Source organism: Tumebacillus sp. BK434 (genome assembly GCF_004340785.1).
Lineage (GTDB): Bacteria > Bacillota > Bacilli > Tumebacillales > Tumebacillaceae > Tumebacillus_A.
Genome location: NZ_SLXS01000002.1, coordinates 575,803 through 633,473, shown reverse-complemented (window position 1 = coordinate 633,473; position 57,671 = coordinate 575,803). Strand labels below are relative to the sequence as shown.

General features: G+C 60.2%; 49 protein-coding genes and 3 tRNA genes (1 of these 52 running past the window's edge). 13 read left to right on the top strand and 39 right to left on the bottom strand.

Annotation, left to right across the window (positions count from 1 at the left end):
• The first annotated feature begins 185 nt into the window (after window positions 1-185).
• Window positions 186-326, top strand: a complete 141-nt coding sequence (locus EV586_RS21055) for a hypothetical protein (RefSeq protein ID WP_165898372.1) — start codon at window positions 186-188, stop codon at window positions 324-326.
• A gap of 47 nt (window positions 327-373) precedes the next feature.
• On the opposite strand, the gene EV586_RS07065 is transcribed toward EV586_RS21055, so the two are convergent.
• The 7 genes from EV586_RS07065 to EV586_RS07035 form a co-directional block, all read right to left on the bottom strand.
• Window positions 374-631, bottom strand: a complete 258-nt coding sequence (locus tag EV586_RS07065) for an IreB family regulatory phosphoprotein (protein WP_132944367.1) — start codon at window positions 629-631, stop codon at window positions 374-376.
• Window positions 632-669: 38 nt separating this feature from the next.
• Window positions 670-1,950 carry a UDP-N-acetylglucosamine 1-carboxyvinyltransferase gene (gene murA, locus EV586_RS07060; protein WP_132944366.1) on the bottom strand — a complete coding sequence of 427 codons (1,281 nt, stop codon included), beginning with the start codon at window positions 1,948-1,950 and terminating at the stop codon, window positions 670-672.
• Window positions 1,951-2,030: 80 nt separating this feature from the next.
• Window positions 2,031-2,543, bottom strand: a complete 513-nt coding sequence (locus EV586_RS07055) for a peroxiredoxin family protein (protein ID WP_132944365.1) — start codon at window positions 2,541-2,543, stop codon at window positions 2,031-2,033.
• Window positions 2,540-4,582 (bottom strand): NAD-dependent DNA ligase LigA, encoded by a 2,043-nt coding sequence (gene ligA, locus EV586_RS07050; protein WP_132944364.1) that lies wholly within the window; start codon window positions 4,580-4,582, stop codon window positions 2,540-2,542. The genes EV586_RS07055 and ligA overlap by 4 nt, the downstream gene beginning before the upstream one ends.
• Before the next feature lie 12 nt (window positions 4,583-4,594).
• The gene (locus EV586_RS07045) at window positions 4,595-5,794 is read right to left on the bottom strand and encodes a bifunctional 3,4-dihydroxy-2-butanone-4-phosphate synthase/GTP cyclohydrolase II (protein ID WP_132944363.1); all 1,200 of its coding nucleotides are present in this window, start codon (window positions 5,792-5,794) and stop codon (window positions 4,595-4,597) included.
• Window positions 5,795-5,818: 24 nt separating this feature from the next.
• Window positions 5,819-8,056, bottom strand: coding sequence for a DNA helicase PcrA (gene pcrA / locus EV586_RS07040; RefSeq protein ID WP_132944362.1), 2,238 nt, complete (start codon window positions 8,054-8,056; stop codon window positions 5,819-5,821).
• A 142-nt stretch (window positions 8,057-8,198) separates the two neighbouring features.
• On the bottom strand, window positions 8,199-9,359 hold the full coding sequence (locus EV586_RS07035) for an AAA family ATPase (protein WP_279388278.1): 1,161 nt from the start codon (window positions 9,357-9,359) through the stop codon (window positions 8,199-8,201).
• Window positions 9,360-9,507: 148 nt separating this feature from the next.
• Here EV586_RS07035 and rseP point away from each other — a divergent pair, with 148 nt between their 5' ends.
• The 4 genes from rseP (at window position 9,508) to EV586_RS07015 (ending at window position 10,981) form a co-directional block, all read left to right on the top strand.
• On the top strand, window positions 9,508-10,545 hold the full coding sequence (gene rseP, locus EV586_RS07030) for an RIP metalloprotease RseP (protein WP_132944360.1): 1,038 nt from the start codon (window positions 9,508-9,510) through the stop codon (window positions 10,543-10,545).
• A gap of 141 nt (window positions 10,546-10,686) precedes the next feature.
• A tRNA-Pro gene (locus EV586_RS07025) sits at window positions 10,687-10,763 on the top strand.
• Between the two features lie 24 nt (window positions 10,764-10,787).
• Window positions 10,788-10,864, top strand: a tRNA-Pro gene (locus tag EV586_RS07020).
• A gap of 40 nt (window positions 10,865-10,904) precedes the next feature.
• A tRNA-Pro gene (locus EV586_RS07015) sits at window positions 10,905-10,981 on the top strand.
• Between the two features lie 43 nt (window positions 10,982-11,024).
• Here EV586_RS07015 and EV586_RS07010 read toward each other — a convergent pair.
• From EV586_RS07010 to EV586_RS06965, 10 genes are all read right to left on the bottom strand, one after another.
• Window positions 11,025-11,738, bottom strand: coding sequence for a geranylgeranylglyceryl/heptaprenylglyceryl phosphate synthase (locus tag EV586_RS07010; protein WP_243652955.1), 714 nt, complete (start codon window positions 11,736-11,738; stop codon window positions 11,025-11,027).
• 68 nt (window positions 11,739-11,806) lie between these two features.
• Window positions 11,807-12,100, bottom strand: coding sequence for a YerC/YecD family TrpR-related protein (locus EV586_RS07005; RefSeq protein ID WP_132944358.1), 294 nt, complete (start codon window positions 12,098-12,100; stop codon window positions 11,807-11,809).
• 176 nt (window positions 12,101-12,276) lie between these two features.
• On the bottom strand, window positions 12,277-14,463 hold the full coding sequence (locus EV586_RS07000) for a DEAD/DEAH box helicase (RefSeq protein WP_132944357.1): 2,187 nt from the start codon (window positions 14,461-14,463) through the stop codon (window positions 12,277-12,279).
• A gap of 60 nt (window positions 14,464-14,523) precedes the next feature.
• On the bottom strand, window positions 14,524-15,828 hold the full coding sequence (locus tag EV586_RS06995; RefSeq protein ID WP_132944356.1) for an amidohydrolase: 1,305 nt from the start codon (window positions 15,826-15,828) through the stop codon (window positions 14,524-14,526).
• Between the two features lie 77 nt (window positions 15,829-15,905).
• Window positions 15,906-16,958, bottom strand: a complete 1,053-nt coding sequence (locus EV586_RS06990) for a MerR family transcriptional regulator (protein ID WP_132944598.1) — start codon at window positions 16,956-16,958, stop codon at window positions 15,906-15,908.
• A gap of 91 nt (window positions 16,959-17,049) precedes the next feature.
• Window positions 17,050-17,793: a UMP kinase gene (gene pyrH, locus EV586_RS06985; protein WP_132944355.1), complete on the bottom strand. Its 744-nt coding sequence runs from the start codon at window positions 17,791-17,793 to the stop codon at window positions 17,050-17,052.
• A gap of 129 nt (window positions 17,794-17,922) precedes the next feature.
• Window positions 17,923-19,260: an ATP-binding protein gene (locus EV586_RS06980; protein ID WP_132944354.1), complete on the bottom strand. Its 1,338-nt coding sequence runs from the start codon at window positions 19,258-19,260 to the stop codon at window positions 17,923-17,925.
• Window positions 19,253-20,599, bottom strand: coding sequence for a TerB N-terminal domain-containing protein (locus EV586_RS06975; protein WP_132944353.1), 1,347 nt, complete (start codon window positions 20,597-20,599; stop codon window positions 19,253-19,255). The genes EV586_RS06980 and EV586_RS06975 overlap by 8 nt, the downstream gene beginning before the upstream one ends.
• 100 nt (window positions 20,600-20,699) lie before the next feature.
• Window positions 20,700-21,122, bottom strand: coding sequence for a hypothetical protein (locus tag EV586_RS06970; protein ID WP_132944352.1), 423 nt, complete (start codon window positions 21,120-21,122; stop codon window positions 20,700-20,702).
• Between the two features lie 150 nt (window positions 21,123-21,272).
• A complete protein-coding gene (locus EV586_RS06965) occupies window positions 21,273-23,555 on the bottom strand; it encodes a M20/M25/M40 family metallo-hydrolase (protein WP_132944351.1) in 2,283 nt (760 codons plus the stop codon).
• 187 nt (window positions 23,556-23,742) lie between these two features.
• Between EV586_RS06965 and EV586_RS06960 the strand changes: the two genes are divergently transcribed.
• Window positions 23,743-25,866: a HelD family protein gene (locus EV586_RS06960; protein ID WP_132944350.1), complete on the top strand. Its 2,124-nt coding sequence runs from the start codon at window positions 23,743-23,745 to the stop codon at window positions 25,864-25,866.
• 155 nt (window positions 25,867-26,021) lie between these two features.
• On the opposite strand, the gene EV586_RS06955 is transcribed toward EV586_RS06960, so the two are convergent.
• The 7 genes from EV586_RS06955 to EV586_RS06925 all read right to left on the bottom strand — a co-directional run bounded on the left by EV586_RS06955 (window position 26,022) and on the right by EV586_RS06925 (window position 30,689).
• Window positions 26,022-26,837 (bottom strand): DUF2785 domain-containing protein, encoded by an 816-nt coding sequence (locus EV586_RS06955; protein ID WP_132944349.1) that lies wholly within the window; start codon window positions 26,835-26,837, stop codon window positions 26,022-26,024.
• A gap of 80 nt (window positions 26,838-26,917) precedes the next feature.
• A complete protein-coding gene (locus EV586_RS06950) occupies window positions 26,918-27,259 on the bottom strand; it encodes a hypothetical protein (RefSeq protein WP_132944348.1) in 342 nt (113 codons plus the stop codon).
• 56 nt (window positions 27,260-27,315) lie between these two features.
• Entirely contained in the window at window positions 27,316-27,798 is a 483-nt protein-coding gene (locus tag EV586_RS06945; protein WP_132944347.1) for an SAM-dependent methyltransferase, read from the bottom strand.
• The gene (locus tag EV586_RS06940; RefSeq protein ID WP_132944346.1) at window positions 27,799-28,458 is read right to left on the bottom strand and encodes an MOSC domain-containing protein; all 660 of its coding nucleotides are present in this window, start codon (window positions 28,456-28,458) and stop codon (window positions 27,799-27,801) included.
• 1 nt (window position 28,459) lies between these two features.
• Complete coding sequence (locus EV586_RS06935) at window positions 28,460-28,834, bottom strand: VOC family protein (RefSeq protein ID WP_132944345.1); 375 nt, start codon at window positions 28,832-28,834, stop codon at window positions 28,460-28,462.
• A 95-nt stretch (window positions 28,835-28,929) separates the two neighbouring features.
• The gene (locus EV586_RS06930) at window positions 28,930-30,162 is read right to left on the bottom strand and encodes an MFS transporter (protein WP_243652954.1); all 1,233 of its coding nucleotides are present in this window, start codon (window positions 30,160-30,162) and stop codon (window positions 28,930-28,932) included.
• 71 nt (window positions 30,163-30,233) lie between these two features.
• On the bottom strand, window positions 30,234-30,689 hold the full coding sequence (locus EV586_RS06925) for a GerMN domain-containing protein (RefSeq protein WP_132944344.1): 456 nt from the start codon (window positions 30,687-30,689) through the stop codon (window positions 30,234-30,236).
• A 150-nt stretch (window positions 30,690-30,839) separates the two neighbouring features.
• On the opposite strand from EV586_RS06925, the gene EV586_RS06920 reads away from it, so the two are divergent.
• Window positions 30,840-31,988: a glycerate kinase gene (locus EV586_RS06920; protein WP_132944343.1), complete on the top strand. Its 1,149-nt coding sequence runs from the start codon at window positions 30,840-30,842 to the stop codon at window positions 31,986-31,988.
• Here the strand turns inward: EV586_RS06920 and EV586_RS06915 are convergent.
• Complete coding sequence (locus EV586_RS06915) at window positions 31,973-32,248, bottom strand: DUF1294 domain-containing protein (protein WP_132944342.1); 276 nt, start codon at window positions 32,246-32,248, stop codon at window positions 31,973-31,975. The two genes, EV586_RS06920 and EV586_RS06915, sit on opposite strands and share 16 nt — an antisense overlap.
• Window positions 32,249-32,334: 86 nt before the next feature.
• Between EV586_RS06915 and EV586_RS06910 the strand changes: the two genes are divergently transcribed.
• Together EV586_RS06910 and EV586_RS06905 are read left to right on the top strand one after the other, a co-directional pair.
• On the top strand, window positions 32,335-33,204 hold the full coding sequence (locus EV586_RS06910) for an SDR family oxidoreductase (RefSeq protein ID WP_132944341.1): 870 nt from the start codon (window positions 32,335-32,337) through the stop codon (window positions 33,202-33,204).
• Between the two features lie 136 nt (window positions 33,205-33,340).
• On the top strand, window positions 33,341-33,937 hold the full coding sequence (locus EV586_RS06905; RefSeq protein ID WP_132944340.1) for a hypothetical protein: 597 nt from the start codon (window positions 33,341-33,343) through the stop codon (window positions 33,935-33,937).
• A 132-nt stretch (window positions 33,938-34,069) separates the two neighbouring features.
• Here EV586_RS06905 and EV586_RS06900 read toward each other — a convergent pair whose 3' ends face one another.
• From EV586_RS06900 to EV586_RS06865, 9 genes are all read right to left on the bottom strand, one after another.
• Window positions 34,070-35,230: an ABC transporter permease gene (locus EV586_RS06900; RefSeq protein ID WP_132944339.1), complete on the bottom strand. Its 1,161-nt coding sequence runs from the start codon at window positions 35,228-35,230 to the stop codon at window positions 34,070-34,072.
• 15 nt (window positions 35,231-35,245) lie between these two features.
• Window positions 35,246-36,466 (bottom strand): ABC transporter permease, encoded by a 1,221-nt coding sequence (locus tag EV586_RS06895; RefSeq protein WP_132944338.1) that lies wholly within the window; start codon window positions 36,464-36,466, stop codon window positions 35,246-35,248.
• Between the two features lie 12 nt (window positions 36,467-36,478).
• Entirely contained in the window at window positions 36,479-37,408 is a 930-nt protein-coding gene (locus EV586_RS06890; protein WP_132944337.1) for an ABC transporter ATP-binding protein, read from the bottom strand.
• 134 nt (window positions 37,409-37,542) lie between these two features.
• A complete protein-coding gene (locus EV586_RS06885) occupies window positions 37,543-38,226 on the bottom strand; it encodes a response regulator (protein WP_132944336.1) in 684 nt (227 codons plus the stop codon).
• Complete coding sequence (locus EV586_RS06880; RefSeq protein WP_132944335.1) at window positions 38,223-39,455, bottom strand: sensor histidine kinase; 1,233 nt, start codon at window positions 39,453-39,455, stop codon at window positions 38,223-38,225. Before EV586_RS06880 ends, EV586_RS06885 begins: the two co-directional genes overlap by 4 nt.
• Window positions 39,456-39,550: 95 nt before the next feature.
• Window positions 39,551-42,688, bottom strand: a complete 3,138-nt coding sequence (locus EV586_RS06875) for a lantibiotic dehydratase (RefSeq protein ID WP_132944334.1) — start codon at window positions 42,686-42,688, stop codon at window positions 39,551-39,553.
• A gap of 81 nt (window positions 42,689-42,769) precedes the next feature.
• Window positions 42,770-42,934, bottom strand: coding sequence for a hypothetical protein (locus EV586_RS21050; RefSeq protein WP_165898236.1), 165 nt, complete (start codon window positions 42,932-42,934; stop codon window positions 42,770-42,772).
• 132 nt (window positions 42,935-43,066) lie between these two features.
• Window positions 43,067-46,900: a DUF6359 domain-containing protein gene (locus EV586_RS06870; protein ID WP_132944333.1), complete on the bottom strand. Its 3,834-nt coding sequence runs from the start codon at window positions 46,898-46,900 to the stop codon at window positions 43,067-43,069.
• Window positions 46,901-47,062: 162 nt separating this feature from the next.
• Window positions 47,063-47,650 (bottom strand): GNAT family N-acetyltransferase, encoded by a 588-nt coding sequence (locus EV586_RS06865; RefSeq protein ID WP_132944332.1) that lies wholly within the window; start codon window positions 47,648-47,650, stop codon window positions 47,063-47,065.
• Window positions 47,651-47,721: 71 nt separating this feature from the next.
• On the opposite strand from EV586_RS06865, the gene nfsA reads away from it, so the two are divergent.
• Window positions 47,722-48,459 (top strand): oxygen-insensitive NADPH nitroreductase, encoded by a 738-nt coding sequence (nfsA, locus tag EV586_RS06860; protein ID WP_132944331.1) that lies wholly within the window; start codon window positions 47,722-47,724, stop codon window positions 48,457-48,459.
• Here the strand turns inward: nfsA and EV586_RS06855 are convergent.
• Entirely contained in the window at window positions 48,438-49,064 is a 627-nt protein-coding gene (locus tag EV586_RS06855; RefSeq protein ID WP_243652953.1) for a DUF2238 domain-containing protein, read from the bottom strand. The genes nfsA and EV586_RS06855 overlap by 22 nt on opposite strands.
• 230 nt (window positions 49,065-49,294) lie before the next feature.
• Between EV586_RS06855 and EV586_RS06850 the strand changes: the two genes are divergently transcribed.
• The 3 genes from EV586_RS06850 (at window position 49,295) to EV586_RS06840 (ending at window position 52,908) form a co-directional block, all read left to right on the top strand.
• Entirely contained in the window at window positions 49,295-50,905 is a 1,611-nt protein-coding gene (locus EV586_RS06850) for a gamma-glutamyltransferase family protein (RefSeq protein WP_132944329.1), read from the top strand.
• A 93-nt stretch (window positions 50,906-50,998) separates the two neighbouring features.
• Window positions 50,999-51,733, top strand: a complete 735-nt coding sequence (locus EV586_RS06845) for an ABC transporter ATP-binding protein (protein WP_132944328.1) — start codon at window positions 50,999-51,001, stop codon at window positions 51,731-51,733.
• Window positions 51,730-52,908, top strand: a complete 1,179-nt coding sequence (locus EV586_RS06840; protein ID WP_132944327.1) for an ABC transporter permease — start codon at window positions 51,730-51,732, stop codon at window positions 52,906-52,908. Before EV586_RS06845 ends, EV586_RS06840 begins: the two co-directional genes overlap by 4 nt.
• A gap of 1 nt (window position 52,909) precedes the next feature.
• Here EV586_RS06840 and ltaE read toward each other — a convergent pair whose 3' ends face one another.
• The 4 genes in view from ltaE to EV586_RS06820 are tightly spaced (at most 60 nt apart) and all read right to left on the bottom strand, a layout consistent with a single transcriptional unit that may run on beyond the window.
• On the bottom strand, window positions 52,910-53,962 hold the full coding sequence (gene ltaE, locus EV586_RS06835; protein WP_132944326.1) for a low-specificity L-threonine aldolase: 1,053 nt from the start codon (window positions 53,960-53,962) through the stop codon (window positions 52,910-52,912).
• A 30-nt stretch (window positions 53,963-53,992) separates the two neighbouring features.
• On the bottom strand, window positions 53,993-55,237 hold the full coding sequence (locus tag EV586_RS06830; protein ID WP_132944325.1) for an ATP-grasp domain-containing protein: 1,245 nt from the start codon (window positions 55,235-55,237) through the stop codon (window positions 53,993-53,995).
• Window positions 55,212-56,273: a PLP-dependent cysteine synthase family protein gene (locus EV586_RS06825; protein WP_132944324.1), complete on the bottom strand. Its 1,062-nt coding sequence runs from the start codon at window positions 56,271-56,273 to the stop codon at window positions 55,212-55,214. The genes EV586_RS06830 and EV586_RS06825 overlap by 26 nt, the downstream gene beginning before the upstream one ends.
• A 60-nt stretch (window positions 56,274-56,333) precedes the next feature.
• Window positions 56,334-57,671, bottom strand: the 3' portion of a protein-coding gene (locus EV586_RS06820; protein WP_132944323.1) for an argininosuccinate lyase. The gene runs 162 nt beyond the window's last position; only the last 1,338 of its 1,500 coding nucleotides appear in the window; its start codon lies off the right edge, out of view; the stop codon is at window positions 56,334-56,336.

The following is a 57,671-nucleotide window of genomic DNA, read 5'->3' as shown; positions in this document are numbered from 1 at the left end:
AGTTCTTCTCGCCGATTTCACGAAATCGTTAGATATGACGCATGAGGCAGATAAAAAGTTACACCTTCTGCGGCTGTTATAAAAGTCGGGTGCCGGACTTTATTTTTGTCCGTCCGTTCCGGTTCTACATGCTCCGTCCCGCTCATAGAATCTAGCAAAACGGAACCATAGGAGGTAGTCAAAACATGAGCGGAATCTTGCTGTTCCATATCATCGCCATCCCGGTGGTGTTCATGCTCGGGAGAATGTCCAACCGCATCGCATTCGTCCGCGTCAAAGCGGAGAACCGATCCACCGTGCCGGATTTTCTGCGCGGAAAAGAATAAGCAGACATACAAAAGCGTTCCTCCGGTGGAGGAACGCTTTGTTACGCTTACAGACCCTTCAGCTTGAAATAGTCGTTGAGGATCTGCTCCACGGCGATCAATCGGTCCATCTTGGCCATTGTCGCCCGCGCGTTGTTCGCCGAGGTGATGTAGTTGCTCTCCCCGGTCACGAGGAAGCCGGCCAGTTGGCGAGCCGCATCGTAGCCTTGTTCGCGGAGTGCCGGCACCACGCCGGTGATGATTTCGTTCAGCAGTTCCGATTCCTGATCTGGTCGAAAAATCATGGTCTTGTCGAGGTTGGACATGGTAAAGCCCCTCCTGTTCTTGTTCAAGACTTTCCTGTCTATGCGCCGGTGTTGACGCGTTCGATCTGCGCTCCGATGGAAACAAGCTTTTCGACCGGGTTCTCATAGCCGCGGTCCAGATACTGCAGCCCTTCGACCGTCGACATGCCGTCTGCTGCCAGACCGCCGAGGATCATCGCGCCCGCTGCCCGCAGGTCGCCTGCGATGACGCGCGCGCCGCTCAGCTTCTCCACGCCGCTGACGATCGCCGTGTCGCCGGAGATCTTGATGTCGGCTCCCATGCGGGTCAGCTCCTGGGTGAAGCCGAAGCGGGCATCAAAGACGGTCTCTTTGACGTAGGAGATGCCTTTTGCTGTCGTCAGCAGGGTCAGCATCGCCGGCTGCAAGTCGGTGGCAAAGCCCGGATAAGCAAAGGTGATGACATGCGTGGCGCGCAATTCGCGGTCGCGGGCGTCGACGGTGATCGAATCGCCTTCGAGCGTGATGTCACAGCCCATGTCGAACAGCAGGGACGGAAGCCCGGCCAAGGACTGCGGCGGAATGCCTTTGACGGTGACTTTCCCGCGCGTGATCGCGCCGGCACAGAGGTAGGTGCCCGACTCGATGCGGTCGGTCATGCAGGTGTAGCGCACGCCTTGCAGGCTCTCGACGCCTTCGATGGTGATGATGTCGGTGCCGACGCCGCGGATCTTCGCGCCCGCCTTGTTCAGGAACATCACGAGGTCGACGATCTCCGGCTCGCGGGCCGCGTTGTAGATGATCGTCGTGCCGGAGGACAGCGCCCCCGCCATGATCGCCGCGTTGGTGCCGCCGACCGTGGAGCCGAAGCGCGTGCCGAGGAACATCGCCGCGCCTTTCAGGCGGCCGCCCGGGCATTCGGCGTACACGCTGCCGTCGAGCATCTTGATCTCAGCGCCGAGCGCGCCCATCGCTTTCAGATGCTGGTCGACCGGACGCGCCCCGATCACGCAGCCGCCGGGAAGCGGAATCTGCGCCTTGCCGGCTTTAGCCAGCAAGGGGCCAAAGATCGAGAAGGACGCGCGCATCTTGCGCACGAGATCTTCCGACACGCTCCATTTGGTCAACCCGTTGTTCACAAAGCGCAGCGTGTTCGGAGCGATCCATTCCCCTTTGACGCCTGTCTCTTCCAGAATTTCCATCAACGTATTTACATCGCTCAAGTTCGGAACGTTTTCCAAAATTGTCTCGCCGTCACAGAGCAGAACGGCACACATGATTGCCAGGACGGAGTTCTTGCTCCCCGATGCCTGGATTTCGCCCATCAGCGGAGTTCCGCCTTTTACGCGAAGTACTTCCATTCGTTGTACACCCCATCCGTTAATACTGGCTGATAGACACATTTTACCACAGTTGCGCGGAACGTCAAAAGAAAAAGCCCTCACATGAGGGCTTGGAACATCTGCTCCATCTGCTCTTTCGTCAACTGCCCGAGGCGGTACTCGACGATCTTGCCCGCCTCGTCGATCGTGACGGAGATCGGGACGGTGATCGCATTGTACGCCTTCTGCACTTTGCCTTCTTTGTCGAGCAGCTGCGGGAAGGTCAGCTTTTGTTCGAGGATGAACGTCTCCGCGCGCTCCAGCGTGTCATCCGCCGTGATGTTCACGCCGTAGAGCTTGACTTTGTCCTCGTATTTGCGCGACATCTCCTGCAGGTCGGGCATCTCTTTCTTGCACGGCGGGCACCACGAGGCCCAGAAGTTCAGGAACACCTTCTGCCCGCGCAGGTCGGACAGCTTGACCGTCTGCCCGCTCATCGTCTCCAAGGTAAAGTCGGGCGCAGGCACGCCCGCTTTGAGCGGAACGGCTTTCGGCGCATCCTTGTCACCGCAGGCGGAGAGGAACAGGGCCAGGGTCAGGACGAGCAGGAGCGACCGCCAGAGCCTGCTCATGCTTCGCCGATCAGCGCGAGGAACTCCTGCTCGGTCAGGACGGTGACGCCGAGCTCTTGCGCTTTGGTCAGTTTGGAGCCGGCCTCGTCACCTGCGACGACGAAGTCGGTTTTCTTGGAGACGGAGCCGGTGACTTTGGCGCCGAACGCTTCCAGCTTGGCTTTCGCGTCATTGCGCCCAAGTGCTGTCAGCGTGCCGGTCAGAACGACCGTCTTGCCGAAAAACGGGCTCTCCGCTGCCGCTTCTGCGATCTGCGGCGCCTCATGGGTCGGGTGGACCCCGGCCTGCAGCATCCGCTCGATGCTCGTTTGGATGCGCTCCTGCCCAAAGAACGTCGTGATGCTCTCCGCGACGATGTCGCCAAATCCGGGGATGGCGACCAGCTCGTCAAACGCGGCGGTTTGCACGCGCTGCAGCGAACCGAACGTCTCGGCCAGATCGCGGGCCATCCGCGCGCCGGTGTTCGGAATGCCGAGCGCATTGAGGAACGAGGCCAGGTCTTTGCCTTTGCTCTTCTCGAGGGCGGCGAGCAGGTTCTGCGCTTTCTTTTCGCCAAAGCGCGGCAGGGCCAGCAGCTGCTCCATGCTCAAGCGGTCATAGAGGTCGGCCGGATCGGACACGCCCAGCTCGTCAAACAGCTGCTCGGCCGTCTTGATCGAAAATGTTTCGATGTCCATGCCGCCGCGGCTTGCGAAGTGAGCGATGCGGTTGACGACCTGGGTGCGGCACCCGTCGACGTTCTGGCAGAAGAGGTGCGCGCCTTTTTCGACCAGTTCGGAGCCGCAGCTCGGGCACTGCTCCGGCTTGTCGATCGGCGTGGTCTGCAGCTCGTCGTCATCGAGCGCAAACAGCACTTCCGGGATCACGTCGTTGGAGCGGCGGATGGCGATGCGCGAACCGATCTGCACGCCTTTGCGCTGGATGTCACCCCAGTTGTTCAACGTCGCGCGCTGCACGGTGACGCCGCCGATGTCGACTGGCTCCAGCAGCGCGGTCGGCGTGATCTTGCCGGTGCGGCCGACGTCCCAGACCACGCTTTGCAGAATCGTCGAGTACTCTTCCGCTTCGAACTTGAACGCGACCGCCCAGCGCGGGAACTTGTCGGTATAGCCGAGCGCGTCGCGGGTGGCGAGATCGTTGATCTTGATCACCATCCCGTCGATCAGGTAATCGAGGTGCGGGTGGTCTTCCCGGTCAAAGCGGGCGATCTCTTCGATCACCGTTTCGATGTCCGCATAGACCTGCGAGTAGGGCGATGTCTTGATCCGGTTCTCGCGCAGGAAATCGAGGATCTGCTCGTGCGTGTCAAACTCGATGCCATCCGCATAGCCGATGCCGTAGAGGTAGGCGTCCAGGTTGCGCTTGGCGGTGAGTTCCACGTTTTTCTGGCGCAGCGCGCCCGAAGCGGCGTTGCGGGCGTTTTTCAACAGCTCGGCGCCGGTCTCAGTCGCCCGCTCGTTGTAGTGGGCGAGCGCCGACAGCGGCATGATCGCTTCGCCTTGCACTTCGATCAGGCCGTCTTGAAACGGGATGCTCAGCGGCACCGACTTGATCGTCTTCACCTGTGGCAGGATCGACTCGCCGACCACGCCTCGCCCGCGCGTCGCCGCTTGGACGAGCATGCCGTTTTCATACGTCAGGTTGATGGTCAGACCATCGAATTTCTGCTCCAGCACATACTGCGGCTCGGGGAGTTGTTCGTCCGGATGTTTGGTGTTGTGGTCGGCGATCAGCTTGCGGACGCGTTTGTCCCATTCGCGGAGCTCGTCGGCGCTTTGCGCTTTGTCGAGACTCCACAGGCGAGCGAGGTGCTTGTGCTCCGGGAAGCTGTCGATCAGCACCCCGCTGCCGACGCGGTGAGTTGGCGACTGGGGCAGGGAGATGCCGGTCTCCGCTTCGAGGCGCACGAGTTCATCATACAGCCGGTCCCATTCGGCGTCGGTCACTTTGGGTGTGTCCAGCGTGTAGTAATGGTAGTCATAATCGGTGATCTCCTCGATCAGTTCACGGATGCGCTGCTCTTTGTCCTGTACCGTCACGGCGAGCCCCTCCTAAAACTTCAGCATGTGGCCGAGTTTAGCTTGTTTCGTTTTCAAATAGCCTTCGTTGTTTTCGTTGTGCTCCATCTGCAGCGCGACGCGCTCGACCACTTCGAGGCCGTGGCCGGACAAGCCTCTGATCTTGCGCGGGTTGTTGGTCAGCAAACGGATCTTCTGCACGCCGAGGTCGCGCAGGATCTGGGCGCCGATGCCGTATTCACGCAGGTCGGCTTTGAAGCCGAGCTGCTCGTTCGCTTCGACGGTGTCATAGCCCTGATCTTGCAGCTGGTACGCTTTCAGCTTGTTGATCAGTCCGATGCCGCGCCCTTCCTGGCGCATGTAGAGCAGGACGCCTTTGCCCGCTTCGTTGATCTGGCGCAAAGCGGCTTCCTTTTGCGGACCGCAGTCGCAGCGGTAGGAGTGGAAAATGTCCCCGGTCAGGCACTCGGAGTGCACGCGCACCAGCACCGGCTCGCCGGGCGAGATGTCGCCTTTGACCATCGCGACATGCTCTTTGTCGTCGATCGAGTTGGTGTAGGCGACCATCTGGAAATCGCCAAACTCGGTCGGCATGCGCACTTCGGCGGCGCGGTCGATCAGGATCTCGCTTTGCTTGCGGTAGGCGATCAGGTCGGCGATCGTGATCATCTTCAGGCCGTGGCGCTCGGCGATCGCTTCGAGGTCGGGAACGCGCGCCATCGTGCCGTCGGCGTTCAGCACTTCGCAGATCACGCCGGACGGGTAAGCACCGGCGAGGCGGGCGAGGTCGACCGCCGCTTCGGTGTGCCCGGCGCGGCGCAGCGTGCCGCCGTCTTTGGCGATCAAGGGAAAGATGTGGCCCGGCTTTTTAAACTCGTCCGGCTTGGTGCCGTCCTCGATCAAGGCGCGGATCGTCTCGGCGCGTTCGAACGCGGAGATGCCTGTCGTCGTGTTCTTGCCGTCGACCGACACGGTAAACGCCGTGCCGTGCGCGTCGGTGTTGTCATCGACCATCGCGGTCAGGCTGAGCTCCCGCGCCCGCGCTTCGGTGATCGGCACGCAGACGAGACCGCGCCCTTCGGTGATCATAAAGTTGATCACATCGGGCGTCGCATGTTCGGACAACGCCACAAAATCCCCTTCGTTTTCACGGTCTTCATCGTCGACGACGATGATCACTTTGCCTTGGCGCAAGTCTTCCAGCGCTTCTTCTATCGTATGAAAGTGTGCCATCCGGATTCTCTCCCTCCAAAAACTCTAGTCTTCCGTCTTCACGATCGGCGCAAAGCGGGCGAGCAGCTTTTTCATGCCGATCGCCAGGTCTTCAAACTGAATGTACAGCTCGAGATTGTCCCCGGCCCCTTCCGTCTTGACGATTTCACCAAGCCCCCATTTGCGGTGTGAGACCCACTCGCCGACTTCCCACGTCAGGTTGGGGTCCGCTCCGAAACCGCTCGGCACGCGGGCGCCGTTTTGCAGGCCCGGAATCTCGCTTCGCACGCGGTCCTGCATCGGCTGGCGGCGGATGATGCCGACTTCCTCGATCAGCTGCGGCGGGATCTCACGGATGAAGCGCGACGGCGCGTTCGCTTTGATCTGGCCGTACATCATGCGCGATCCGGCGTGCGAGAGGAACAGCTTCTCTTCGGCGCGGGTGATCCCGACATACATCAGGCGGCGCTCCTCTTCCACGTCGCGCTCGTCGCCGCCGGTCAAGGTGCGGTTGCTCGGGAACATGCCTTCTTCGAGGCCGACGAGAAAGACGACGGGGAACTCCAGCCCTTTGGCTGCGTGCAGCGTCATCAGTTTGATCGACTCCGGCCCTTCTTCTCCGTCCGACTGCTCGCTGTCGGCGATCAAGGCGACTTCGGAGAGGAACTCGACGAGGCGGTTCTCTTCGGACAGGTCGTGCTTGTTGTCGAACTCCGCGGTGACCGACAGGAATTCGTCCAAGTTCTCCAAGCGCGCGTCCGCTTCCAAAGTCTTCTCCAGTTCCAGCTCTTTGCGGTAGCCGGTCAGCTTCAGCACTTCGGCGGTCAGATCGGACACCGTCAAGTACGGCATCTGCGAAGCAAAATTGCGCATCAGCAGGACGAACTCTTTGATCGCCCCGTTCGCTTTGCCGCGAATGCCGATGTTTTCGATCTCCATCAGGGCCTGGAAGGCCGACAGCTCATTCGCAGCCGCGTAGTCGAGAATCTTGCCGACGGTGGTGTCGCCGATGCCCCGCTTCGGCACGTTGATCACGCGGGTCAGCGAGAGGTCGTCGTTCAGGTTGGCGATCAGGCGCAGATAGGCCAAGAGGTCTTTGATCTCTTTGCGCTCATAGAACTTGATGCCGCCGTAGATCGTGTACGGCACGGTCGATTTCAGCAAGGATTCCTCGATCACGCGGGACTGGGCGTTGGTGCGGTAGAGCACGGCGATGTCGGAGTGCTTGCCGCCGCCTTTGATGTGTTCGAGCGACTGCTGGATGACGAACTGCGCTTCGGCGTGCTCGTCGTACGCTTTGTACAGCTTGACCAGCTCGCCTTCCGGTTTTGTCGACCAGAGATTCTTCTCTTTGCGCTCGGAGTTGTTTTCGATGACTTTGTTCGCAGCTTGCAGGATGAAGCCGGTGGAGCGGTAGTTCTGCTCCAGCTTGATCACCGTCGTCTCCGGATAATCTTTTTCAAAATGGAGGATGTTGGTGATGTCCGCCCCACGCCAGGCGTAGATCGACTGGTCGGAATCGCCGACGACGCAGATGTTGCGCTTTTTCTGGGCGAGCAATTGCACCAGCTGATACTGCGCCTTGTTGGTGTCCTGATACTCGTCGACGTGGACGTAATGCCAGCGATTTTGGTAGAACGACAGCACCTCTTCATGGTGCCGGAACAGGTAGACCGTCTTCATGATCAGGTCGTCAAAGTCCATCGCGTTGTTCGCCTTCAGCTTCTTCTGATAGGCGATGTAAACGTCGGCGGCGACCTTGCCGAACACGTCGCCTTCGCGCACCGTGTCGGCGAAGCGCTCATGTGTCAGCAGGTCGTTTTTCGCGTTGGAGATCATCGCGAGCAAGCCGCGCGGGTCGAACTTTTTCGGGTCGATGTTCAGCTCTTTCAAGCATTGTTTGACGGCGGTGAGCTGGTCGCCGGCGTCGAGAATGGTGAACGAGTTGGTGTACCCGAGCTTGTCCGCATCGCGGCGCAACACGCGCACGCACATCGAGTGGAAGGTGGAGATCCAAACGTCATACGCATTCGGGCCGATCAGGTTCTCGACGCGCTCGCGCATCTCTTTTGCCGCTTTATTGGTAAAGGTGATCGCGAGAATCTGCCATGGCGCCACGCGGCGCTCCCCGATCAGATAGGCGATGCGCCGGGTCAGCACGCTCGTCTTGCCCGAACCGGCTCCCGCGATGATCAATAGCGGGCCTTGGCTATGCAGCACCGCTTCTTTTTGCTGCGGATTGAGACCTTCGAGCATCTTCTCTCCGCCTTGTATTGAAAACATGTGCAACACCTCATGTCTAGTACTCAGTGCATCTTGAAGCTCATTATAGCAAACATAAGTTCCCATATCTATGCTCACCATCTACAGACAATAAAAACAGACGCAGCGAAAAAAGTCTATGAGCTGCGTCATATTTGCGAGTTTATTTGCCGCGCGTATCGGCCAGCCGCACCATCATCAGTTCGGCGGCGTATGGCCCGGTTTTTTCATAGAATTTGCGGATCTGCGAGAGTTCGACCTCGGCGATGTCGCGCGGCATCAGCATGTGGAATTGGATCAGGGTCGCGACATGCAAGGCAAACTCGTGATCATAGCCAAAGCGCGTCAAAATCCGGTACGCCAGCTGCGCGCCGAGGTTCTCGTGATCGTAGAAGTGCCCGTTCAAGCTGGTCTGGATGTGCGCTTTGGGGATCTGCTCCCCTTCTACGACGTAATACTCGCCCGAATCGCGCCCGTCGCGAATGTCCGCTCCATTTTCGATCTCGACGCGCTCTTTCGCTTTGAAACGGCCGTAGGGCGTTTTGATGACGCCGGTAAACTGCTTGATCCCGGGGTAGGCTTTGCCGATGTCATGCAAAAGCAGCGTCCAGACCATGTGCAGCGACGTGCCGGCGACGACTTCGGTTGCTTTGATGATGTGTTCGAAGACGGTGAAATGGTGGTAGGGGTTGTGCTGGTCGAGCGGGATGGCGCGGTGGAGCTCGGGAAGCCATTTTTCCAAACGTCCGTCCGCTGCCAATTCGCGCACCACTTGGACGGGATGCTTGATGAACCGGGCTTCGTGTTCTTGGAAGAAAGCGGCCGCTTCTTCATGCACCGCTTCGGCGGTGCGCACTTCGATGCGGTCGAAGTCTTCCGCATAGGTCGGGATCTGCAAGAGCCGTTCATAGCGGCGGATCTGCGCTTCGGAGACGGACGGTTCGCCCGCTGCCTGGCGCTTGCCGTTCATCGCCACCGCTGCTTCCAGCGGCACGTTCAGAAAAATGGCCTCAGTCTGATAGCCATGCTGGCGCGCCAGTTCCAGATAGGGTCTTCTGTATTTCGGAACGCGGTGTTTGGCGTCGAGCACGACCTGGCGGCCACCTGCCATCGCCTGTGTCAGGCGGTCTTTGACGGCAGCCAGCACCGCGTCGTTGATGTCTCGGGTGATCGTCTGCTCGCCAAACAGTTCCTTCTTCACATCGTCGGCGTGAATCCAGACGCCTTGGTTGGCCGCGGTCAGGTCGCGTGCGACCGTCGATTTGCCGCTGGCGGGGATGCCGACCAGCACGGTGAGGACAGACATGGGGGACGCTCCTTCCATACATTGCGTTGCATGTAGCATGCGCTGTTCTAGTGTTTCCTAATATATGTTATAATCGATGAATATTCGGTCTATCCGGCTCATAAGTATGTTCGGATGCTACTGCCTGCATATTATAGAGTGAAATGAATGGGAGTGATGACTCGAAATGAACATCGTAATGGCCCTACTCGCACTTGGGTTCCTGATCTTCATCCACGAACTTGGACATTTCTGGGCTGCGCGTGCCACCGGCGTCCGCGTTGATGAATTTGCTGTCGGATTCGGCCCCTCGATCATCAAGCATCAGCGCAACGGTGTCTTGTATCGGTTGAACTGGATTCCGCTGGGCGGGTACGTGAAGATGTATGGAGAGGACAACCCGGAAGCGGCAGCCGCACCCGATAATTTTAACAATCGTCCTGTAGGCGCGCGAATTCTCGTCATCGTCGCAGGGGTGATCATGAACATGATCGGCGCGTTCCTGATCCTGGCCTTGCTGTTCAACTTATATGGCGCTCCGAAAGCCAACCTGTTTATCGGCGAAGTCAAGGCTGGTCAGCCGGGCGCTGCAGCAGGGCTTTTGGCCGGCGACCAGATCAAATGGATCGAAGGCAAAGAGATGGAGACGCCTGCCGAGTTTAACGAAGCGGTGCAGACTCACTCCGGCAAGCCCTTGGAACTGGGCGTCCTGCGCGATGGCAAGCGCGTCGACCTGACCGTCACGCCGCAAATGAACGCAGCGGAAGGCAAGCCGATGATCGGCATCGCGCTGCAGCAGCAGACAAGCTTTGTCAAAGCGGGCGGGTTTGGCGAAAACACCGCACAGGCGTTTCGCAGCACCGGCGAGCTGACCGCGATGACGTTTGACGGCTTCAAGCAGCTGGTGACAGGCGCCGTCTCGTTCAAAGAGATCGGCGGACCGGTCGAGATCATTCGCATCACCGGACAAGCGTCCGACAACGGCGTGCAGCATTATATGTACATCGTGGCGCTGCTGTCGATCAACCTCGCCGTCTTGAACATCCTGCCTTTCCCGGCGCTCGACGGCGGACGGCTGGTGTTCCTCTTGGTCGAATGGATTCGCCGTGGCAAACGCATCTCGCTGGAGCGGGAAGCGAGCATCAACTTTATCGGCATTCTGTTCCTGCTCACCTTGATGGTCGTCGTCACGTTTAAAGACGTCTTCAACATCTTCTCGAAATAGCTGCCGATCCCCTCTTCGGAGGGGATTTTTGTTTGGCCCGCTTTTTTTGAAAAAAGCTATTGACTCTCCGAATCACCCTATGTTATTCTATATCTCGTTGACGGGTGAACAGCCCGCCGACAGGAACTCAATTGAATATGTCGGAATGTAGCGCAGCTTGGTAGCGCGCACGCTTCGGGAGCGTGAGGTCCAGGGTTCGAATCCCTGCATTCCGACCATCTTTGATCTTCTTTTTGTAGGATCGGAATGTAGCGCAGCTTGGTAGCGCGCACGCTTCGGGAGCGTGAGGTCCAGGGTTCGAATCCCTGCATTCCGACCATTTTTATTTTCTCCAACTTTTCAACTAGATTCATCCCTATCGGAATGTAGCGCAGCTTGGTAGCGCGCTCGCCTTGGGAGCGAGAGGTCCAGGGTTCGAATCCCTGCATTCCGACCAACTGAGAAACCACCGATCTTCGATCGGTGGTTTTTTGTCGTTGTTATTTCACAGCGCGGACCGTATCGGCCAGCACCTGCTGCCAGCGATCGGTATAGAGCGCGTTGCCGATGATCAGGGTGTCGGCATGCTGCGCCATCGCGGCCGCTTTTTCGTAGGAGTCGATGCCGCCGCCGTAAAAGAGGTGGGCGCGGCGGAGCGTGCGGGCGACTTCGGCGAGCAACGCCGGGTCGCCGAAAGTGCCGCTGTATTCGATGTAGAGCACCGGGAGCGAAAAAAGCGCCTCAGCTGCGGCGGCGTAGGAAGCGGCCGCTTGCGGAGTGAGCCTGCTGTTCGCACCGGTGAGTCGGGCGACGGCAGCCTCCGGGTTGAGCACGAGGTAGCCTTCGACGAGCACTTTGCTCCAGTCGATCCACGGGCCGAATTTCTCCAGGGCCTGCGCATGGGCGCCGATCAGCCAGTGCGGGTCGGAGCTGTTCAGCACGACCGGGATGCAGTAGCCGTCCACCCCGTCGACGACAGCGTCGCCGGTCGAGACTTCCTGCCAGAGCGGCAGGTCGGGCGCCAGGCGGCGCAGGCGGCCGAGCAGTGTGTTGGTGTTTTCGTAGGTGATGTCCTGTGTGCCGCCGAGAAAGACGGCGTCGGTGCCGGATGCGGCGATGGCGAGCACCACCTCGTCGCAGAGCGGGCGGGCCGGGTCGAGTTTGACGACGTGCCGCCAGTGGCGCCAAGGAGGTGAGGTGTGGGCGGTCGTCAAGGACGCGGGCCTCCTCTCGGTTGTCATAACAAAACCCCTGCCGGTGGAGAAGCAAGGGTTTCTGTGCGCTATTTCTCTGCTAAGCGATCGAGCACAACCTTGTAACCGTCGGTGCCGTAGTTCAGGCAGCGCTTGACGCGGGAGATGGTCGCGGTGCTCGCACCGGTCTCCGCTTCGATCTGGTTATACGTTTGGCCTTTGCGCAGCATGCGTGCCACTTCGAGACGCTGGGCCAGCGATTGCACTTCGTTGACGGTGCATAGATCATCAAAAAACTGATAGGCTTCTTCGAGCGTACGCAGTTGGAGGATCGCTTCGAAGAGCTGATCGACCGTTCTGTCGCGCAGTTTATCCAGTTGCATTGGGCTATCCCCTCCAAACCCCCCGTATATTTGAGGCGCACAGACTGTACAGCAGTGACGCTTTACTCCTGTGACGCTAACCTATTCGACAGTGTAATTATGTATTCCTGCAAGTGCAGCATGGACTTGTTCTTACTCATTATTGACCAGAAACGGCCGCGTTGCAAGGTGGTCCCTCATTTTCTTTCCTGCACCCATTTCCACTTTTGCTCCTGCACCCACTCCCGCAGCCCTTCCACATCGCGCTCGATCTCGTCTTCGATCCAGCGCTGGAAGTTCAGGGGCAGGTATTCGGCAAACTTCGTCGGCGCCCCGCCTTCCGCTTCGGCGCTGCGGCCCATCATCAGGTATTTGAGTTCCGCGTTGCGGGTCAAGACATCGACGAGGAACACGACCAGCTTTTTGGCCAATCCGTCCGGGATCACCCCGCCTTCCAGCGTCACCGCAAAGGCGGACTGTTTGACAGACAGCCCGATCTCCAGCTCGCGCAGCCAGCCTCGCAACAGCGTCGCCAGCGCATTTTGGCGGCGCGTTCCGGCATAATCGTACAGGGTCAAAGCGCGCGCCCCTTCGCGCAGCACGCGCACACCCGGTTCGAAGCCCAGCTGCTTCGCCGTCATTCGCGCTTCCTGCAGGCGGTGCCAGGCGCGGGGATGCAGGTAGTCGTAGTCTGCGCTTTCCGTATAGGTCGCGTAGATCTGCTCTGCGATCTGCGGATGCACCTGTCGCCCGCCGGACAGCCAGAGCGGCCGCTTGCCGTCAAAAGAAGGCGCGACGTAGACGGTGCTGCGACGGTCGTCGATCTCGAGAATCTCCCAGGTCGCACCGCCGAGCAGCACCGTTTCGCCCGGCATGACAAGCGGCGACGCTTCGATCGTCCCGACCAGCCGCGTGCCGTGCATGACTTTGTAGAGAACCGGCGATTGGAAGACCGAGTAAAAATCCCGCGACCGCACCAGCCGCTCCCCTTGGATGCCGGGGATGCAGCGGCCTTCGACAACCTCCAGCCAGTCAGCGCTTAGCATCCACTCCAACAGCTCGCGGACGCGTGCGGCAGGCAGATCGGAGAACGTCGGGTTGTCGGCGATCTCCTCGAGCAGGTCTTCCCGGTAAACGCCTTTGCGCTCCGTGCAGAGCGCGAGCAGCTGGTGAAACAGCAGGTCATACACGTCGCGGCGCGGCTCGGGCGGCTCGATCCATTTGTCGAACAACAGCTCCGTCACCGCCACCGCCTGGACCAGATCCTCCTCTTCTGTCGCGTACATCATCAGGTAGGAGTCGGCGCCCGCCCGGCGCCCGGAACGCCCGAGGCGCTGCTTGAGCGAAGAGACGGATGAGGTGGCGTCGAGCTGCACGACGAGGTCGAGCGAGCCGATGTCGATGCCGAGCTCCAGCGTGTTCGTGCTGACGACGGTGAGCGGCAGCCGGGTCGTGCGCATCTGCTCTTCGATCCATTCGCGCTCCCCTTTGTCGATAGAAGAATGGTGCGGGTAGTAGCGTTTGGTGTAGAGCGGTCCGGCAAGCTTCCTGCCCGTTTCGTTCAGCTTGTGGGTCAGCTCTTCCACCTGGCCGCGCGAGTTGCAGAAGAGGATCGTTTTCTTGTCTTGGGTCAGGTCATAGATGTCGCGCACCAGCGCTTGGGATAGCCCGGCGCTTTCTTTGCCGAAGAAGTCGGCTTGCAGAAAGATCTGGCGCTTGCTGTCGGCAGGGTTGATCACTTCGACCTGCCCGGGGTCGTCGGCGTGCAGGTAACGCTTTGCGATCTCCGGTGACCCGATCGTGGCGGAGAGGCCGACCATGACCGGGGGCTGCTGCATGTAGCGGCGCATGCGGTGCAGAAGTGACTGGACGTGCAGGCCGCGGTCGCTTTCGAGGAAGGCGTGCAGTTCGTCGAGGATGATGAACTCGACACTTTCGAGCAGCCGGGGCACTTTTTCCGTCTGGTTGACGAGCAGAGATTCGAGCGACTCCGGCGTGATCTGCAAGATGCCGCGCGGGTTGTCCAGCCAGGCCAGCTTTTTGCTGCGCGCCACATCGCTGTGCCATTTCAAGAGCGGAATGTCCAGCGTGTCGGTCAGGCGTTCGATCCGTTCGAACTGGTCGTTGATCAAGGCGCGCAGCGGCGACAGGTAGAGGACTTTCAGCCCGTTCAGCCCTCGTCCGGTCTGCCCCGCCTGCTCCAAGTGGCTCAAGATCGGCAAAAAAGCCGCCTCGGTCTTCCCCGAGGCGGTACCTGCCATCAGCAGGCAGTGCCGTTTCTTGAGCAGCACCGGCACGGCCGCTTGCTGGATCGGAGTGAACTGCCGCCACTCCAGGTTCCAGATTTTCTTTTGTATGGTCGGGCTTAACAACTCGAAGGTCAAACCGGTATCCTCCCTCAACGTCCGATCGTTTTCTACCAGTCTATCCTTCTGCTTGGCAGCTTAAATCCCTGCTGTGATGAATTTCGCGCGCTGTTCGATTTCGCCGATCAGTCCTTGCTCGTCCAGTTTGGTGAGCTTGCGGCCGCGCATCAGCACTTCGCCGCCGACGATGGTGGTGTGGACGTCGGCCCCATTGGCGCTGTAGGCGAGCAGGGCGGTGAGGTCATGGTGCGGGCGGAGGTGGGCGGCGTTCGTGTCGACGAGGATCACGTCCGCCTTCTTGCCCGCTTCCAGCGTGCCGATCGCGCTGTCGAGGGCGAGGACTTTGGCGCCTTCGCGGGTGGCCATCTGCAGGACTTGGGCGGCGGTCAGCGCGGTCGGGTCGAACGTCTGCACTTTTTGCAGCCAGGCTGCCGCTTTGATCTCTTCGAACATGTCGAGCGTCGTCGCCGAACCTGGCCCGTCGGTGCCCAAGCCCACCGTCAGCCCCGCCCGCAGGTATTCGGTGACCGGCGCGATGCCGCAGCCGAGCTTGAGGTTGGAGACCGGGTTGTGCGCGATCCCGCCCCGCAGCTTGCTCTCCCGCAAGATCTCGATGTCCCCCGCCGTCAGATGCACGCTGTGCGCCAACACCACATGATGGTCGAACAGCCCGACCTCTTTCAAGTATTCGGTCGGCGTCAAGCCGTACGCCTTGCGAATGATCTCCACTTCCTCGGTCGTCTCGGCCAGATGGATGTGCAGCGGCGCATTGAACTCGTCGGCCAGCTTGCAGACCTCTTGCAAAAAAGCGGGCGGGCAGGTGTGCGGACCATGCGGACCGGCCATGACGGTGAGGCGTCCGTCTCCGGCTCCGTTCCATGTTTCAAAAAGCGCACGCGCCTCGGCGAACCGCGTTTCCCGCCCTTCCGGCGCGTCGAGCATCCCCCGGGTCAGCGCCGCACGCATCCCGGAGTCGATCACCGCTTGCGCCACGCTGTCGGTGAAGACGTACATGTCGGCAAACGTGCTCGTGCCGGACTTGATCATCTCGACCGCGGCGAGCAGCGTCCCGAGGTACACATCCTCCTGCGTCATCCGCGCTTCGGCCGGCCACATTTTTTGTGACAGCCACTCCATCAGGCGCAGATCTTCCGAGAAGCCGCGCAGGATGCTCATCGCCGCATGGTTGTGGCAGTTGACCAGTCCGGGCAGTGCCACCATGCCCTGCGCGTCGATCACCTCTTCCGCCTGTGCCTGCTGCTCCGCCGACACCTCGCCGACCGCTGTAATCAGATCTCCTTCGATCAGCAGATCTCCCTGGATCGGCGTCACCGTCTCCCCTGTCATCGTCAAAATCATCGCATTGGCAATCAAAAGGCTCATCTTCGCATACCCCTTTCGGAAATGTTGTGACGAGCCCATCGTAAAGGTTGACGCTGCGTCAAGCGCAAGCCCTATTTTTAGCGAATCGGCACCGCGAACAGGATGTGCAGGAAGTCGTTGACCTGCTTGGCCTGTGCCACATAGCCGTTGGCTTCGAACCACTTCAAGAGCAGGGAGCGGTCGGCGTAATACTCGTCCTCGATCTGCGCCCACAGGTCCGCCCGACCTGCGCTCTGGAACTCTTCGCGCACCGCCGCACGCTTCGCCGCACTTTCAAACATCAGATCGGTGATGCAGATCCGCCCGTGCGGCTTGAGGACGCGGCGCATCTCCTCCAGCGCGAGCAGCTTCTGCTCGTCGGTCAGGTGGTGCAGGGCGTACGATGTGACGACAAAATCAAACTGGTCGTCCAGATACGGTACGGCGAGGAAGTTGCCGAGCTTCGTTTCGATCTGCGGATATTTCGCCTGGCACTGGCGTAGCATCTCCCGCGACTGGTCGGTGCCTGCGATTTCAATGCCTTTTGCCAAAAAGCGCCCGGCCAGATTGCCCGTCCCGATGCCGATCTCCAACCCCCGCTCGCCAAGGCGCGGGTTGACCAGCTGGCAGGTCATGTCCAACGCTTCGTTGTAGTTCTGATGCGGATTGAACTCCGGCTCGCGCAGCACCGCTTCGTCATACTGCGCCGCCTGGCGGTCGAATCCCCAGCGGTCGGTCCACGTCTTGCGCAGGTCGCGGTAGCCTTTCGCGCTGTCGACGAGCTGGTGAATGTCCTCCCAGACCAGCTCTTGTTGCTGCTTGGCGTTTCCGATCATGCGATCCAACGTTTCGATCATCCCTTTCAGTTCAATCCATTGCGAAAACATCACGGCGCGCTGCAGTTCGAGGTAATACAGCACGTCCTGCTCGTCGCCCGCGTCCAGCTCGTCGAGCACCTTTTTGATCTCCGGGATGCCCATGCCGACTTCGCGCAGCGAGATGATCGTCTGCAGCCGCCACGCCTCGTTTTCGGTAAACGTGCGGTACCCGTTCTCCTCGTTTTTGTCAGGCGCGATCAGCCCCTTCTGCTCGTACCAGCGGATGGCGCGGGCACTTACCTGCAGCTTGTCTGCGATCTCTTTGATATGCACTCTGCGCATCTTCGCCACCTCCTGTCCTCATCTTAAACGTTGACGTTACGTCAAGGTAAAGCAGAAAAAAAAGCCCCTTTTTGCAAAGGGACTACTCCAGACTTCTGGTGGTCGTGGGAGAGAGGTACGTGCCGATGTTTTCGCCGAGGCAGATGCTGCGCATCGAATCCTGCTGGTCAAAATCGAAGATGTGCAGCGGGATGCCGAAGTCGCGGGCGAGGATCATCGCCGACTGGTCCATCACTTTCAGGTTCTCACGCACCACATCATCATAGGAAATCGAGTGGTAGCGTTTCGCGTCCGGATCTTGTTTCGGATCGGCCGAGAAGATGCCGTTCACGCCGTTTTTGGCAACGAGGATCGCGTCACATTGCAGTTCCAGCGCGCGCTGCACCGCCGGATAATCGGTGGTGACGTAGGGCTGGCCCGTGCCGCCGGCGAGGATGACGATGTAGCCTTTGTCCAAGTGATGAGTCGCGCGCAGGCGGATGAACGGTTCGGCGATGAAGTTCATCTGGTGCGCCGTCATGACGCGCACTTCGCGGTCGGAACGCGCTTTCAGCACGCCGCGCAGCATCAGCGAGTTGATCACCGTGCCGAGGACGCCGATGTTGTCCGCCTCCGCCCGGTCGATGCCCCACGTCTCGGCCACATTGCCGCGGAAGATGTTGCCGCCGCCGATGACGATCGCCACTTCGACGCCAAGGTCGATGACCGAAAGCACCTCACGGGCAATATGCTCCAGCGAATCCGGGTCAAAGCCAAATTCCTCCTGGCCTGCCACCGCAGCTCCGCTCAATTTGATCAGCACTCGTTTGTATCTCGGTTCTGTCATCCAAACTGTCCCTCCCCTTCAAGTTCCTGCAACATTATATCTGGAGCGATTCGGATTTGCACGGTTTGGAAAACGGGTGGCAACGCATGCCTATTGATTTTTATTCATTATGCTTGACTTTTCTTCCACTTAATCCAACGTTCGTCCCACAAAGCGGCGCGATTCCTGTCCGGCCAGTTCGAGGCGTTCCAGGAAGATGTCCGCTTTGCTCATCTCCGGATTCTGATGCAGCACGTTTAAGATCCCGATGAACTCGCGGATCAGTTCGCGCGGCGTGATGAACTGGACACCGCCCGGGCGGGAGAGCGCTTTTTGTACGATCTCCAGCATGTTGTCGTCGCTGACCAGGGCGGTGATGTTCTCCACTTGGTACAACGCTGCATAGATGTCGCGGATCTTCCGGAGCAGCACGAACAGCTCTTCGGCAGACAACGGCGCCAGTTTGATCACCGGCTGGCGCAGGTCGCGGAATTCATGCGTTTCGTATTGGTTGGGCAAGAGCCGCGATTTTAACGCTTTATAGGAAAAGAGTCCGCGGCGCTCGTCTTCCAGAAAATCGGTCGTACCCATGAACAGCACCATCAGGTGTGCGGCGCGGCCTTGGGTGCATTCGTTGTAGAACTCGAGGATGCGCTCGTAGTTTTTGGCGCGGGCGCCGGCGTGGTCGATCTTGTAGAGGTTGACCGCTTCGTCGAACAGGACGAGCAGGCCGCCGTAGCCGATCGACGCGATGAACTGAGTCATCACTTTCAGATAGTCAAACCAGTTGTCATCGTTGATCACATCGCGCACACCAAGGTCTTTTTTCGCTTCCGTCTTGGTGCGGTACTCGCCGCGCAGCCATTTGATGCAGTGCTCTTGGATCGTCTCGTCGCCGCTGAGGTAGGCTTGGTAGTACTTGGTCAGCACGGTGGCGAAGTCAAATCCGCCCGACAGCTCCTGCACCTCGCGGACGACGCCTTGCACCTCCTGGCTGACCAGGCGGGTGAAGCGGGTGTCGGAGGCGTCAGGAATGCTGTCGAAGTCGTGTTCGACGGCGACTTTTTGCTGCAGGTCGGACAGCCAGCGCTCGATCAGGGAGCGCAAGGCGTTGCCGTTCGGCTTCGACTTGGTGGAGAGGTTTTGCATCAGGTCGGAGTAGGTCGCGACGCCTTTGCCGTCGTGGGCGTAGAGGCGGCGGTTGGCGGTCAGGTCGGTGTAAGCGACCACGAAGTTCTCGCGATAGGCGATAAAACGGGTCAAGGTGGCCATGAAGCTTTTACCTGTGCCGTAGTCGCCGATCAGAAACTTCATGCCGGACAGTCCGTCCGCCGCGCCATGCAGATCTTCGACCAGTTGGCGGATCTCCTTGACGCGGCCGACCACGACGTGCTCAATGCCTTCCTGCGGAACGACACCGCCGCCCATCGATTGGATGATGGCGTTGGCCTGGCGCCGGGTCAGTTTGTTGTGCAGCGCTTCACTCATGATTGCAAATCCTCCTCATCGCGTCTTCATGCTCCGCCTCCAGCGTGACCGTCTCTCCGTCATCGAAAAGGATCGGCTCCAGCCCGGCGTCGATCGCCTGCTCGTTGATGCTCATCACCGCCGCGTCGAGGAACATCCTTCTGCTCTTCAGCCAGTCGGACAGCATCCGCCGCGAGGTCTCACCGCTGCAGGTCAGATGGCGCAGGAAGTCCTGCTCGCCTTGGGCCAGCGCTGCGAACAAGTCGTCCAGTTCGCCCGCTTCCGGAAGCGTGAACAAAGAGGCGAGCAGTTCGCCGTCAGCCTTTTGCTCCACCTTGGGCGGAGCGAGGAGCAACTCCTCATTGGCCCCTTCCTCCTGCATCATGTCAACCAGCCAGTCGGTCTCCTGTGCCAGCGCCTGCACGCGGGAAAAGTCGAGCTCGATCGGCTGCTCGGGCAGGTCGTGCGCCATCAACGGCGCCGGAAGATCGGCCGCTTTGTCTCGTGCTTTCGGCTGCGGCTTCGGCTTCGGCGGGTAGTTCGGCTCCAGCTCGGCAAAATAGACGGCGACGCTTTCATCGTATTTGAGCAGCGGTTTGCCGGCCGTGCGGCGGATCAGGTTCTCGGCGCAGCGCAGACCGTTTTTCACCCAATGCACAAACGTGCCCGCATACTCGTAGCGGCGGAATCCATCGAGGTAACATTTCTCGTGGATCGGCGTGTTCGAGAACAGGTAGATCACCGGCTCATCCGTCCAGCGCGCGTATTTGTCCAGCGGGTGCATCCCTTCGATCTGCTGGTACGCCCGGAACGCCGCCTGCATCATGCCTTCGATCTCAGCTTCGATCCCCGGCATCCGCTCGCGGTAAAATCCGGTTTTGGTCATCCCGGCCACTTTCAACAGCAAGGCCATCGGGATGTCCATTTCGCCATAGCGGTACCAGGACAGCTTTTCATACAGATCGCCATTCGGCCCTTTCGTATACCAGTACAGCGCATTGTTCAGATCGCCCAGCTTTAAATACAGGTCGCCGATCCAGCGCACCAAGGTCACATCCAGCTTGGGCTGGATGCTGTGAAACTCCGCGTAAAATTCGGTCAGGCGCTCCACCGCCCTCGCCGGATCGTTGATATATTCAAGACTTAGCAGTTCGTAAATGTGCAGATTCATATAGGACAGGCTCGTCTTCTTCACAACTCCGTGTTCCCAAAGCCCGCGCCAGTACAAAAACCAGCGCAACTGCGCCGTGTCCAAGTGCTCGTGCTTCGGCCAATTGTGAAAGAACTCTACTTCTGGGGCCGGTGTTCCTGCTTCTTCTTTCCATCTCACCACTTGGGCGCGGAATTGCTTTGCTTTCACTTCCCCGAGTTCCAGAGGCCTTCACACCTCCTTTATCCGATGTCCTACTCTTCATCGTACATCATTTGCACAGAAAATGCATGCGCATACAAAAAGGCGGTCAGGATTGACCGCCCCGCAGATAATCTTGAACTCCCAAATACACATAACACAGCATCATCGAACCGAAATAATAAGTCTCCACAAACAGATACGCCGCCAGCCCCGCCAGCGCCAGCGAACCGCCCCACCAGAGCCTGCCCCGCTTCTTTTCCTGCCGGGCCGCCATCTGGATGTTCACAGCCAGATACAGGTCGCTGAGATTGCCGTGCGGGATCCCCTGCAGCACATCGAGCAGGCTCTGCTCGGTGTTCGTCCAGCCAAACTCCGCACCGGCCTGCCGGAACAGTTGCGCCCGCCGGATCGGATCGGGATCGACCTCCCGCAAAAACGTGTACGGCGTGACCTGCTGCTTGAGCGGATGATCTGCCGCCAACTGCTTGCTGACGGCGGTCAGATAGCGCTCCAAGGTGACGTTTTTCATGACTGCCCACCTCCACTACTTTCCATGTTTATATGACGGAATTTTCTATCTAATTTTGTTTTTCTACAAGTTATGTCAAATCCCTCTCTTTCCCTCCTTTACAAATCAATTACAAAAAATCCCCCTCGTTCGCACAAGGGGGATCGGGCTTTACAGTTCGTGTTTTTTGTTGATGATGACGCGTTTCATCGCCATGATCGAATCCGGGCTGTCGCTGTAGGATTTGCCTGCAACGTTCGGGAACCCGAAGGTGGTGTCTTCCACGTCGAGGGTGACTTTGCCGGCCGGCTTGATCTGCAAGGTGAGCTCAAGACCTTTTTCCGGCGCGGACGCGTAGTTCAGAATGAACGGCGTTCCATCCGACTCGAACGTTTTGCCCCACACGCTGCCGCCGATGATCTGGCCTTCCGTTTGGCCGGTCACCGACATGCCGTGCGCGCCGCGCTGGGACATGATCTTCACTTTCAGCGTGCGCACATCGCCAGAAGTGGTGTCAGACAAGACTTCCAGCTTCGGCGCTTCTTCTTTCACGTCCGGCGCCTCTGCATAGCGGTAGTCGCGCTTGAACAGCGGGTGCAGCACTTCACTTAGCGGGCCGACTTCCGGGTCATCGGTCAGGAATTGCTCCAGCCACGGGTCGTCGAGCGGTGTGGCCGTCGCGTAGACCGCTTTGCCGGTGTTGTCGTTTTTGCCGTAGATGACGCTCGCATAGGTCGGGTTCTGCGCCGAGATGTCCAGCGTAAAGCCGGAGATCACGAAGATGAGCAGCGCGGTGACGACCGCAGCCGTCGGGAAGCGCCAGGTGCGACCCGACAGGAAGGACAGCACATGCGGCACCAGCAGGCCCATCATGATCGCCAGCAGGGCGAAGACGACGCCTGCGAGCGACAGGGAGACCAGCACCAGCACGAGGTAGACGAGCGGTGCAAACAGCAGCACAGCCGGCACGGCGAGCAGCGTTTGAATCACCGCGTCTTTGATCGACTTGATCTCGCCGTCCGGAGACTTGATCAAGAGGTACCAGCCGATCAGCGAGAAGAACAGCGGCCAGGTGAACAGGTACGAGCCGCCCGGCAACAGGAACGTCACCGCCAGCGTCAAGAGCCAGAACAGGAGGATCGAGCCGCCCATCAGGTTGGCAGCAGACGCCCAGCGGCGAATCCAGCTGTAAAGCCCGCTGAACACTGCGACCGACAAGAGGGCAAAGCCCCAGGCATACACGTTGAAGAAGTCCGGGTCGTTGACCAGGTTGTAGTTCATGTCCGGCTGCAGGGCATTGACCAGCGTCCAGGCGCCCATCGCCACGCCGCCGGTGCCGACGATCGCCAGCAGGAAGCCGAGCAAGCCTTTGAGCAGGCCGCCCGCGCGCAGCACGCCGCTGCGCAGGCCGGTGATCAAGACGAACAGGAACAGCAGGGTCACCACAGCGGTCAACGGGATCACCCACGTTTGGGAGTAATCGACCAGCACATGTTTGAACAGATTAAAGTAGACTTGGTTGCGGTCTCCGGCAGCTGCGTCCAAGCTGTCGAGCATGCCGAAATGCTTGGTCAGCGACAGCATATAGGAACCGTGGTGCTGCAAGCTCTCCGGGTCCATCGTCTCCACAGTGTCGATGCGGTTGTGGTAAGCGTTGAGACCGATCGCATACGCGAAGTTCAAGCCGCTCATGCCCGCCCCTTTAAAGACGGTCAAGTCGGTGTCGTTCGGCAGCAGTTTGTACATGTCATAGAGCATCGAGTTGGCGACCGGATGCTCGGCCGCTTTGGTGAATTCGTTCATCACCCAGCCGTTGCCGTCGCTCGTTTCGAACATGAAGGCCGGGCCTTTGTAGCCGCGCGCTTCGAAGTTCAGCACGAGCCCGACGTCTTTCGCCCACGGGTGCTCTTTGACGAACGCGTTGGCGCCGAGCAGCCCCGCTTCTTCCCCGTCGGTGAAGAGGAAGATCACATCGTGTTTCAGTTGCGGGCCTTCTTTTAAGGCGCGCAATGTTTCCAGCATCGCGCCGACCGCCGCGCCGTCATCGCTCGCGCCCGGAGCGGTCGGAACGGAATCATAGTGCGCTGCGATCAGGATCGCCTTGCCGCCGTCTGCGGAGCCTTTGAGGCGGCCGATGACGTTTTGAATGTGGCCCGAGTAGACGGTCCCGTGTGTGAAGCGCGCGGAGTCCGCTTCCTGCACCTGGCCATCGAGGCCGAGCGCTTTCAGCTCGCCCAGCAGATAGTCGCGCGCTTCTGCCGCTTCTTTGGAACCGGTCGGATGGGGGACTTTGGCGATCTGCTCGACATGCTTCACAGCACGTTCGGCAGAGAATTGATCGGCCGGCCCGTCGGCCGGCAGCACGTCCGGCGCGGACACCTGATTCAGCCCGAGGAACGTGGCCAGGGACAGAATCAGCAAGACAACAAGTGAACGCAAGATGTTGTTTTTCATCCGATATTTCCTCTCTGTACAATTTTATTAACGCTAAAAGTCTCTATCGAAAACGATTAATCTTATCTTACACAATGATAATCTGAATAGTATTGCTAGTCAAACGTTCTTGTGTCCCCTCTATGGCTGTGATATATTGAAACATCTCGTCTGAATGGCGAAATTTCTCATGTGGAGGTAACTGATCTTGGATGCTGAGATTCAAAGTGCCTATCAAGAAGAGCTGCAGCGGCTCGAACACACCGCTGCCGAGATTGACCGCCAGTTGCAGACACTCGAAACGGTCCCCCGTTATTACGGCGACGATTTGACCGAGCAGGCGCTGGACAACATTCGCGAATCGAGGCGCCAGAACTTGAGCATCGCCGCCGTCGAGCCGTATTTTGGCCGCCTCGACTTTCAGGAAGCGGGCGCCGCGGCGTCACAGCCGCTTTATATCGGTAAGGTTGGGGTAGAAGATGAAGATACCGGACATTTGCTCGTCATCGACTGGCGCGCGCCGGTCGCCTCGATGTTTTATTCGTTCACAGGCGGGGAGGAAGCAGCGTCTTACGATTCGCCGGAAGGGCTGATCGAAGGCCTGATCTACTTGAAGCGCAACCTCGTGATCCGCAAGCAGATCCTGCAGCGCGTCGTCGATGCGTACGTCAAAGGCGGCGACAACCTCGACGTCGCCGATGAGTTCCTGCTCTACCGTTTGGGCGAAAACAAAGACAACCGCCTGCGCGACATCGTCTCGACGATCCAAGCCGAGCAGGACAAGATCATCCGCTCGGCGAAAAACACCGCCCTCGTCATTCAAGGGGTCGCCGGCAGCGGCAAGACGACCGTCGCGCTGCACCGCCTCGCCTACCTGCTCTATCAGTACCGGGAGAACATTCGGGCGGAGCGGATGATCATTTTCGCGCCGAACTCGATGTTCCTCGACTACATTTCCGGGGTCTTGCCGGAGCTTGGCGTCGGCGGGATTCAGCAGACGACATTCAGCGACTGGGCGCTCGATCTTCTCGAGCAGGAAGTGGAGCTGTCCGACCCGGCGGAGCGGCTGGACACCTGGTTTGCCATCGGGCCGCAGCGTCCGGTGCTCGATGAACACGCGCCGGGACGCTACAAAGGCGCGATGCATTTTTACCGCTATGTAGAAGCGTATCTGGAGGCGTTTGAACAGAACTTCGTGCCGGAGCAGCCGTTTGAAGCGTGGGAAGGCACGGCGCTGGACGCGGCGACAGTACAGGAGTGGTTCCATGCGGAATACCGGCACTATCCGCTCGCCAAGCGCCGCGAGCGCGTCGTCGGCCGCATCAAGCGCTGGCTGGAAATCGAGCTGGAGAAAGTCTGGGACAGCATCAAGCGCAAAGAGCTGAAGAAAAAAGCGAACGCGCGGCTGCGCACCTATTTAAAAAGCATGCCTGACCTGACGCCGTTTGGCTTGTATAATAAGATGTTCGGCGAAGCGGCCGATCTGCCGGAGCGTATCGTGAAGGCGTCAAACAAGAAATTCAAAAAGAAGATCGTCGATCTGGAAGATCTGGCACCGCTGCTTTTGATCCGCAACCGGCTGCACGGGATCGACAGCTCGCACGTGTTCGACCACGTGGTGATCGACGAAGCGCAAGACTTCTCCCCGTTCCAAGTCGCGCTGCTGAAAGAGCAGACGCGGGGCCATTCGTTCTCAATCCTGGGTGATTTGTCGCAGGGGATTCACGCCTATCAAGGGGTGCACGCGTGGCGGGAGTTTCTGGAGCTGTTTGAGGAGGAGGAGCAGGCGTACTTCCAATTGGAGCGCAGTTACCGCTCGACGACGGAGATCATCAACTTCGCCAACGTGATTCTGGAGCGCTCCGGAGAAGCGCTGACCCTCGCCGTCCCGGTCTTCCGCAGCGGAGAAAAAGTCCGCGTGGCGCAGGTGGCTGAGCCGGAGCGCCTGCAGACGGTGATCGCTGCGGTGCGGCAGCTGCAAAGCGGCGCGCACACGACGGTCGCCGTGGTGGCGCGGACGGAAGAGGAGTCGCGCGACTTGCACCGCGCTCTGCAGCAGGCAGGGCTGGATGCGACGCTGATCCACTCCAAGCAGCGCGAGTACAGAGGCGGCCTGTCGGTGCTGCCCGTGTATCTGACGAAAGGCTTGGAGTTCGACGCCGTGCTGATCACCGATGTCGATGAGGCGCACTACGAACTGTCCCCGCAGGACGCCAAACTCCTGTATGTCGGCTGCACCCGCGCCTTGCACGAGCTCTGGCTGCTGCACACAGGAGCTCCTTCGCCGCTGATTGCCGGTCTTGATGAGGAGCTTTATACATCGGAGATGTAGCTGCGAGCGCAAGATTGCTCTTGCAGTTCTTGCCTGCTATGCAGGTGAACGTTACACGTCATAGCGTCATGCTCACGCCTGCATCATCGCATTACCCCGCAAGCCGCATTTCGATCAAAAAGCCTTCGCTGGTTGCCAGCGAAGGCTTTTTATTGTCAGGCATAATGAGAAGCGAATTTTTGCAGCAAGCCGAACAGTCTGTCTTCACAGTCGCCCGCGAGGTTATGGACGCGAAGGCGGAACTCCAGGCTGCGGACGAGGTGCTTCCAGTTGATGCGCAGCGTGAAGCTCTTGTGGTAGCTCTCCCCTGCGCATTCTTCCGCTTCCAGCCAGGCGCAGAGCTTGGCGAGCGGGACTTTGCCCGAATCGATCATCGCGAGCAGGGCGTTGGTGATGCGCTCGTCCTCTTCCGCGCCGTACACGAAGTCGGCGTTGCGGATCAAGGCGCGCAGGCCCTGCCAGAGCAGCTCGCATTCCGCTTCGCCCGTCAAGCGGTGCTTCACGCACTCATCGACCACATCGGCGACGTGCGCCGCCGCATGCGCCCAACCGCCAGGCTCGACGAAGCCGCGGAAGTCGCGCTCCTGCTGGCAGTAGGCGACCGTCCGCGCCAGAATCGTCCGGAACTCCTCCTCCGTCAAGAACGGTGTCTTGTTGTCCTGCAACAGCACCAGTGCCACGACGAGGCTGGCAAAACTGCGCAAAAACACGCCGTCCGACTCCTTCTCGCCGATGCCTTCATTCCATACGCCGAGCACGCGCTGCAAAATCTCCCGCAGCTGCTCCAGACTGTACTCGTCTTGTTTGTACAGCCAATTGGCCAGCGTCGAATAGCCCAAACTGTCGCGCAAATAGGCGTCGGTCGAGCCGAGCTGATCCAAGATCGCATGGGTCAGCTCCATCAAGTCCTGGCCCGCTGCGAGACGGTATTCCTGTTGTTTGATGATTTCGAGTTCTTGTGTCAGGTTCATCCGATTTCTCCTCCAATAGCAAAAAGAGCCGGGTCACGCCCGGCTCCGCTCCACTGCCTCGACTCCACGATTGCGAACGATTAGCTGTCCTGCCCGCCGCCTTCATTCGGGTCGATCCGGCCGTCCCCGCCTTCGACTTCAAGCTCGAACTCGTCGAGCTCCTGCTGCAAAGCTTCAAGGACCTTGTCGCCATGCACATGCTCGGTCGCCGTCACGTCATGCATCGGATGCATGAACATGCCGCTGTTCGCTTGAATCGTCTCCATCGCGATCCGATTCTCGGTCGGCTCCGTCACATATTGGCGGTTGTCGGTCGACATGTCGCCGGCAAGCTTGCTCGCATCATAGTTGGGGTCATCGGTCAGTCTGAGCTGTTTCTGGTTCTCAAATTGACGAAAGCTTTGCTTTTCACCTTTGGTCACTGGAAGAAGCCCCCTTTGGTTCCCGTCTCATCATAGGGTTTCCAGCGCCGCTGAACTTATCCGAGAAAATACTCCTTCATCAGCACATGCGACCACTCCGGCTGCTTCACGTCGCCGCGCGGGCCAAACTCCGCCATGTACGGCTTGAGGTCGACGACCGGCGTGCCTTCGATCGCATCCAATCCGCGCACGGTGATGCGCAGCCCTTCGACTTTGACCAGTTGGCAGTTGGTGACCCCGAGGCGGTTCGGGCGGCCTTTGGCGCGCTGGGCGAAGATGCCGACTTTCGGCCACTCCGTGTTGCCGCGCGGATGGCGGGCGGTCGTTTCGATCTTCTCCGGGCGGACGCGGTTCATGAAAAACACCACATCGACATGCGAGAAATCGCTGAGCCCCGCCGCCACATCTGCGGTGAACTGCTCCGGGTCGAGCTCGATCACCGATTCTACGCTTCCCCAGAAATCATCGATCGCCTCATCGCGCGGCGAGCGCACGACCCCGATCGGCTGCAAGACGATTTCCTGTTTCCATTCGCTCATTTACGCTTCCCCCTTTTCTAAACGCTCCAGATGCTTCGCCAGCATCTCGCGCAGGGAGCCGGCCGCCGCTTCGTCCCCGATGATCCGGCGCATCGCGTCGCGGTTCGCATCGTCGTGGAAGAGGACGTGATTGACTTCTGCGATGGTCATCCCCTGGCCCCGCTCCAGCAGCACCAGCTCCGGATTCGCGTCCACATCGCCTTCTTCCAGCACGCGCAGGTAGTAACCCGTATAGCCGGTGTCTTTAAACAGCTTGACAAAGTTTGGCACCCCGGTGCGCATCGAGATCTTGCCGCAAGGGATGCGCGGCTGGCAGACTTGCAGCACCGCTCCGCCGATTTGATAGATGTCGCCAATGCGCACATCCCGTTCGGTCAGGCCGCGCAAGGTCAAGTTTTCACCGAATGCGTTTTCCGGAAGTTTTACAGCAAGCGTCTCTTCCCAATAGGCGTAGTGCTCGACCGGGTAGGCGCAGACCGCCTTGTCCGGGCCGCCATGATGCACGAGGTCGGCCTGCTCGTCCCCTTCAAAATTCACTTTGGACAAATATACGCGCCCTTCGACTCGCCGCTTGGAGATCGCGCTGTCCAGCGTCTGTCCGTTATGCGTCAGCGCCTGCGGGCGGCCGACGCTGATCCGCACCACTTCCATCTGCGTCATGCTAGTTCCCCTCCATCTCCATAAACTCCAGCCGGTTGCCCCACGGGTCTTCCATGAAAAAGCGCTTCCGGTCGCTCAGCGCTTCATCGAGCTGGTACTCCGCACCATGCATTTCCAAGCGGGCGATCAGCGCGTCTAGATTCTGCACGACAAACGCCGGGTGCGCTTTTTTCGCCGGTGCGAAATCCGCTTCCACGCCGATGTGAATCTGCTGGGCGCCGCAGACAAACCAGGCGCCGCCCCGCGACCGCAGCGATTCCGGCTTGACCAGCTCCGGCATGCCGAGCAGGTCGGTGAAAAACTGCCGCGCCCTTGCCTCGCAGCCTTTCGGTGCGGCCAGTTGAACGTGATCGATTCCTGCAAAGGTGTAACTCATCTTGCTCCCCTCCACATCCCATGTTCGTTTGACAACATTTTACACGAAGCGGCAGCTTTTGCGTTATAGAAATTGGATAAGGGGGTATTCATTCTTTAGATATGCCAGATCTGACGCCGGGTCAGCAGCACGAGGAGCGTGACGAGGATGCAGCCTGTGCCCATCATCACGCCGGCCCACAGCGCACCGGCGGTGCCGGCCACCGTGCCGATCAGGATCGCGCCGAGCGGCATGAAGCCGCGGTCCATCAGCGCGATGCTCATGATCCGCCCGCGCAGATGGTCGGGCACTTGCATCTGCATGGTGATCCGGCTCATCGTCCGATACGTCTGTCCGGTCAAACCGACGAAAAACATCATGACGGCAGCAAGCCAGAACGAATCGGCAAACATAAACAGGAGCAGCGACGTGCCAAATCCCAGCACCGACGTGATCAGCCAGCGCCCGGCATGCTGCTGCCCTTGGCGCAGGGACAGCCAGACCGAGCCGAGCACCGCACCTGCCGCCGAGACGGACAGCAGCGCGCCGAAGCCGCCCGGGCCGAGGTTCATCAGCTGGTCGACGAAGACGGGCAGCATCGACGTGTACGGAAAGCCGAACACCATCGGCACGACGGCCAAGAGCAGCAGCGACTGGACGGTGCGCTTGGTTTTCAGAAAAGCGAACGCTTCGCCGACATCGTCTTTCAGCACTCTTTGACTGCTTCTGCCCTGCTCTTTGACCGGGCGCAGCAGATACAGCGCAGAGAGTTCGACCAACAGCCCGCCAGCACCAAGCCAGATCACCTCGTGTGTGGCGAGCGTGGCGAGCAAAACGCCGGCGACCGTCGGGCCGATGATGCGCGAGAGGTTGAGCGCCATCGTGTTCATCGCGATCGCCCGGCCGATAAAATCGTCGGGGACGAGGTTGGGAATCAGCGAGTTGCGGATCGGCGGGTCCATCGTCTGGAACACGGCGCGCAGACAGACGGCAGCTGCAAACAGCCAGAACGGGCTGTCGAGGAAAAAGAGCAGCCCGATCAGCAGCGTGAGCAGGGTCGTGGCGCTCTGCAGCAGGATCAGCAGCCGGCGCCGGTCAAAGCGGTCGGCGAGGATGCCCGCCGGGATGCTGAGCAGGAACACCGGGATCAGTCGGCAGGCGTTGATGATCCCGAGGTGCACCGGAGATTCGGTCATCGCCAGCACCGCCCAGTTCAGGGCGACCATGTCCAGCCACTCGCCGCACGCCGCGATGAAGTTGCCGCCAAGATACAATCGGAAAGACCGCATCCCCTGAGAGATGCGGTGCTGTGTGGTCGGTTGCAGTTGTGTGAATCCAGGTTGTGTCATGGAAAAGTGCCTCTTTCTGTCAGCTTACACAGAACATGTTACTCCTCGCCTGCGAAATGTGCAAAGTGCGTCTACTGCATAAACTCATAGCGGGCCGCGTCATCCGCCCGCAGCGGCCGGTCGAACGCCATGTGTCCGGCCACCGTTTCGACCGGCTTGTTGTCGACGAGCACCGTCACTTCCTGATACCCGTATTGCGCAAGCACCTGCGGCAGCCCTTGGGCGAACATGCTTTCCAGCGTCGAGCCAAAGTTGATTTTGTAGAGGTCGTTGGAAAACGAGACTGCGCAGCGTCCGCCACCGAGGTCTTGGACCGACTGCACTTGCACCGAAGCGGGCAGCAGCGGAGCGAGCTTGGTATGCTTCGGCCCGGCGATCCACTGCTGCAGCGCAAGTTTCGGCAGGTCGGCACCGGCGGTTGTGAAGGTGCGGTTTTCTTTGTAGAGCTTCAGCAGCTGTTCGTCCGGGTAGTAGAGGACGACCGTCTCCGTTTTCGGCTCCGGCGTATTGGCCGGGGGATTTTTGATGGCGGACGGCGAGCAGCAGCGTGAATTTTTTCATCGGGATGGGTCGCTCCTTTCTCCCGTGAAGATATGTACCGATTAACGTGGTTGGTGAGCCGAGTTTTGATACATGGTAAGATATGGGGAGTAAAAAATGGACGGAGGCAGACGGGGATGAAAGTGGTAGTGGCGGTGGATTCGTTTAAAGGGAGCTTGGATGCAAAAGGCGTCTGTGCGGCCGTTGCGGCAGGCGTGCGCCGCGTGTTTGCCGATGCGGAGATCGTGGAGATTCCATTGGCCGACGGCGGTGAAGGCACGGCGGAACAGTTGGCTTATGCGACGGGCGGTTTTTTGGTGGACGAAGAAGTGAGCGGGCCGCTCGGGACGCCTGTCCAGGCGAAATACGGCGTGCTGGGCGACGGGAAGACGGCGGTGATCGAGATGGCGCAGGCGTCCGGGTTGATGCTGGTGCCGGAAGCGGCGCGCAATCCGCTGATCACGACGAGCCGCGGGACGGGCGAATTGATTTTGAAAGCGCTGGAGCGCGGGTATCGGAAGTTCATCATCGGGCTTGGCGGCAGCGCAACCAATGACGGCGGAGCGGGCATGCTGACCGCGCTTGGGCTGCGCTTTTTGGATGGAGAGGGCCGGGAGCTGGCCGCGGGCGGCGGCGCTTTGGGGAGGCTGGCCCGGATCGAAAAGGCGGGATGGGATGAACGGCTGGCCGAGGCGTCTTTTGTCGTGGCGGGCGATGTGCAGAATCCTTTGATCGGTCCGCAGGGTGCGTCGGCGGTGTTCGGCCCGCAAAAAGGTGCGACGCCGCAGATGGTGCAAGAGCTCGACGCGGCGCTGGACCGGCTGGGCGAAGCGGTGCTGCACCGGACCGGCGTCGAGATCCGCCATCTGCCCGGCGGCGGTGCGGCCGGCGGGATGGGGGCGGCGCTGGCCGCCTTTATGCAAGCGGAAGTGCGGGCCGGAATTGAGGTGATGATGGAGGCGGCAGAGCTGGAGCGGCGACTTGGCGGGGCAGATCTGATGATCACAGGTGAAGGCCGGCTCGATGCGCAGACGTTGTCGGGGAAAGTGATCGCCGGAGTGAGCCGGGCCGCAGCCAAACAAGGCGTGCCGGCGGTGGCGCTGTGCGGCGGGCTGGCCTTGTCCGGGGCGGAGCTGGCACAGCTTGGCGTGGCAGCCGCGTTTCCGATCGTGCCGGGGCCGTGTCTGCTCTCTGAAGCGATGGCAAAGACGGCCGACTGGACGGCCGATGCGGCAGAACGGGTGCTTCGGCTGTGGCAGGCGGCGTCCGCTCAGAGCAGCCAGTAGAGCAGGGCGGCGTAGAGCATGAGGTTCCAAAGCGCGGCCAGCGGCAGCAGGATGCGGAAGGAGGTGTGTTTCGTTTTGTGGCGGAAATGTTTCATGCCCTGATACACGCCGAGTCCGCCGCCAAGAAAGGCGGTGAGGAACAGCGTTTTTTCCGGGATGCGCGACTGCTTGCGCTGCGCTTGCTGTTTGTCGCGCCGCATCAAGGTGTAGCCGTACAGGTTGATCAGCAGGATGATGCTGAAGATGATGCCGATGGTCATGGTTCCGGTCTCCCCTTTCGTGTTTATTTTAACAGGTTTGGGAATAGATATTGGATGAAAATCTTATTCGACAGGAGCGCGGTGCCATGAACGGCAAGAAAGAATATCCCACATCGTTTCCCCCACAGACGCAAGATCGCCAGCCCGGGATCGAAAAAGTGATGCAGCCGCGGCCGGTGTCGGAGAGTCCGGCTTATCAGGCGGCGGGCAAACTGCAAGGCAAAGTCGCCCTGATCACCGGCGGCGACAGCGGAATCGGGCGCGCGGTCGCCTATGCGTACGCGAAGGAAGGCGCCGATGTCGTGGTCGTGTACCTGAATGAGCATCAGGATGCGGAAGAGACCAAGCAGCGCGTGGAGCAGATCGGGCAGCGATGCTTGAACATCGCAGCCGACGTCGGCGATCCGCAAGCCTGCCGCCAAGTGGTGGAGCAGACGCTGGCGGCGTTTGGGCGGCTCGATGTGCTGGTCAACAATGCGGGCGAACAGCATCCGCAGCAGAGTCTGCTCGACATCTCACAGGAGCAGTTGCTGCGGACGTTTCAGACGAACATTTTCGCGATGTTTTATTTGACGCAGGCGGCGCTGCCGCATCTGAAAGCGGGCAGCGCGATCATAAATACGGCGTCGATCACAGCTTATCACGGACACAAGGAGCTGATCGACTACTCGGCGACGAAAGGGGCGATCGTGACGTTTACGCGTTCGCTGTCGCTGAACCTGGCAAAGCAGGGCATCCGCGTCAACGCCGTGGCGCCGGGTCCGATCTGGACGCCGTTAATTCCGTCAACGTTCACCGCCGATCAGGTCGCCCAATTCGGCGCCGACACCCCGATGGGCCGCGCCGGCCAGCCGGAAGAACTGGCCGGCGCCTATGTCTATTTGGCGAGTGACGATTCGTCGTACGTCTCGGGGCAGACGCTCCATGTCAACGGCGGCGAGATCGAAAACGGATAATGTCAAATTGTCGCAAAAATGGCCGGTTGCAGTAGAGGTGACCGGCCTTGATGTTTAACCAGATTGGAGCAGAAATATAGTTTGCTACTCCCCCCGTTCATCTGCTACATTGGGTGTGCGAAAGGAGGGATCAGACATGGACGAGACGAATCAGCTGCTCCGTGCCATTCTGGCGAGCATCGAACAGCTCAACACTTCGGTGGCTGCACTCACCCATCGAGTGGACAAGCTGGAACACGCGTTCTGCGAGTTTCAGGCGAAGATCGAGGCGAGACTGGACCGCCTTGAGGCAAGAATGGACAGTCTTGACGCGAGAATGGACAGTCTTGACGTGAGAATGGAAAGTCTTGAGACAAGAATGGACAGCCTTGAGGAAAGAATGAACAGTCTTGAAACAAGAATCGACAGCCTTGAAACAAAAATGAGCAGTCTTGAAGCAAGAGTTGATAGTATCGAAGCAAAGTTGGTACGCATCGATACTCGACTGGTCAGCATCGAAGCAAGGCTGGACAGCGTGGAGGAAAACCTGGACAGCATTGTAGAAGAGCTGGACGGTGTAAAATCCACGATGGCGACCAAGGCGGACGTCGCGATGATGACGGAGACTTGTGCTTCCCGAGAAGAGATGCATGTGCTCGAGAAAAGGTTCAGCGAAGCGGACAAGCTGCATCATCTGAAACACGCCTACCAAGATCAGGACGTCATGATCATCAAACAGAAGCTCTCTTTGTAACGTCACACCTCGCTGTTTCGCCTCTCTGGCCGGATATCCCATAACAAAGAGCCCCTGTACGCCTCAACGTCGACAGGGGCTCAACTTTTTCTGTTCTCTTACCTTTTGGAACCTGACCCTATTTTCCCAAATTTACTCGTACTTCACACGAGACAGCCCAGCAACCAAGAACACCGCGCCAAACGCCAGCAGAACGCCGACCTGCGGACCGATATCGGCGAGCGTGCCGCCCCCGGCGAGCAGTTTCGCAAAGCCTTCCATCGCCCACTTTTGCGGTACGAAGTTGGCGACTTTCTGCATCGTGTCAGACACGATGTCGAGCGGCCAGTACACGCCGCCCAGCATGCAGGTGGAGATGATGACGATCGTGCCGATCGCCCCTTGCTGCTCCTGCGTCTTCACGAGGCCGGCGATGAACAGCCCCAGTCCGACGACGCACAGGAGCAGCGCGGAGACGAGCACGATCTGCCCGAGCCAATCGCCCCAGACCACGCCAAACAGCTGCGAAGACAGCTCCATCAGCACGAAAAACTGAATCCAGCCGATCAGGAAAAAGGCGAGCAGGTAGCCGGACAGAATCTGCAGCCGCGATGCAGGCGCGGCGAGCAGGCGGTACCAGACGCCCGTCTTGCGCGCTTCCAGCATCGTCCCGGTCACAGACAGCAAGGAGATCATCACAAACATGATCGTAAAGCCGATCGAGCGCTCGCTTTTGTTGTCGAGGCGTTTGGCAAGGCCGCTTTGCGTGACCGTCTTTTCGGCGACGGTGATCAGCGGCACGGATGCTTGAGCCGCGGTCAACTCGTCAAATCGCTGCTCCCACTCTGCCCCGTCGCCAAGCCGGTGCCACGTCTTTGCTGCCCGCACCTGCACCGCCGCGCGGGCCGAAACGTCTTCTGCCGTCAGTCGAATCACTTTCGCGACTGCGAGATCCGGGCCGTGACGGAAGCTGAGTTCCGCTTTGGCGCCTGCTGCCAGCTCCGCACCGTAGCCGGCGGGAAACTGCAGGATGCCGGCGATCTTTTTCTTGCGCAGCGCTACTTCTGCCGCTCCCGCCGCCATCGGCTGCAGGTCGAGCGAATCATCTTTCGCGAGCTCTTGCGCTACCCACCCGGACAGCCGCGACTGGTCAAGGTCGACGACGGCGAGCGGAATCTTCGACGCGCCTTCTGAGGCCAAGCCGCCAAAGATCAGCGTAAACAGCACCGGCATCAGAAACATCACCAGCCACGAGCGCCGGTTCTTGAACACGCGTTTGATCTCATGCAGACATAGAGTCAAGATCTGGTTCATCTTCGCTACCTCCTCCTATCGCGCCGCCAAGCGCCAGGTTCCAAAGCACAGCGCGGCCGCACCGATCGCGAGCAGCACGCCGAGCGGCAGGAACAACGCCTGCCAGGCCACGCCGGTCATGATGTCGGTGAAGCTGGTCAACGCCCAGGCGTTCGGGGTCACCAGCGCTGCTTTTTGCAGCAGATCGGGGAACTGAGACAAGGGCACCATCGAGCCGCCGAGCACCGAGCAGATCTGCACGCCGACGCCAGACACGACGTCGGCCGCCTGTTCCGATCGCAAGATGGCAGCGAGCGCCATCGACAGCCCGGAGACTGCCACCGCATAACATCCGGCCACCGCCAGCGTCTGGCCGAGATCGTCGCCCCATGCCACGCCAAACAGGTACTTCGTGGCGAGAAACAGCACGCCGAACTGCAGCAAGGCGAAAAACAGCGTCCCGGTGAATTTGCCCAGCAGAATCGAAGACTTGGCGGTCGGCGTGCTGAGCATCCGGGACAGCGTTTCGGTGGCCCGTTCGTTCAGGATCGACTTCGCACCGATCGTCGCGTTAAACAGCAGGAACATCACCGCCATCGCCGCCGCGTAGTACTGCTTGGCACTGACCTCGTGCTTCCCGACCGGCTTTTCCAGCACGGCCGCATTCGGCGCTTCCGCCGCCGCGGTTAGTTCGCCGATCACGTCCTGCGCGATCTGGCCGATGTTGGGAGCGGCACCTGTGGTGCCGGCTGTGCGTTGCGCCACGTCCGCCAGGATCGCCGCCTGGGCGGAGCTGACCGCCGCGACCCGCTCGGTGTAGGACTTGACGATGCTGGTCAAGATCAGCCCCGTCTGCTCTTTGCCCGGGTTCTGGAGCACAGCGAGCTCAACCGGACGGCCCGTCGTCACTTGTGCGGTGAACCCGGGCGGGATCACCAGCCCGACGTCCGCTTGCCCTTCCTTCACGCTTTGCTCAACGGCCGCCGCCGTGTCGGCCGGCAGGATGGTGATCGTCTTGCGCAGCGCGTCGCTTTGCAGGACCTCTTCCGCCAATGCTTTGCCCATCCTGCCTTCATCGCCTTGATAGACGGCGACCTCAAACGAAGGCAGCGTCCCTTCCTCTTGATTGAACACCCCGCCGAGCGCCGCGCCCAAGATCGCGGTCAACAAGAGCGGCATCAGGAGCGCCGAGAGCAGCCCTTTGCGGTCGCGCAGGCGAATCCGGATGTCTTTCCATGCGATTTCCCAAAGCTTCATGCCTGTCACCTCCTAATCCCGCAGCGTGCGCCCGGTCAACTGCAGGAACACCGTCTCCAGATTCGGCTCCTGCACGTCGACAGCCAGAATCTGTGCACCGTCAGCCAATGCGGCCGACACCACGTCGCCGAGCATCTGGCCTGCCGCTTTGGCAAACACCTGCACCGTCTGCCCCTCGACAGCCGTCTGCTCCACACCGGGCACCCGGCGCAAGTTGCTGGCGAGTTCTGCCGCTTCCCCTTCCACCGTCAGCTTGATCACCGCTCCGTTGGTCAGGCGGTTGCACAGATCCTGTTTGGTGCCAGTCGCGATCACCTGGCCGTGGTCGATGATCGCCAGCCGTTCGCAAAGGTATTCGACCTCTTCCATGTAGTGCGACGTGTAGATCACCGTCATCCCTTGGCGGTTCAGCTCTTTGACCGTTTCCAGAATATGATTGCGCGACTGCGGGTCGATGCCGACGGTCGGCTCATCCATGATCAGCAGCTCCGGCTTGTGCATCAGCGCCGCTCCGATGTTGATCCGCCGCTTCATGCCGCCGGAAAACGTGCCGACCGCATCTTTGGCGCGGTCGGTGAGCCCGACGATCTCCAGCACTTCTTGCGCCCGCCGCTTCACCTCTGCGCCTCGCAAGCCGTACATGCGCCCCCAGAACACGAGGTTCTCATAGGCGGACATCGTCGGGTACAACGCGATGTCCTGCGGCACGACTCCGATCTTTCGCTTCACCTCCTGCGGGTTGTTGCGCACCGACTGGCCGCCGACGATCACATCGCCGCTGTCGGCACCAAGCAGCCCGCAGATCATCGAGATCGTCGTCGACTTCCCGGCGCCGTTCGGCCCGAGCAGCCCGAACGATTCCCCTTTTTGCACATGGAACGACACGCCGCGCACCACGTGGCGGCTGCCGAAACTTTTGGTCAGCTCCTGGACTTGAATCATGTTTTGCTCCAGCTCCTCTCACTCTCGCTTGCTGACCTCATTGTATGCCCTTATGAAACATTTCCCATCCCGCGCCAGATAGATTTTTGCCCATGAAAAAAAGCGGCCCAAAAGGCCGCTTGCTATGCCAAAAGTCATGAGGGGAACGACGCGATGCCATGGCGCACCGCATAGATCGCCGCCTGCGTCCGGTCGCGCAGCCGGAGTTTGGCGATGATGTTCGAGACGTGGTTCTTCACCGTGCCCTCCGTGATGACCAGCGTCTCCCCGATCTCTTTGTTGTTCATGCCCTGCCCGAGCAGTTGCAGCACGTCATGCTCGCGCTCGGTCAGCTCGTCCAGGTAGGGCGGCGCGACGCTCACCGCCTGCTCCCGCCCCTCCGGCGCGGCGTGTTCGCGGCCGCGCTTCCACTCTGCGACCACCTGGGCCGTGCTTTCCGGCGGCAGCACGATGCCGCCCGCATCGACCGTCATGATCGCCTGCACGATCACTTCGGTCGGCATGTCTTTCAGCAGATACCCGCTCGCGCCTTCCTCCAGCGCGTCGAGGATCAATTCGCTGTCGTTAAACGTAGTCAGCATCAGCACTTTCGTCTCCGGCAGTTGTTCCCGGATCAGGCGCGTGCCTTGCACCCCGTCGACGCCGGGCATGCGAATGTCCATCAGCACGAGATCAGGCTTCGTCTCCTGCGCCACCGCCAGTGCCTGCGCGCCGTCGGCCGCCGTGCCGACCACTTCGATGTTGTCTTCCAAGCTCAAGATCGTCTTCAACCCGTCGCGCATCAGCTTCTGGTCGTCGACGACGATCACACGAATCATGCTTCCCGCCCTCCAAACTTCCACGTCTGCTCCTGCAGCGGAAACGAAACTTCCGTCCGGAATCCGCCCCCTTGCTGGCTGGCGAACAGCACCGTGCCGCCAAACTCCATCACCCGTTCCCGCAGGTTGATCAGCCCAAATCCCGGCACCACTTCCGCCGTCCCTGTGCCGTCGTCGGAGATCGTCAGCCGCACCTCGCGCTCCGTGCCTTTGACTTCGACGGCAGCCGAAGTCGCGTCCCCATGGCGTTTGGCATTGGTCAGCGATTCCTGCACGATGCGGTAGATCGTCGGCTTCAGCGTCTCCGGCACTGCGTGCAGATGTCCATGCACCTGCAGTTGCGTATCCAGCCCGGTCATCTTGGCAAAGTCGCCGAGCAGTTGGCGCAAGGAGTCGAGCAGTGTGGCTTGCTGCGCTTCCTCTTCGCGGATCGCCTGCACCGACAGCCGCACTTGCTGCAACGCGGAGCGTGCCACTTCTTCGCAATTGACGAGCAAGTCGCGGCTCTGCTCCAAGTCCCGCTCCTGCATCTTCCTGGCCGCTTGCAATTGCACGAGCAGCGCGGTCATCGAATGGCCGACCGTATCGTGGATTTCACGGGCGATATGGTTGCGCTCGCGCACGGCGGTCAGCATTTCCACCTGCTTGGCATATTCGCCCAAAGCGCGGTGCGACTCTTCGAGCTCCGCATAGAGCACGGCGATTTTCTCCCGCGACTGCATGTAATAGCGGATCAGCGACCCGACTACGCAGGAGAACACGACAAACCCAATGTTCATCGCCGAATTCAGCCCGTGCACCACATCCATCCTCACGTATTCGGCGATCAGGATGCCGACCCAGACGACGAACAGCAGGACGGCAGACATCACCAGCAGCCGCTTGTTGTCGGTCCACAGCATCAGCGTCACCCCGATAATGCCGAAAAACAGCTCATACGGGTAGCCCTGCCCGAGAAACACCACAGCAAATCCGCAGGCCAGCAGGAAATCGAGCCCGATCTGCCAGAGTGCCCAACGCGGTCCGAATCTGGAAAATGAAAAATGGTTGATCAGAAACAGGCAGCTCGCTGCGATGACATAGCCCCTCTGCCACCCGGCCGCCTCCTGGCTGTAGTTGTAATACGTCCAGCACAGCAGGAGAATCATCATGATCCGCACCATCGTGAGCAGCCGAAACGCAAAAGGGATGCTGGGCTGCTTCGATTCGTCTTGCACGACCCCGTACATGGGGATCACCTCACACTTCCCAAAAGACACTTCTTGTCAAAAGTCTACCATATGATCATTTCCCGAGAAATATTTTGTCGGAAAACGGAGAAATATCACCGCAACTCCTGCAAATATCGCAAGTTCTGCAAGGAATGACGTGCCAGTGCCATCACTTTGCGCTCCAAATGCGCATCGACGCCGAGGAGCCGATTCAAGTGCAGGTGAATGACGCTGCCGAGAATTTGCCCGATCGGAGCGGTGAGTTCCCCCTGCCCTTCCGCTTCGCGCAGCGCCTGGGCGTAGCGGATGAGCGCCGGGCGGCGCTGCTGCAGCTGCGAATGGATCACATCGCCGCCCGGCAAACGGCGCAGACCGGCCCAGTCGTCGGCAGAGTTGGCAGCCTGGAGGTAGCGTTTGCGCGACTCCCGGAACGGCTGCAGGAAGTCTTTGCGGTTGAATCCGGCATCCAGCCAGACGAACTGCTCGGCAAAGGACAAGCCGAATTGTTCCATGATGTCGATCAAGCTGACCACACCGATCAACTCCAGCTCCAGACTGAGCTGCCCGGAGCGCCGCAGTCCGATCCAGTGCATCACCGCTTGACTGTCGGCAGCGAACACCTCCTCAGCCAGCTTCATCAGATCCCCGCCGCCGTAGCGCTCCACTTCCGGGTCGTACGTGTCGATCACCAGACGGGCCAACAGCCCTTCCGCTTGCAACTGCCGGGAGAAGCGGTGCACCTCCGGCAGCACATCCCCGGTCAGCCGCTCCTGCACACCGTGCAGACGCAAGCGCAGATGCAGGTCAGGGTCGCCGTAGCGCATGAAAAAGCTCTTCCGCACCAGCCCCGACTCGGCCAGTTGTTTACAGAATTCCTGCAGATGCCACCCGATCAGTTCCTCTTCGCGGGCCGAGGCGCCATAGAGTTTTAAAAAGAGCCATTCGCTGCCCGGCAAGTACACCCGCTCAGCCGGCAGGATCGCGCTTGCCGCTGCCGCTTCTCGATGCACAGCAGCCACTTCCCGCTCCGCCTGTCCCGCAGCTTCGCGCCGCACCAACGGAAACACGCATTCCATCAGAAAGCGGCCCTGTTCGCCTTCCGCCACCGTCTCCTCCAGATCACCTTCCGCTTCGGTCAGCACCAGCCCGCTACCCGCCTGCAGTTTCTGAAACTCGCGGCGCAGCTCCTCCAGGCAGACGTCATGCTCCAGATCGAGCAGCATGCGATTGTCTGACGCCCCCAGATACACCTTGCGCGGCACCTGCCATTCCGTCCGCCAAGCTGTGACCGCCCGTCGCCACTCCGCCGCCGACCCTGTTGCCGCTTCAACGGCGATCACCCCACTGCACAATCTCCACCGGGCTGCCGACAGCACCACCCGTCCATAGCGCACGCGCGGCAGCATCGGCGCCGTCTCCAGCGTCCCCCAGCCAAACGGCATCCAATTGCGCGTGCCTTCCATCGCCAGTTCGCGCAAAAAGCGGTACAGATTCGGCGTGTTCTGCATGTTCAACATGTGCGTCGTCACCGGCACCACTTCACAGCCGAGACGGCGCGACTTCAGATACAAGCGCTCTCCCCGCATCCCGACGACAAGATCGTCCGGCGTGATCGTCCGCTCCGGCTCTTTCGACGAGCGGGTGCCGAGCACGATCTCAGCGTCATGCGCATTGAACGACAGCAGCACATTCGATGCCCGCCCGGCCACCGGCAGATAGACCAGCTCCGCAAACACCGCATCGGGCCGCAGGTCCTGCTCCCGCTGCACTGCTTCCCGGAGCCCGTCTCGCACCCGGTTGCCGAGCAGATTCACGAACCGCCCAAACATCTGCCCTGCCCGGTTCGAGCCGTGATTGGCTCCGAGCACCATCCGATAGTCGCCGCGCTCCAGCGCCGCCTGCGACCGGGCATGCAGCGAAACATACAGCTCCATCGAGCGCGGTGCCCCCGACTCCGGCGTCTCCACCGGCTGCAGCTCGGCGATCATCGCATCGGTCAGCTCGATCTCCCGCGCCCCGCGCTGCTGTGCCTGCATCATCCAGCGCAACAAGAGCTTGTCCCGGCGCTTCCCATAGTCGGAAGCCTGGGCCGTCCCCTTGCGCCGCGACGCCGGAAACTCATACGTTGCCGGCGCGCCAAGCCCTTCATCTTCATCGAGCAGCTCCAGAAGCGGCACCTCGCGATGGTGCCCGTACCGCTCCAAAAACGCCTGCCGGTACGACTCCAGATTGCCATAGCCCGCATCGGCGGGCGCCATCCGCCAGAGCGCCTCGGCCGCCCGCGCCGCTTCTTGCGCCAACGCGCGCGAGACGACGAATGTTACCCCGGCCAGCGCCAAGTCGACCTGCAGCGTGGTCTTCACCTCGGCCAGCTCCCGCATCTGGGCTTCCAGTTCGCAATACGCCCGCTCGCCTGTGCCAATCGGCAACGCATCATAGGCGGCGATCCCCCGCTCGATGTCCCGCAGTTTGGCGACCAGCTCCCCGATCCCCCGCACCCGCTCCAACCGGGCCAGCAGTTCGCCATACGGCGACGCCGCCATCAGCGACGGGCGCAGTTCGCTGATCAAAAACTCCTTCTGAAACAACTGCCACAAAAATTGGCTGATTTTCTCCTGCGGCGTGTCAGGGTAGGCCGCCTGCACCCGTTCGCGCAATTCAGCGAACGGCAGCAACTGCCGGGCTTCCCGCAGCACCAGCTCCACGACCGGAGTCAGGCGGACGGATGATTCTTCCATCCGACCCGCGCCTGAACCCTGCTGCCCGTACTGCGTCGCATAGGCCAGCTTCACTCGCGACCCGCTGATCCGCACCAGCGAATTGACCTGCACCGACAGCTGCGCGACCGTCTCCAACCGGCTTTCCACCTGCTGAATCACGCGCAGCAGCCACTCCATGTCCGGCCGCGTCTGCTTGCGATGCTGAGACACAGCCCCAAGCTTCAGCTCCGTGCGTTCGCCCAACTCCCCGCACGCCACACCAGAAAATAAGCCAAACGGCGTCGAACGCGTCGACATCCGGTTGAGATACCGCCACAGCCCCCGCTCGGCCTGCTCCCGTTTGCGCGGCGGCGCATCTGCAGCCAGCTGCGGCAACGTCTGCAAAAGCGACAAAGAGCCGACGGCGATCGCCTCCCGGGTCACTCCGTCTTCCGCCCAGACGGTCAGGTCCGCGCCTTGAAGCACGCGGGCGTACGCTTCGACTGGCAACAGCGGCGTGCGCACCATCACAAAATCAAGCGGTTCAAACATTCGACCTGCCTCCTCCCGTAAAATAAGGATACACCAAAGGTCAGACCTTTGGTGTATCGCAGTTCTTGCACCGTCAGACGCTTATACGCACTCCGGACCGTTGTCGTTGCCTGCAACTTTCGTTCTGTACGTGTAGCAGTAGGAGGAGGTGCACTCGCCGTTCGAGCACAGCTCGGTCAAGGAATCGGTCCCCACCGAACCCACTTGTTTCACTTGAAAATCCAAATCGAACAGATCGTTTGCCATGACTGTCAACCCCTTTCTAATTTGTATGAAGATTGGTAATACTTGACTAGAATATAACAAATTAGAAATTAGTAATCAATACCAATTTTAAAATAAAAGAGAGGCGATCATAATCGCCTCTCACATCATGTTCTATTTTCCTTTTTTCGCCGAACCAAAACCTGCATTCGGGTTGAACACTTTCACATCGCGCAAGCTGCGCAGTTTCACGACATAGCTTCCGTTCGCTTGCGATGCGATCCCGATCACATCGAGGGCATCGCCGTTCTGGAAGCCAAGCGTCGCTGCCGTTGCACCGCTGCGGGAGTCGACCAGCACGGTGATCGACTGGCCGTCAAGCGTGGCTGTGAAGGAAGCGGAGCCAAACGTGTTGGTCTGCTTCAGGTCGGACACGATCACTTTCTTCAGCTTCACGATCTCGCCTTCGTGCGCTGCGCCGACAGCAGCCGGCGTGACGTTCACGTGCTCCGGCAGTTCTGTCGTGCCTGTTTTTACAATCGCGGTCACGCCGATCAAGCGGAACTCGCCGCCGTTTTCTGCGGTGATGCCGGTGACGCGCACGACATCGCCCGGCGCCAGATCGGTGCGGTTTTGCAGGACGAACAGGCCGCCTGTCGCGTCTTGCATGTAGAAGCGCTTCTCGCCAAAGAGACCCGTCTTGGAGGTGACAGTGCCTTGAACGGTCACCACTTTGCCAACGCCTGCGAGGCGCGCATCGGCGATCGTTTGTGCGCCGATGTTGTTGTCTGCGATCGCGCGCACATCGGAGATGCGCGCATCCGCTTCATAAGCGAACGGTTCGGTGGAGTTCTTCACGAACGCCACCAGCGCTTCCAAGTCTTCCGGACCGGTCACCGGGTTCTTGCCCAGTTGGCCCATCGGCTTGTATTTGGCAGACGTCGACGTGGCCATGAAGTTGTTCACTGTCAAGGTGTACGTCTTTGCCCGGTCGATCTTGGAGCCGTCCGGCAGGAAGATGTCGACCGTCTTCACCGTTTCCGAATCGTAGGTGTACGAGAAGCCGCCGACGGAAAAGTCCGGGCCGTACTGCTTGGACAGCTGCGCGTCGAGGATCGTAAACATGTCAGCGCCCGTCACTTCCAGCTTCATCAGCACGTTGTTGAACGGCAGGATGTTGTACAGCTCGCCCCAGGTGATCGGGCCAGCCTGCAGGTTGTCGCGGATGCCGCCGCCGTTCATCAAGGCAAAGTCGCTGTCCATCGCCGCCGTCATCGAGTCGGCGATCAGGTTGCCCAGCGCGTTGTCGCCGATCAGACCTTTGACGCCGTAGCCGCCGAGCATTTGCAGCTCCGCTTCGCCGACCACTTGGTTGATGATCGGTGCGATGCGGTTTTGGTACTTGCTGATGATCTCAGCAACAGCCGGGTCCGGGGTGATGCCCGCTTGGAGCACCGGCACGATCTCGCCGCGTTTGGCCACGATGTCATGGGTGACCGGCGAGATCTCCAGATCGACGTCGGCGATCGCTTTGCCGTATTCCCAAGCTTGAACGATCAGCTTGTTGTCGACCACGCCGTTTACGATCTGGTGGTTGTGCGCGGCAAAAATCACGTCGACTTCATCGTCGACCTTGTTGGCGAGGTCTGCAGCCGGGCCGGTGACTTTGCTGCCCGATTGCACCGCATCCATGTGGGCCATGACGACGATCGCCTTGATGCCTTGCGCTTTCAGTTCTGCGACCGCCGCGTTGACAGCTGCGGTCTCATCGGTGAATTCGATGTCTTGAATGCCGGCCGGCATGACCATACCGGCAGCCGAGCGGGTGACCACACCGATGAAGCCGATCTTTTCGCCGCCGACCTCTTTGATCACGTACGGATCGAGCACATGCTCGCCGGTCGCTTTGTAGACGACGTTCGCCGCTACGTGCGGGAAGTTGATGCCGTCGTAGCCTGCGGTGCCGTTCGGATGATCGCCGCCGTTTTGCAGGCGGAGCATTTCGGCAGTGCCTTCGTCGAGCTCATGGTTGCCGATCGTGCCGGCAGCAAAGCCGAGGTGTTCCAGAATCTCCACCGTCGGCTCGTCTTGGAACAGTGCCGACACCGGAGAGGAGCCGCCCACCGCGTCGCCGGCGTGGATCAGCAAGGTGTTCGGGTTGGTCGCTTCCCGCTGTTTCAGGTAAGCTGCCACATAGTCCATTCGGCCAAACCAGCCGTCGTTGACGCGGTCGCCGTTAAAGTCCGCTTCGTACGACTGGTCGATCTTGCCGTGCAGGTCGTTGATCGACAGCAGTTGCACCTGCACGTTGGGCAGCATCGTTTCCGCGTAGGTGTAGCCGGCAGTCGCCGCTTCTTCTGCCGAGTAGAAGAAGACACGGTTCTCAACCGGAACTTCTTCCCATTTTTCGGGCGAGACGAACTTCTTGCTGTAGAAGTCGCCGACATACTTGTCGGGGCCGCCGCGGTTGGTGAAGCGGAATTCGTAGGGGAGCATCTCCAGCGGATTTTGCGGGTCCCAGATGCCGCGCTCGTTTTGCATCGCTTCACGAGTCGCTTGCGCATACTCGTCAAAATGCTCGACGTTCGGCCAGATGAAGTACGGCACAGCCATGCCGAGGCGCACCATCTCTTTGTTGATGTCCATGCCGTTCACATGGATATGCGCGAGCAGTCGGCCGTAGCTGTCGAACGGGTCGTTCGCCGCTTCGATTTCGACCGGGGTGCCGACCGGGAGCAGTTCTTTCAGCTTCAGCTTGGCCTGTTCGCCGTGGAAGCCTTGGGACATGCCTTCATAGTTGGTTTCCGGTGCGTCGATCGACAGCATGCGCACCGTCGTCGCGCCGAGCACCGGGGTGGTCAGGTGAGCGGTGTCGCCGTCGACCGTCGATTTGATCGAGGACGCGTAGCGGTCGGCCGGACGCGGCGCACCCGGCTGCTCGGCTGCCAGCTTGATGTCTGCCGCTTTGCGCGGCATCAATTGATAGGAGTCATATTGACCGACGATCGCGGTGAATTCATACCACTTGCCGGCTTGGAGCTGTCCGATCGCGCCGGTCGTTTCCATGACGCGCAGGGTGGTGCCATTGAACGCGCCGTCATAGATCGACACGTTGTACCCGCCGCCCGATGCGGTGGACGGGACGCTGGCTGCGTACGCGGTCACTTTGACCAGCGTGCCTTCGTACACTTCGCCCGCTGCGGTGGTCAGCACTTCCAGAGAGGACAGCGCTGCCGGTGCCGGAAGCGGGTTGTTGCCGGAGATCACTTGCACGTCCGTTGCTTGTGCCAGTTCGATTTCCAGCAAGCCTTTATATTCAGTAATCTTGCCGGTGACGCGCACCTTGTCCCCTTCTTTCAAGTTCGGGAACCCGGTCGCGCTCGAAGCAAAGAGGTTGATGCCTGCAGTGCCATCTTGGATGAAGGTCGAGAGCTTGTAGCCGCCCAACGCTGCGTTGTCGGCGGTGACAACGCCTTCGACGATCACCGTTTGCCCGGTTTTCGCGCGCGCATCGGCGATGCTCATCTCTTGCGGGCCCGGCGGCGGATCGATGACAACGCCGCCGTCAAGGATCGTGTAGGCGGTCGGAGTCTTCAGCCCCGGGGCCGTGAAGTACGCGCCCAAGGTGCCGGTGATGCGAACTTTCGCACCGAGGTTTTCCGGGTGGTCGACCAGATTCAGCGCATTGCGAACGGCCGTGCCGGCTACGAGCTGCACCGGCATGATTTTCGCTTTCGCCGTTTCGGTCGGGCTGTCGGCGATCGCCAGGTTCGACGGAACCGTAAACGGACCGGAGAGCTGATAGTTCGGTCCGACGCTGGTCGTGCCGACGAGGTAGCCTTCGACAGTGGCCACGCCTGCGTTGTTCGCAATCGCCTGTGCGACGGTGATTGCCGTTTCTTCAGCCTGTACCACCAGCGTTGCCTGCCCGAAGCTGAGGAAGTTCGTCAGCACGAGAGCAAACGCGAGCAGCACACTGAGGGTTTTGTTCCACACATGTTTCCGCATTTGGATTTTTTACCTCTTTTCCCAATAGTTAAAGATGACTGAAATTTGTGCAAAGATCATTTCTATCATACTATAAAACTGTGAAGATTTTGTAGCGTTTTTTATAGGGTATAAATAAAAATGAGCCCCGGAAACTCCGGGACTCACATGAAAAATTTAGATTTATTCGTTGTTAAGAAAGATTTCCAGCCGCACCTTAACGTCCGGCCATTCGCGGTCGATGACCGAGAAGAACACCGTGTCGCGCACATAGCCGTTGCTCATGATCATATGGTTGCGCAAAACGCCCTCGCGGACAGCGCCGAGCCGGGCGATCGCGTTCTGTGACCGTTCGTTGCGCACGTCCGTCTTGATCTGCACGCGGATGAAGCCGAGCGCTTCAAAAGCATGGCGGAGCAGCAGATATTTGCACTCCGTGTTGACCCGGCTGCGCCACACGCTGGGGTGGTACCAGGTCCAACCGATCTCAAGGCTTTTGCCCGGGATGGAAATATCGAGATAGCGGGTGCTGCCGATGATGCGGTCCGTCTCCTTGTCGATCACGACAAACGCCAGATCGACGCCTTGCTCGACCCGCTTCAAAGTCTCCTCCACAAAATACTCCGCGCGCTCCAGCGAATCGATCGCATACGGCAAGTACGTCCAGATCGCCTCGTCTTGCGCCGCTTCATAAATGCCCGCCGCATGTTCCCGCGCCAAAGGAACGAGCCGGACGCGGACCCCTTCCAGCACTGCCTGTTCCAGTTTCATGCTCCACGACCTCAATTCTTTTTTAGGCTATAATAAAGCAAAACCTACCAAGCGCCAAGGGGGAATCTCTCATGAATGAAACGATCGATCTGCTGCAACGGCACCGTTCGATTCGCAAATACCAACCAACGCCGCTGACCGACGAGCAGAAGCGGGCGATCATCCAGTCTGCGCAGATGGCCTCATCGTCGTCCAACATCCAAGCGTACAGCGTGATCGGCGTCACCGACCCGGAGCTGAAAAAGCAGTTGGCCCATCTGACCGGCGATCAAAGCTATGTGGCGGAGTGCGGCCTGTTCCTCGTCTGGTGCGCCGACCTGTACCGCCTGCAGCAGGCCTGCGCCAAGCACGGCGTGGAGATGCAGCATCAATATGTGGAAAGTTTTCTCGTCTCCACCGTCGACGTGGCGCTGGCGGCGCAAAACGCGGCGGTGGCTGCTGAAGCGCTGGGCCTTGGCATCGTCTACATCGGCGGGATCCGCCAGAACCCGGCTGCCGTCAGCGAACTGCTCAAGCTGCCCCAACTGGTCTACCCCGTCTTCGGCATGTGTGTCGGCGTCCCCGACCAAGAGCCGTCGCACCGTCCGCGCCTGTCCACCGCCGCGGTCTACCATGAAAATGCCTACCAGCCGAGCCAGATCGCCGAGGGCATCGAAGACTACGACCAGACGATGCGCGATTACTACCGCGAGCGCAGCGGCGGCAAGATCGACACCACCTGGTCGAAGCAGATCTCCGAAAAATACGCTCATCCTGCCCGTGCTCACATGCGCGCCTTTCTGGACGATCAGGGCTTCGGGTTCGAATAAGGCAGCGTCCCCATCTGCCGGTCCTGCCACTTGCGAAAGAGCGGCAGCGCGAGTATCGACCCGCAAAGCGTCATCAGCATGTCCCACTGGGCATCCCAGATGTCACCCTGCATGCCGAGGAACTCGGTGCTCGCGCCGTGCAGCGTCAGCACGGAGAGGAACTCGAGGATCTCATACAGCGCGGCCAGCCCGAGACAGAAGCTCAATACGAAGAGATTCAGCCAGAAGCGGCTCGTGAGCGGCGTTTTGCGCAAGATCACTTCCCGCGCCAGCAATGCGCTGACGATGCCTTTGATGAAATGGCCGAAGCGGTCGTAGTGGTTGCGCTGCCAGTCGAACGTGTCGCGCAGCCAGGAAAACAGGGGCATGTGCTCATAGGAATAATGTCCGCCGATGATCACGATGATCGACGCGATCCACAGCCACGTGTAGGTCAGATCGGTCAGGCGAAACCTGCGGTACAGCCAGATCGCCACGCCCCAGATCACGAGGATCGGCGCAACTTCCATCGCCAGGGTCAGCCAGTCGCGGGGCTTGATCAGCGACCAGATCAAGACCAGCGCAAAACTGGCCAGGTAAAACCAATGCAGCATTTTTACGCGCATCGTCATCCCCATTTCTGTACGGTGTGTTGCTATTCACTCTCTCCAACTTTTGAATCGTCTACTCAACAAGGAAGCCGGATCGCCCTGGCTTCCTTTTTCTGGTCCGGCAAGGCATCGGTGCTGCGCGAAAGAAGGTACAACTCTCGCGCGTGTAGAAAATGCTGGCTAGAGATCGCGATGGCAGCGGGCATTTTGCTTCCTGCCTGATCGAGTCGAGAGGAGAATCGCGGATGAATTTTGATGCCTTGCATCACCCGTACGCGTCGAAGCGCATGACGGCATATGCGCGAAACGGCATGGTGGCAACCTCGCAGCCGCTGGCGGCGCAGGCGGGGCTTGAGATTTTGCAAAAGGGCGGCAATGCGGTCGACGCGGCGATCGCCACAGCGGCGGCGCTGACGGTGGTCGAGCCGACGTCGAACGGGATCGGCGGCGATGCGTTTGCTTTGGTCTGGGTGAAAGGCGAACTGCACGGGCTGAACGCGAGCGGGCCTGCCCCGATGGGCATCTCGTGTGCAGCGCTGGAACAAGCGGGCGTGGCGGAGATCCCGAAGTTTGGGTTTCTGCCGGTGACGGTGCCGGGAGCTCCCGGCGCCTGGGCCGCTCTTTCAGAAACATTCGGCCGGCTGCCGCTGACCGAAGTGTTGGCCCCGGCGATTCGCTATGCGGAGGAAGGATATCCGCTCTCCCCTGTTTTGGCGTACTACTGGGAGCGGGCGTATGTGATGTATGCGAAGCTGTTGAAGGGCGAGGAGTATCGGCATTGGTTCGAGACGTTTGCGCCGGACGGGCGCGCGCCGCAGGTCGGCGAGATCTGGCGGTCGCCCGATCATGCGCGGACGCTGCAGAAGATCGCGGAAACCAAGGCGGAGACTTTTTATCGCGGGGAGCTGGCGGAGCGGATCGACGCCTATTCGCGGCAGTACGGCGGGTACATTCGCAAAGAAGATCTGGCCGCCTATCAGCCGGAGTGGGTGCGGCCGATCGGGGTGAACTACCGCGGGTATGACGTGTGGGAGATTCCGCCGAACGGGCACGGACTGGTCGCGCTGCAGGCGCTGAACCTGTTGCAAGGCTATGAATTCGCACAGCGGGATGCGGTCGAGACGTACCACAAGCAGATCGAAGCGATCAAGCTGGCTTTTGCCGACGGACAGAAGTACATCACCGATCACGGCAAAATGCGGGTGCGGGTGGAGGACTTGCTGTCCGAGGCGTATGCGGACGAGCGTCGCAAGCTGATCGGCGACCAGGCAGCGCTCCCTGTCGCCGGCGAACCTCCGCGCGGCGGGACGGTGTATTTGGCGACGGCCGACGGCGAAGGCAACATGGTGTCGTTCATTCAGAGCAACTACATGGGCTTCGGCTCCGGGCTGGTCGTGCCGGGCACGGGGATCGGGCTGCAGAACCGCGGGCACAACTTCACGTTGGATCAGGCGCATGACAACTGCTTGGAGCCGGGGAAAAAGCCGTATCATACGATCATCCCGGGCTTCCTGACGAAATGCGACCAGGCGGTGGGGCCGTTTGGCGTGATGGGCGGTTTCATGCAGCCGCAGGGGCATGTGCAAGTGGTGATGAACACGGTGGATTTTGGGCTCAACCCGCAGGCTGCCCTCGACGCACCGCGCTGGCAGTGGCTGAAGGACAAACGGATCGAGATCGAGCATTCCACCCCGGATCATCTCGTGCAAGCACTCGCCGCCCGCGGTCATGCTGTGCGCTGGGCGGTCGGCTCCGGCGGCTTCGGGCGCGGGCAGATCATCTGGCGCAACCCGGACACCGGCGTCCTGATGGGCGGCACGGAGCCGCGAACGGACGGGTGTGTGGCGTCTTATTGAACAAAAAGGTACGCCTGGCTCTTGGCGTACCTTTTTTGTCGGGCAGTTTGGTACAATGTGGGTACCAGATCGAGACGTACAGGAGGTACATAGATGCTAGAAGTGAAAGGATTGACCGGCGGTTACAAGGCCGATGTGCCGGTGATACGGGATGTGTCGCTGACGGTGGGGTCGGGCGAGCTGGTCGGAATGGTCGGGATGAACGGCGCCGGGAAGTCGACGGTGATCAAGCACGTATTGGGGCTGATGGAACCGCAGGCAGGCAGCGTGGCGTTAAACGGCGAGACGCTGGCGAGCAATCGGGCGCTGTTTCGGTCGCAGATCGCCTATGTGCCGGAGACGCCAAGGCTGTATCCGGAGTTGACCCTGCGGGAACATATGAAGCTGACCGCGATGGCGTACGGGATGGACGATGCTTTATATGAAGCAAGATCGGAACGCCTGCTCGGAATCTTTCGGATGAAGGAAAGTCTGGACGCGTTCCCGGGCACTTTTTCCAAAGGCATGCAGCAGAAAGTGATGATCCTCTGTGCGTTTCTGCTCCAGCCCGCCCTGCTGATCGTCGATGAGCCGTTTGTCGGCCTCGACCCGCTGGCGATCCAGGCGCTGTTGGAACTGCTGGAGGAGATGAAAGCGCAAGGCACGGGGATTCTGCTCTCCACGCACATCTTGGGCATGGCGGAGAAGTACTGCGACCGCTTCGTGATGATGAGCCGGGGCGAAGTCGCCCTCTACGGCACGCTGGACGACATGCGCGGACAAGCCGGGATGCCGGGCGCACCGCTCGATGACCTGTTCACCAAGGTCGTCAAGGAGTCGGCGCGATGAAGAGCCTGCAGGACTTGTATGCCCACCGCCTCAAGACCGCGTGGCGAAACGGGCTGATCTACGCCCTGAAGGCCGGCCGCAATGTCGCCTTGCCGATGTCGGTGCCGTTTGTGGCGGTGGGGATCGCGTTTGTGTACCGCTATCTGCTGGAGATCGTGCCCGCGTCCTTTCCGTCGGAGCTGTTTCTGGCGGTGGTGCTGGCCTACTTTTTGACGAAATGCAAGGTACGGACTTTCATAAAGGAACCTGACCTCGTCTTCCTGCTCCCTGCCGAGGCGCGGATGAAAGAGTATTTCCAGCGCGCAGTCAGGTACAGCTCGTGGATGGGGGCGCTGACGTTTTCGTTTGTGATGGGGATGGTGCTCCCCTTTTATCTGTTCGAGATCGGGGATCTGGCCGGATTTTTCCTCGTGTGGGCGCTGCTCATATTCGTAAAAGTATGGAATGTGCGGGAACATTGGCGGGGCATCGCCTGGAGAGAGCCTGCCTGGGTGACCGCGCTGCGCTTTCTTGCCAATGTGGGGCTGGCGTGGATGATCGTGCACGGTTTCTGGTTCGCCGTCTTGCTCCCCTTCGTACTCTTCCCGCTGCGCAAGCGCTGGCCGGACGGTTATCCGTGGTCAGACCTGATGGAGCTGGAGAAAAAGACGGTGGCCGGGTACCTCGCATTTGCCAACTTTTTCGTCGATGTGCCGGAGATCATGAACCGCGTGCGCGAGTGGAAATTCAAGCAGTTGCCGTGGGAGCAGGGCAAGCCTTTTCTGTTCCTCTACACCCGCACCTTCCTGCGCCACAGCGAATACTTCGGCATCGCCGTGCGGATCACGCTGACCGCATTTGTCGGGCTGTTCTTTGTCACCAACCTCTGGATCGGCCTTGGCGTCTACCTGCTCGCCCTGTACATCACAGGTAAGCAGATGCCGAACATGGCGACCGAGCGGAAATACCCCGATGTGATGGAGCTGTACCCGCTGGAAGAAGAGGCAAAACTGAAAGGCTACTCCCAGCTTTCCTTTGGCGTGATGGTCGTGCAGAGTGTGCTGCTGTTCCTGCCCGTGCTGATCGCAGGACTGCCGTGGTGGTACTTGCCTGCGGGGCTGGTGCTCGCGTATTTGCTCGCTTTTTACGACTTGCCCACACGGTTTCGGGAACGGATGGAAGAAAAAAAGTCCTGAGCTATACGCTCAGGACTTTTTCTGTGGCCAGCACTTGGCGGATGATCACCAGCGCCTTGTCGATGTCTTGTTCCGTAACGCCGGAGTGAGTGACGGCGCGGATGCGGCCGTGGCCCAGCTCGGCGATGTTCAGGCCCGCTTCGTAGCAGTCGGCGACGAAGCGCTGCCAGGTGAAGCCTTCAGCCGTGACGCGGAAGAAGACGATGTTGGTCGGGACGTCCATGTCCACTTCGATGCCATCGATCTCGGCCAGCCCGGCTGCCAGACGGCGGGCGTTGGCGTGGTCGTCGGCAAGGCGGTGCACCATCTTCTCCAGCGAGACGATCGCTGCTGCGGCCAGCAGACCGGATTGGCGCATGCCGCCGCCGAGCATTTTGCGCAGGCGGTAGACTTTCTCGATGAACGCGGCCGTTCCGACGACCATCGAGCCGACCGGGGCGGACAGGCCTTTGGAGAGGCAGAACTGGATCGAATCGGCATACTGTGCCACTTCCGATACCGGCACGTCCAGCGCGATCGCCGCGTTGAAGATGCGCGCGCCGTCCATGTGCACCGGCAGGCCTTTGCTTTGCGCGAACGCCTGCACTTCGGCGAGGTAGGACAGCGGCAGCACTTTGCCGCCCATGCGGTTGTGCGGGTTTTCGATCGTGATCAGGGCCGGCAGGGCGAACTGCGGGTCGGTCGTGTCGTCCGGGAATGCTTTTTCCAGGTCTTCGATCAAGAGGCGTCCGTCCGGCTGGGTCGGGATCGGCTCGTACATCACCCCGCCGCAGACGGCAGCGCCGCCCGCTTCGTAGATGTAGATGTCGGTCTCATTGCCGACCAGCACTTTCGAGCCGCGCGGGCAATGCGCCATCAGGGACGCGAGGTTGGCCATCGTGCCGCTCGGCATGAAGATCGCCGCTTCTTTGCCGAGCATCTTGGCGGCCAGCGCTTCCAGCTGCTTGACGGTCGGGTCTTCGCCGTACACGTCATCGCCGAGCGCCGCTTTCGGCATCGCGTCGAGCATCTCCTGTGTCGGCAGGGTGAAGGTGTCACTGCGCAATTCAATCATCGGAAAAGCCTCCTTGTGCATCGTGTGCGATTAGTTCTTGATGACCGATGCTTCGAGCACCACGTCAATGTTGGCCAGCGCCGTCTCCAGCGTCGCGACGGTTTCTTCGTAGGTGTCGCCTTTGACGATCACCGAGCCGAGGCGATGGTACGCGTTTTGCGGCGGCTGGACGGAGGCGCCCGGCTTGCCGGTCACGATCACCTGCTCGACGCCCGGCACGCATTTCGCCGCGTCTGCGCCGCGGATTTCGCTCAGCACGCCCGCTTCCGGCGCCATGATGAACTTGATGCCCGCGTGGCCCGCGTATTCGACGACGAGGTCTTGCGGACCGTCGACGGAGCAGCGGATCTGCTGTTCCAGCATGTCCACGCCGGTCGCGAGGCGGATCAGCTCCGGGATCATCCCCCCGGCGAGGCGGGCGTTGATCTCAATGATCTTTGCGCCTTCCGGGGTCAGCTTCAGCTCGGTGTGCGTCGCACCGTTTTTCACGCCGACCGCCGCCAGCGCTTTGATCACGGTGGAGCGGATCTCTTCTGCCACTTCCGGAGCCAGTTGCGCCGGGAAGATGTGGCGGGACTCGACGAAGTACGGGAACCCGGTCAGGCTCTTCTCGGTGATGCCGATGCAAGTCGTCTTGCCTTCCCACGTGAACATCTCCACGGAGAATTCCGGCGCGTCGACATACTCTTCGATCAGCACGGTGCCTGCGGTCGCTTGGCCGCGCATGTTGGTGGTGACGGAGAGAATCTTCAAGGTGTGCGCTTCGACTTCTGCCAAGGTGTTGCAGAGCAGGACATCGTTCGATCCGGAATCGTCGGCCGGTTTGACCACGCACGGCACCGGCACGGTCGCCAAGGCCTGTTCGAGGTCCGCTTGACCTTTGACGATCGCAAAGCGCGGCTGGCCGACGCCAGCTGCCGCCAGCGCCTGGCGGGTCAAAGACTTGTTGCGGGCGGTGCGCATCGCTTCCGGCGGGTTGCCCGGCAGGCCGTAGTGGGTGGCCAAGGTTGCCACCGCTTCGAGGTAGAACTCGGAGGTGGTGGCAAAGCCGCAGATCTCTTCGACCGCGACGTTCGCTGCGATCGTCTCTTTCAGCGCTTCCACATCGTTCGTATCGCAGACGATCACAACGCTCCCTGTCTCTTCCAGACCGAGGTAGCGCTCCGGCTTGTTGCAAAGGAAGATCGGCGTCAGGCCCCAGCTCACCGCTTTTTTCAGGGCGAGCATGCCGGTGCCGGTGGTGTTAGATTCAACGAACAGCAGTTTCTTCTTCATGGTGGACGGCTCCTTTAGCTTCGATCTTGGCGTAGGACCAGGAGGTGACGACAGTGTCATACGAGACGTGCGCCGGGTCGTCCGGCAGGCGCAGCGCGTTGACGCCTTTCTCGATGCGGTATGCTTCGTTGTAGATCGAGTCTACATAGCGGTCGCCGCGGTCCGGGAAGATGGCGAGGATTTTCGTGTTTTCATCGACTTGCGACGCGATCCAGCGCGCGACGGCAAAGACCGAACCGGAGGAGTTCCCGGCAAAAATTTTCTCTTCGCCCGCCAGTTGCAAGGTCGCGGCAAACGCTTCTTCGTCGTTCAGCCAGTGGATCTCGTCCATCACAGAAAAATCGACGTTCGGCGCGACCAGCGAGTTGCCGAGGCCGCCCTGCAGGCGCTTCGGGTTGTCCGGCTGGCCGAAGATGACGGAGCCTGCCGCATCGACGGCAACGACTTTCAGATCCGGGTTGAACGCTTTCAGTGCGCGTGCCGAACCGGACAAGGAACCGCCGGAGCCGACCGCGGCGACCAGGATGTCGACATGGCCGAGCTCTTCCATCACTTCTGCCGCCAGCTCTTTGTACGCGCCCGGGTTGTCCGGGTTTTCGTACTGGCGCGGCCAGAATGCGCCCGGATTCTCTTCGAGCAGCTGGTGCAGCAGTTCGAGGCGCGATCCTTGCCAGCCGCGGTCGGGCGACATTTTCTCGACGATGTGCACTTGGCAGCCGAGCGAGGTCAGCTTGGCTTCGGTGATCGGGTCGATGCGCGGGTCGGTGACGATGTGCACCGGGTGGCCGAGGTAGGTGCCGACGATCGCCACACCGGCCGCCATCGTGCCGGACGAGCTCTCGATGATCGGCGCACCGTCTTGCAGGATGCCTTGCTTCTTCGCTTCGAGAATCGAGTTTTTCGCCACGCGGTCTTTCATCCCAAACGGGTTGAGCAGTTCCAGCTTGGCGTAGACCTGGCCTTTGGCGCGGTCATGCAGGCGCAGTTTGACGAGCGGAGTTTTGCCGATTGCATCGATGATATCTTGACGGAGCATGATGTCCAGTCCTTTCTTCGATAGGGGTTCTGTCAGCAACAGTTCGGTCAGCAAAAAGGTCTATTTCAGCAGCGCTTCCACTTGGGAAAACGCATCGTGCACAGCTTGTTTGCGCTCGCTTACCGCTTGCAGCAGCTGCCCGGTCTCCGTCTCCTGAACGGCGAGCAGGTCGCGCATGCGCTGCGGGTTGGTCGCGCCGACCGATCGTTTCACCTGCAGGTTGTAGTCGGTGTCGAACGCCTGATGCAATTGCTCGGCGGTCAGGTTCGCCTGCAGCCCCATGTTCGCAGCGGCCGCATGCAAAAGCGAGATGTCGACCTGCGTCGGCTGCAGCCCTTTTTCGATGGCGGCGGTGATGTAGCGGCCGGCGAGGACTTGCGCTTTGCGGTATGGCACGCCGCCGTGCAGAGCCAGCATGTTCGCCAGCGTGAAGCCGCCGAAATACTCGCGCTCGCAGATCGCCCGCATGCGCGCTTCTTTGAAGGTCAGGTTCTCGATGACGGCGGTGAACAGCTTCAGGGCCGAACGCATCGTCTTGAACATCGTCAGGATGTTCGAGCCCGCCTCCTTCGACGTTTCGACGAGGTTGGTGTAGCCGGTGCTGCGCTGGGCGAACGCGAAATCCATATAGTACGCGGAGATGTGCGCGATGCGACCGCGGATGCGCTCGAGGATCGGGAAATTCTTCTTCTGCGGCATGGCAGACGAAATGCCTGCGAGCTGGTCCGGCAGGTCGATCAAGCCATATTCGGTGCTGCCCCAGGCGATCAGGTCGGTCACGACGCGGGACAGGTTGATCGAGAAGTTGGACAGCTCGGATGCGATGCGCAGGCTCCACTCGCGGTTGGCGACCCCGGTCAACGCATGGCGCACCGGCTCGTGGAAGCCGAGCAGGTCGGACATGCGCTGCTGGTCCCAGCCGAGCTCAAGGCCGGCCATCGCGCCCGAGCCGAGCGGGCAGCGGTTGATGTCATCATACACGGCAGTCAGGCGGGCGATCGTTTTCAAGACCTGCTCGTTGACGGCCGCAAGATAAAAGCCCGGCGAGATCACCTGCGCGGACTGGTAATGCGTATAGCCCGGCATCGGCAGATCGACCGTCTTGTGCGCCAGTTCATGCAAGGCGGCGGAAAAGCGGAACAGCTCGTCGATCACCTGCAGCAACTGATCGCGGCCAAACATGATCTGCGCGCAGGCTTGAAAATCGTTGCGGCTGCGATCCATGTGCCACGCCGGCGCTTCGCTTTTCATACGCGTTTCGACGAACCGCTCGATGGCGAAGGCGATGTCCGACATGTTCGCTTGCGGATCGGCGGTGATCGTCTCCGGGTTGATCTGGGAGAGCAGCTCACCAATCTCGCGGCGCGCGTCTGCCGAGACGAGACCCAAACGCTCGTA

Coding starts and splice junctions, on each gene's coding strand:
- EV586_RS21055 (WP_165898372.1), top strand. CDS start 186: ATGAGCGGAATCTTGCTGTTCCATATCATCGCCATCCCGGTGGTGTTC.
- EV586_RS07065 (WP_132944367.1), bottom strand. CDS start 631: ATGTCCAACCTCGACAAGACCATGATTTTTCGACCAGATCAGGAATCG.
- murA (WP_132944366.1), bottom strand. CDS start 1,950: ATGGAAGTACTTCGCGTAAAAGGCGGAACTCCGCTGATGGGCGAAATC.
- EV586_RS07055 (WP_132944365.1), bottom strand. CDS start 2,543: ATGAGCAGGCTCTGGCGGTCGCTCCTGCTCGTCCTGACCCTGGCCCTG.
- EV586_RS07045 (WP_132944363.1), bottom strand. CDS start 5,794: ATGGCACACTTTCATACGATAGAAGAAGCGCTGGAAGACTTGCGCCAA.
- pcrA (WP_132944362.1), bottom strand. CDS start 8,056: ATGTTTTCAATACAAGGCGGAGAGAAGATGCTCGAAGGTCTCAATCCG.
- EV586_RS07035 (WP_279388278.1), bottom strand. CDS start 9,359: ATGGAAGGAGCGTCCCCCATGTCTGTCCTCACCGTGCTGGTCGGCATC.
- rseP (WP_132944360.1), top strand. CDS start 9,508: ATGAACATCGTAATGGCCCTACTCGCACTTGGGTTCCTGATCTTCATC.
- EV586_RS07005 (WP_132944358.1), bottom strand. CDS start 12,100: ATGCAACTGGATAAACTGCGCGACAGAACGGTCGATCAGCTCTTCGAA.
- EV586_RS06995 (WP_132944356.1), bottom strand. CDS start 15,828: ATGAGCCTTTTGATTGCCAATGCGATGATTTTGACGATGACAGGGGAG.
- pyrH (WP_132944355.1), bottom strand. CDS start 17,793: ATGACAGAACCGAGATACAAACGAGTGCTGATCAAATTGAGCGGAGCT.
- EV586_RS06980 (WP_132944354.1), bottom strand. CDS start 19,260: ATGAGTGAAGCGCTGCACAACAAACTGACCCGGCGCCAGGCCAACGCC.
- EV586_RS06970 (WP_132944352.1), bottom strand. CDS start 21,122: ATGAAAAACGTCACCTTGGAGCGCTATCTGACCGCCGTCAGCAAGCAG.
- EV586_RS06965 (WP_132944351.1), bottom strand. CDS start 23,555: ATGAAAAACAACATCTTGCGTTCACTTGTTGTCTTGCTGATTCTGTCC.
- EV586_RS06955 (WP_132944349.1), bottom strand. CDS start 26,837: ATGAACCTGACACAAGAACTCGAAATCATCAAACAACAGGAATACCGT.
- EV586_RS06945 (WP_132944347.1), bottom strand. CDS start 27,798: ATGAGCGAATGGAAACAGGAAATCGTCTTGCAGCCGATCGGGGTCGTG.
- EV586_RS06940 (WP_132944346.1), bottom strand. CDS start 28,458: ATGACGCAGATGGAAGTGGTGCGGATCAGCGTCGGCCGCCCGCAGGCG.
- EV586_RS06935 (WP_132944345.1), bottom strand. CDS start 28,834: ATGAGTTACACCTTTGCAGGAATCGATCACGTTCAACTGGCCGCACCG.
- EV586_RS06930 (WP_243652954.1), bottom strand. CDS start 30,162: ATGACACAACCTGGATTCACACAACTGCAACCGACCACACAGCACCGC.
- EV586_RS06920 (WP_132944343.1), top strand. CDS start 30,840: ATGAAAGTGGTAGTGGCGGTGGATTCGTTTAAAGGGAGCTTGGATGCA.
- EV586_RS06915 (WP_132944342.1), bottom strand. CDS start 32,248: ATGACCATCGGCATCATCTTCAGCATCATCCTGCTGATCAACCTGTAC.
- EV586_RS06910 (WP_132944341.1), top strand. CDS start 32,335: ATGAACGGCAAGAAAGAATATCCCACATCGTTTCCCCCACAGACGCAA.
- EV586_RS06905 (WP_132944340.1), top strand. CDS start 33,341: ATGGACGAGACGAATCAGCTGCTCCGTGCCATTCTGGCGAGCATCGAA.
- EV586_RS06900 (WP_132944339.1), bottom strand. CDS start 35,230: ATGAACCAGATCTTGACTCTATGTCTGCATGAGATCAAACGCGTGTTC.
- EV586_RS06895 (WP_132944338.1), bottom strand. CDS start 36,466: ATGAAGCTTTGGGAAATCGCATGGAAAGACATCCGGATTCGCCTGCGC.
- EV586_RS06890 (WP_132944337.1), bottom strand. CDS start 37,408: ATGATTCAAGTCCAGGAGCTGACCAAAAGTTTCGGCAGCCGCCACGTG.
- EV586_RS06885 (WP_132944336.1), bottom strand. CDS start 38,226: ATGATTCGTGTGATCGTCGTCGACGACCAGAAGCTGATGCGCGACGGG.
- EV586_RS06880 (WP_132944335.1), bottom strand. CDS start 39,455: ATGTACGGGGTCGTGCAAGACGAATCGAAGCAGCCCAGCATCCCTTTT.
- EV586_RS06875 (WP_132944334.1), bottom strand. CDS start 42,688: ATGTTTGAACCGCTTGATTTTGTGATGGTGCGCACGCCGCTGTTGCCA.
- EV586_RS21050 (WP_165898236.1), bottom strand. CDS start 42,934: ATGGCAAACGATCTGTTCGATTTGGATTTTCAAGTGAAACAAGTGGGT.
- EV586_RS06870 (WP_132944333.1), bottom strand. CDS start 46,900: ATGCGGAAACATGTGTGGAACAAAACCCTCAGTGTGCTGCTCGCGTTT.
- EV586_RS06865 (WP_132944332.1), bottom strand. CDS start 47,650: ATGAAACTGGAACAGGCAGTGCTGGAAGGGGTCCGCGTCCGGCTCGTT.
- nfsA (WP_132944331.1), top strand. CDS start 47,722: ATGAATGAAACGATCGATCTGCTGCAACGGCACCGTTCGATTCGCAAA.
- EV586_RS06855 (WP_243652953.1), bottom strand. CDS start 49,064: ATGCGCGTAAAAATGCTGCATTGGTTTTACCTGGCCAGTTTTGCGCTG.
- EV586_RS06850 (WP_132944329.1), top strand. CDS start 49,295: ATGAATTTTGATGCCTTGCATCACCCGTACGCGTCGAAGCGCATGACG.
- EV586_RS06845 (WP_132944328.1), top strand. CDS start 50,999: ATGCTAGAAGTGAAAGGATTGACCGGCGGTTACAAGGCCGATGTGCCG.
- EV586_RS06840 (WP_132944327.1), top strand. CDS start 51,730: ATGAAGAGCCTGCAGGACTTGTATGCCCACCGCCTCAAGACCGCGTGG.
- ltaE (WP_132944326.1), bottom strand. CDS start 53,962: ATGATTGAATTGCGCAGTGACACCTTCACCCTGCCGACACAGGAGATG.
- EV586_RS06830 (WP_132944325.1), bottom strand. CDS start 55,237: ATGAAGAAGAAACTGCTGTTCGTTGAATCTAACACCACCGGCACCGGC.
- EV586_RS06825 (WP_132944324.1), bottom strand. CDS start 56,273: ATGCTCCGTCAAGATATCATCGATGCAATCGGCAAAACTCCGCTCGTC.